Genomic DNA, 56203 nt, shown 5'->3' with positions numbered 1-56203 from the left:
CAGCGGGTTCGGCATATGACCGTTGGCGACAATAAAGCGCTTGCCGGTGGACTTTTCCTCCAGCACCACCCAGGTGACAATACGCGCGGCGCGCCCCTCCGGCGCGGCGATGGGGTTCGGCACGATGGAATTATAGTCCGCGGAGGTTGCCTGGCGGATTCTGTTCTCATCCCACAAAAATTTATTCGTCTTGACCTCTGAAATCATGTAGCTGCCCCCGGTGATCCAGTTGTATTCGCTCGTCTTCCAGAAGATCGGGTTGCGCCAGCCCCAGCCGTACTCCTTGAACGGCAGGTCCGGAATGCCTGTGTAGCAGGAATAGACGCCCTTGGTCGCCTCTGCAATTTCACCGCCTGCCTTCTGTGCGTTGGGGCCTGTGATGGAGGTCTCAGCCCAGGAGGCCTCCTGCAGCCCAATGACGTCCGCGCCGGAGCCCAGCATATACGAGGAAATTCCCGCTACGCTGCCGTTGGCGCGGTCCGCGTTGATATTAAAGGTAATGACACGCATGCTCTTGGTGTTTGCGGAAACCGGCGCCGTAAACACCAAGGGGATTAGCAGCAGCAAACAGGCGAGCAGCATCGCCAGGGGCCTGCGGGTTCGGCTTGGGTTGTGCGTTTTTTTCATCATCATTCCTCCTAAAATTTATTTTAAGATTTCTCTTAAAAAAGCAGAGCATTGGATCGCCCGGTTTAGAATTTTATTCTTTCAATCTCTAATATTCTGTTAATTTTATTCTCAGTTTCATTATAACGAACAAAATTTATAAAATCAATATGAAAATTTATTTATAATTTTATGTTTTTTGTGTATTAACTCCATTTTTCTATTTATTATGACAAAAACCGAAGAGGAGAATCCAGCCTTGAATAGCGTAGAGCCTTTACCCATGCCAGGCCGCTCCAACAGGCCATGCCTGTGCCTCCAGGCATACAAAGCCTCCTGCCGCAGCATCAAAAGCTAACGCAGGAGGCTTTTAACCGCTTGTTTTTACGGCTGTCTTTATTTTTTGCCGCATAGCGGCGCGGGCCCGCCCTGCATGCCTTTCTACCATCGTGAGTAAGCCGTGCTCCGCTGCCGCCTCCGCCGCGGAACGTTCTGAATAAAATGAGCGGGCTGCCGCGGAAAACCACAGCAGCCCGCTCGACAGGGCGCCTTTACGGATACACGAAGGGCATGTAAACCGTTCTTAAAAGAGATATTTTCTCTTACTTAATTATTCGACACACTTTTTGCGGGCGTAAAGGGCTGCCAGCATTCCCGCGCCACCGGTAAACAGTACCGCCCAAAGTACCACGGTGCTGTTTTCACCGGCTTCCGGAGACGCGTCCGCCGCGTCTTCCTCCTGCCCGGAGGGCGTGGAGGTCTCCCCCTGGCTGTCCGTTACAGGGACATCGGTTACATCCTTGGTATACACATATTCCATCCCGTTAAAGACAATGGTCGCGGTATAAGTGGTCACGCCCATGTTGTTGCTGCCGGCCGGCTTCGTCACCTTGCCCACGGCGTTGACAGTAACCGTCTTAACCTCGCCGGTAGCCGTATTGGTAAACACAGCCGTGCAGGTTTTGCCATTCTCCGACCAGGTGACATCCGGTTCGCTCCAATTATCCTCCGGCTGTACCGGCGTGTCTGCGGGCAGCTTCGCCGTGTACGGCACAAATTTCCCGTTTTCGTCCAGCGTGTTCATCTGCGCCGCGCCGTATTTGAGCGGCGACGTAAAGGTAACGCTGATCTCAGCCGTGCCGGCTGCTACATTGTCCCGGTAGGCGACCGTATAGTCCGTTCCTTCCCTGAGCTCCCGCCCGCCGTATGTGATAGCCACCTCCTTAGTGACGGCTGTTCCGCTGTATCGGGCATCCGACAGCTCCATCACAATGGCGTCGCCGGATAATACCGCCGGAGTAATTTCATAGGTGAAGGCCTGCTTCCCTTCATATTCGCTGTACGCAGGCTGACACGGGCCATGTAGCTGCCCGCATCCACAGGCGCAGAGGTCCCTATGCTTTCCCAGGCCCTGCCGGGCAAGCGTTTGTAATAGGAAATGCTGAAATCCCCGCCTACTTCTGAGCCGCCATGCGTTGCCGCTGGCTCGCCGGATATGCCGTGAGGATCCCCATCGTAGATTGAATCAGCCCCGGATACTCCGCTCAGCAGCGCAAGCCCCTTGCTGTTGAGCCGCGGAATGTTGACCGTGCTGTAGGTGATATGGCCCTGCCCGTAGGTTGACGTTCCCCCGAGCGTCTTGGTCTCAGTGCCCACCAGAAAATAGTCGTGCCGCACAAAAGCGAGGCTGCCGCTTCCCGTTTGGTCGCCCCATGTACAATCCACAGCATACCATTTCCCGTCCAGCTCCACCGCATTCCACTGGTGCTGCATGCCCGTAAGCAAAACACAGGGGATGCCCAGCCTGTCGCATATAATTTTAAAGGCCTCCGTATTACAGAGGATTTCTGAAATTCTGGCATTCATTGCCTTCATTTCAGCGTCGAAAACGCTTTTGTCCTGGTGGGGCGTTATTCTTGCATTGGTCATGCCGCTTCTAAGGCGAATGCCCGTCAGCTTACCGGCGGCCGCATCGACAACCGGCTCCAGCGCGCCGGGCGACAGCCATTCCAATTCCGGATGGTCATTGAGTATGGAGCCCAGCGGAATATAGATGGTGTCCCCATTGGCCTCATTAAACAGAATATCCTCACCCGAAAAATCGAAGAGAACCGCGCCCGGGGCATAGTCCTCTTCCAAGCGGTCAATGCCGTCATAGACCGCATCATAAATCTTTTGATATTCGCTTTTAAGCTTCGCACGCTTTGTATACCGTGTTTCCTCCAAAGCCTCCCCTGAGCGCTCCCTAGCGCTTACTTTGGGGCTGCCGCTTCCCAGCACAGACAGTGAAAAACAAAAAACAAGCGCTAAAAGTGCAGGTAAGCTTTTTCATCTTTCCCTTCAAAAATAGCGTCCTCCCTGTGTATTTTCTCTTTGTTGTCAATTACAGTGCTGTCGGTTAGCCGTAACTAATCACATAGGAAGCCGCCTGCTTTATCAAGCATTATCCTGTCCTCAACGGTACGAAAAGAAAAAAATCAGTCATTCTCAACACAAAAACAGATTTTTCCATTTTTAAACCGTACGTCTTACTGAAATCCTATCGTTTTAAAAAACGCGCCGCCCCTTAACCAACGCGATTCTAAAGCAAAATAGGCCGGAAGGCCTTCTGCCGGGGAGCACGGCGGCAAACAAAAAGGAGCCGCCCCGCGGGGCAGCTCCTTTCCTGTGATAAACCATATTTACACGGCCTCAGGCCGCTATTATTTTGCCTCGTAAACCGCCACAGCGCAGGCCACGGTGGCGCCGACCATGGGGTTGTTGCCCATGCCGATCAGGCCCATCATTTCCACGTGTGCGGGCACGGAAGAAGAACCCGCAAACTGGGCATCCCCGTGCACACGGCCGAGGGAGTCCGTCAGGCCGTAGGAAGCAGGGCCCGCGCCCATATTGTCCGGGTGCAGCGTACGGCCCGTGCCGCCGCCGGATGCAACGGAGAAGTACTTCTTTCCGTTTTCGGTCGCCCACTTCTTGTAGGTGCCCGCAACCAGATGCTGGAAACGCACCGGGTTGGTGGAGTTGCCGGTAATAGAGACGTCCACGCCCTCATGCTTCATGATGGCAACGCCCTCCAGCACATCGTTGGCGCCGTAGCATTTAACCGCCGCACGCTCGCCGTCGGAGAAGGCGCGCTCCTCCACGACCGTGAGCTCGTCGGAATAGAAGTCATAATCCGTCTTTACATAGGTAAAGCCGTTGATTCTGGAGATGATATAGGCCGCATCCTTGCCCAAACCGTTGAGGATGATGCGCAGCGGCTCCTTGCGGGCACGGTTGGCGGTACGGGCGATGCCGATGGCGCCTTCAGCCGCCGCGAAGGATTCGTGGCCGGCGAGAAACGCGAAGCATTTTGTCTCGTCGCGCAGGAGCATGGCGCCAAGGTTGCCGTGGCCCAGGCCGACCTTGCGGGTTTCGGCGACAGAGCCCGGAATGCAGAACGCCTGCAGGCCGATGCCGATGGCCTCTGCGGCATCGGCGGCGGAAGCGGCGCCCTTTTTCAGCGCGATGGCGGAGCCCAGCGTGTAGGCCCAGCTGGCATTTTCAAATGCAATGGGCTGTACGCCCTTGACAATCTTATCTACATCTATACCCTTGGAAAGGCACAAATCACGAGCGTCTTCGAGGCTGGCAAGGCCATACTCAGCAAGACACTTCTCTATTTTGGCCATTCTTCTTTCTTTGCCTTCAAATTTAACATCGTTAGCCATTATAGTTTCGTCCTCCTTTTTCTGCTTTGTCAGCTTATTCTTCACGGGGGTCTACGTACTTGGCGGCGCCGTCGAAGCGGCCGTACTGGCCGATGTTCTTCTTATACGCCTCGTCCGGGCTCATGCCGTGGCGGATATCCTCCAGCATCTTGCCCAGCTTCACAAACTGGTAGCCAATGACCTCGTCGTTCTCATCCAGGGCCATTTTCAGCACGTAACCCTCGGCCATTTCCATGTAGCGCACACCCTTGGCCTTTGTGCTGAACATGGTGCCGACCTGAGAGCGCAGGCCCTTGCCCAGGTCCTCCAGGCCGGCGCCAACCGGCAGGCCGCCCTCTGAGAAGGCCGTCTGGCTGCGGCCGTATACAAGCTGCTTGAACAGCTCGCGCATGGCGACATTGATGGCATCGCATACCAAATCGGTGTTCAGGCACTCAAGCAGCGTCTTGCCGGGCAGAATTTCCGCCGCCATTGCTGCGGAATGCGTCATGCCGGAGCAGCCGATGGTCTCTACCAAAGCTTCTTCTACAATGCCGTCCTTCACATTTAACGTCAATTTGCAGGTACCCTGCTGCGGAGCACACCAGCCAATTCCGTGTGAAAGGCCAGAAATGTCCTTGATTTCATAAGCCTTTACCCATTTTCCTTCCTCCGGGATCGGAGCAGGGCCATGATGGGGGCCCTTTGCAATAGTACACATTTGTTCCACTTCGTGGGAATAATTCATAACGGTACTCCTTTCGATTTTTTGATCCTTGACTTTCAGACTTTGTGTGGCAATCTACTTTATTATAAAATATTTTACGGTTATTAGCAAGAGATGAGAGGCGATATTCACGAAAAATCCTGTTCATTTTTATCTGCTGCGGCAAAAGCATCCTCCGGCGCAAAAAAACAGGCGGACGCCCGTTTCGGGGCCCTCCCGCCTTGAGCCTCCGGCGGCGGGGCGCACGCGCGAAGCCCTGCCGTTATAGGAGCCCTTATAAATCTGTTTCAATAAAATGGACGGCCGAAGCCTGCCAATACTTTTGGTATACCCGTTCTTCGTCTCCGTCAAGATTTAATTGATACATTCTAAAGGTGACTAAGAAATCCTTGGGCTGCCACCGTTCCTCATAGGAATAGCAATAGCGCATACCAATATTTCTCATTACGCCGCCGCTGTGGGGGTTATTCCTGTCATGGGTGGCTGTAATATAGGGAAGCCCGTCCTTTTTAACCTGCGCTACAACCGCCCTCCCGGCCTCCGTGACAATGCCCTGATGCCAGAGTTCTTTCCGCAGGCCGTAGCCAAAATCGTGGTGCTCCTCCATATCGGCCTTGATATAGCCTACCGGGTAATTGTCCTTTTTCAGGCAGATGGCATAGGCATAGGCCTGTGGCTGCGTGTATGTTGCCGCATACCGTTCTTCAAAAAACGTCCTTGCCTCATCCATGCTCTTCAACGGGAACCATGGCAGGAAGCGGTTCACCTCCTCGTCGCTGTATATTTGATAAAGAGCCTCCAGGTCATCTTCCGTAAATTTTCTTAAAATCAAGCGCTCCGTCTCCAATGTGGGCGTATTCATTCTATTTTCCTCCATTGCTGGGTCCCCCCATTCTTTCAGAATATTATCCGCCGCCGTCTTACTTTCGCAGCAAGGCGCGCCCTGCAACAAGCCTTCGGTTTGCTGCCATTATAGCACACCGGCCATACGGCGGCAACCTGTTTTCTCCTTGCGCTGCCGGCAATTGCCAATACTGCCCGCAGGGGCGGATTGGGGCGCCCGTTTTTTATTGTTTACCCGCTTCCTTTTCTTGAAAAGCGCGGGGTTCCCTGCTATAATAGGCCTGAATCAAAAAGAAAGCGGCGGCTGTGCTGTCCGCCGTTAAAAAGGAGTTGCCGTCAATGAGCAATTATGATGTAGCCGCCTATATCTGGCCGGCCTATACGGGCGACGAGCCCCGCACAAAAATTTTCTGGCCTGAGGGGATTGGCGAATGGCAGTCCGTTAAAAATTCGGTTTCCAAATACCCGGGGCACAACTGGCCCAGAAAGCCGCTGTGGGGCTATGTCAACGAGGCGGACCCCTATGTGATGGAGGGCCAGATCGCCGCCGCCGCCGACCACGGCGTCAATGTCTTTATTTACGACTGGTACTGGTATGAAAACCGCCCGTTTCTGGAGCAGTGCCTCAACAACGGCTATCTTAAGGCCAGGAATAACGACCGGGTAAAATTCTACCTGATGTGGGCAAACCACAGCGTCAACTATACGTGGGATATCCGCAATTCGAGCCTGCAGGACTGCGAAATCTGGGACGGCGCGGTGGACCGCAGCAGCTTTGAGCAGATCGCGCTGCGCACCATTGGCCGCTATTTCTCCCAGCCCTCTTATTATAAAATTGATGGCAAGCCGGTTTATGCCGTCTATGATGCCGCCAACCTGATCCGCGGCCTGGGCGGGGTCGAAAACACCCGCCGCGCACTGGACTGGTTCCGCGAGCAGACGGTCCGAGCGGGCTTTCCCGGCCTGCACCTACAGCTTATCTTCTGGTCGAACAACGCGGTCAACCTGAGCGGCGTGGACGGCGGCGACCATTCCCTGTCCCCGTGGGAGGTCATCTCATCACTGGGCTTTGACAGCATCACCCATTACCAGTTTGCACATTTCGCCAATATCGACCGTGATTACCGGGAGATCCTGCGGGATGTGCAAAAGGAATGGGCCATGATTGACGAACGGTCCCCGGTTCCCTACTACCCGCACATCTCCGTGGGCTGGGACAACAATCCCCGCTTCATGGAGTTTCGCCCCGGCGTCGTCAAAAACAATACCCCGGATGCCGTAGAAGAGGCCGTTCGCATGGCGCGCGCCTATGTGGACGCGCATCCGGGCCGGACTCCGCTGATTACGCTGAACAGCTGGAACGAGTGGACGGAGACCAGCTACCTGCAGCCGGACGACCTGTACGGCTACGGTTACCTGGAGGCTGTCCGAAAGGCGTTGGCGTGATCATTTCGTTTATTATATTCACCATGTTAAAAGCAGAAGGATGTGCCTTTTTTGGCACATCCTTCTGCTTTTGTCCTCTTGTTCCAGTAAACCGCGTTACAATATAAAGGCGGAAAGGAGCGCATAAACCCCGCGCTCATAAAAGGTTCCTCGCACACCCCTGCCAGCCTATCCAGCCTAGCGAGCAGCCTTCAGCCCCGGGGCACAAAGTATTTCCGCCTGCTTTTTTTCCAAGGCAGGCAGGAAGTCGCCAAACAACTGATTAACCCGCCAAATAACCGGTATGGGCATAACAGACCTTTCGTTTTCGTAATAAGTGTAGACTTTCTTGCTGATGCCAAGCCGCTCCGCCATTTTTGCACGGGTGAGGCCAACACTGACACGCAGCCGTTTTAAATCTTTTTCCAGAATATTTAAATTCATGGCTCAATACCCCCTATAATTTGTGAATTTTATTCACTTCGTAATTTATTATAGCTTTCATTTTTTGGTAATTTTGTCGAATTATAGGGCACCGCAAAAAAAATTATTTAAAGCCGTAAAATCGTAAATATTCCAAGCCGAAGCGCCATATTCTGCCGGCGTTGGTGTGAATAGCCCGGCCTTGTCCGGGCGTACGGGTTCCTCAGGTGCCTTCTTCTCCGGTTTTCGCCGCGGGTACGTCTGCACCGGCGCCAACCACCGTGCAGCCTGCCCGGCAAACAGCGGCCCGCAGCGCGGCATCTGGAAGCCTCTCCTGCATATAAATTGCCGCTGTTCCCTTGCTCAGATCCACCTCAGCTCGCACGCCGTCCAGCTCGTTCAGGGCATGCTCAAGGCGCCGCGCACGATGGATGCAGGTCATTCCGTCAATCTCTAAAAGCTTTAAAAAAGGGTAACCTTTTGCTCTGCCGCCCGGGGCTCCTTTGAGCAATCCATCTTCTCCCCCACAGCAGCTCGAAACCAGCTTTTTGGCATATCTCCGAACGGAAAATACCACAATCATAACGAATATACAAATTATGGCGGCGATACCCATTATAAACCAACTCCTTTTCATGCTTCTTTTTTAACTAGTTAGTTATAACTAACCGTCTTGTATATAAAAATCACCCGCAAATTTCAGGGGGGCGATTCTTTTTCTATCATAAACCGTGTCTTTTCCTGTGTCAATACGATCTGCCCCAAAGCATAGCCCTGCGCTGTAAAAACTATGCAAAAGGCAGGATTGTGCTCTTTTTTGTGAAAATATGCGACAAGCCTTGACTTCTATGGAATAAGCCGATAAAATAATAAACAATCATTTTGTGAAATAGCAATATAAATCTTACTAAAACCGGCCAAATAATAAAAACAATGCTGGATAAATAGCAATAACGCCGAATGATCCGAAAATTTGCGGCCTAAAGGCCTAACATTCTGCTATTGCTAAAAAGCTTTATACTTTGGTAATACGTATGCTTATAATCACAATAAAAATTGGTGATATTTCATGTTTTATGGCTTGAATGAGGATAAAAAAACCCGTTTCTGGCGTTTATGTCCCAAGAAACAGGCTTATGTAAAAGGTATACCATTGCTCCATTTTGAATATGATCGTCGATGTGCTCAAGCATGTTTATGTCGGATTCTTCCACCCTGTAGAAGCGTTCGATCCAGGCTAAATTTAACTGAATGAACGCGTTTTTATACTTGTCTTGATATTTAATAATTTTCATAAGCTCCCCCTGGCTTTTAAATAGAATATACGTTTTTTCCGGCGTGAAGCAGCCGGAGAAACAGCTCCATAGCCGGCGAGATCCATTCCGTATCAACCGCTGGAAGAAAAATACAGGCGCACAAGGGCGCTGCTGGAGCAAATGCAGGGCAGCGGCTGCACGGTCAGCATTGCCACAAAGTCAGACCTTATTCTGCGCGATCTGGAGCTAATCAGAAGCTTTCCGAACGCCCGGGTATCCTGGTCGGTGAACACGCTGGATGAACAATTTCAGAAGGATATGGACGAAGCTGTCAGTATTGAACGGCGTCTGGCGGCGATGGAAGCATTTCACGACGCAGGCGTGCGGACAACCTGCTTTATTTCTCCGATTTTCCCCGGTATTACAGACGTTCCGGCTATTATTAGAAAAGCGAAAAGCCATTGCAACCTGGTGTGGCTTGAAAATTTAAATCTTCGGGGCGGCTACAAGACGGTAATATTAGACTATATTGCGGAAAAATATACCGGGCTTGCACCGCTTTATGAGGCCGTTTACAAGAAGGGCGACCGCAGCTATTGGGCCATGCTGGATGAAGAAATGCGGCGTTTTACCAGGGAAGAGGGCCTGCTCTATGTTCGCAATGACGATTCGGTAAAGCGTCCGTTTGAGGAACCGCCCATTGTCGTCAATTACTTTTTTCACGAGGAGATCATCCCCTCGGCAAAAAAGAAATAGGGGAAATTGAAAGCCTTGCCTACCCTCCGCGCGCCGCGCACATTTTTGCGCAAGACAGCCCGTACCCGGAAAAATCGCTTCTGGCAATTTCCGGGTACGGGCTGCTTTTATAGCCGCTGCTCCGGCCGCGGCCGGGGCTCCTGTGCGGCTGTGTTAGCTCATCATGTAAACCTCGGTGCAGATGTTGCCGCCGTTGTCCGGCTGGGAACTGCCGGCGATCTGCCGCAGCAAGTCCTGCAGCGTCAGGCCGGTCATCTGCTCGATTCCCTCCGCATCCACAATAAAGCCGTTGACGGCTCCCATACGCTGGGAGATGGCTCCCTGCGCCACGCCGGGCATCACCAAAAAACCGTTGCAGCTCAGCGAGGCGATGGCCTCCATGTCCTCCGCGGTGACATCCCCGGCGAAGATGGCAAAGCCGTTGACGGTCAGGGTGATCTTGTCGCCGCTGCTGGCCATGGTCTTGAGGCGGTCGTGGGAGAACAGCTCCCAGCCGTTGATTTGGTAAAGACGCCCCTCATAGATCTGGTAGCTGTCTGCTTCGCCTACCGCCTTAAAGGCCTTGGCGCAGGCGGATGGCATGCTGGCGCAGCCCTTGACCAGGATGGACTCAAATTCATCGAGGTACCGGGCGTCCTTCTTTTCAATCAGCAGCGAGCCGCGCACATAGAGTTTTTTGCCATACAGCACCGACGTGGCCTCGTTCAGGGTAAGCGGGCCCGTCACGGTGTAGCCATCCGGAACCAGCGTACAGCATGGGGTCTCAAACAAAGCGGCATACCGGCCGTGGAGGCCCTCGGGCATAAAGAGGCGGTCGCAGGCAATGTGCAGGCCGCGCTTCACCGCTTGCTTTAAGTCGTCTTCCTCAAAGGCGGACACCTCGCCGGCAACCCAGACCTGCCGCTCCTGTTCCGGCGTTTCAGCCAGGATCCCGCCGGGGGTGTGATCCCCCAGGAGGATGACGGAGCTGTCTGGATAAGGCCGCTTGCCCCCATTGACGCGGGCCAGCGGATCCTGGCTGCAGGAAGCGGGGTAATAGACCGTGCCGGTTACAACAACGCTCTCCGCGTTTTCGAAGATATGGATGCCGTTGCCCTTGAGGATGACGTCGCCTGTTACAATCAGGAATTTGCCGCTGAAATCCGCGCCGTCCTCAAACGTACCGCCCGGCATCTGCACAAATTCTCCTTGAAAATCCGTAATGATGGAATTTCCACAGCTGATATTCGCGCCCTTGGTCAGCAGCTTTGCGTTAACGGCGCTGGAGGCAATGTAGGCACCGCAGGCGAGGTTGATGCTTTCGTATTGATCCAGAAAATTTGCATGGTCGCGTACCATACAGGCGACCTCGCAGCTGATATTAAGGCGGTTTTGCTGTAAAAGCTGTTCAAACATGGTTAGTCTCCTTTCATCATTGCACGCATGAGCCCCAACGCGGTCCGAAGCCTGGTTCGTGCGGTGGAAGCGGGAATATGCATGGCCTGCCCAATTTCAGCAGAATTGAAGCCCCGGTAATATTTCAGGTATACAGGGGCCCGCAGCCCGGGGGGCAGACGGCTGAGCATGCTCTCCGCCAGAATCCGGTCGCTGGGGTCGTTGAACGGGATTTCTGCCGGGGAGGAGCCCTCCAGCGAAACGAGACGCGCCTCTTTTCGCTTCATGTCGACCAAAGCATTGCGCGCCGCCGCATATAGCCAGGCCTTCATGGCCGGTTCGGGCATGGCCTCCAGCATGGCGCGGTTGACCAGCGCCTGGGTAAATGCCTGCGAAACCGCGTCGTTTGCCGCTGTCTCGTCGCGGGAAAAACGGATCATAGCTTGCAGCATTGGCCCGCTGTACTTGCGGTACGCTGTGTCGATCAACACATTACAACCCTCCCTTTGCTTATTAAGACGTTTGAAACGGGCCGGGTGTTTGCGAAAAAGGAAAACGCATAAAAATAAATCCGGCCAGGCATATCAGTACGCCGGGCCGCAGGGAATTGTATTTGACGGATTTCTTCAGCGTTAACCCGCCGCTGGCCTGCTCCTGGGGCTTTTCAGCAGGATCGCCGCGCAGATGGGAAGGGCTAAAAAATAGGGCGCGTAGGGGTCCAGGCCAGGACCAGGTTTATGGTATGAGGAGCGCGCGGGGGCCTCGGGGTCGTACCACACGGCTACCGCGGCGCCGGCATCCGGCCAGCTGCTGGTTGAGCTGTGGTAAATTTCGCTTCCCCGATAGTCTTTGCCGTTTACCGTGTAGGCGTAGTAAACCCGGGTGCGGAAATCCTTCAAGCGCTCCTGCTTTAAAAAGCTGCCGGGGGCCGGGGCCCAGTCCTTGTATTGCTCGGTTCTTGCGGCCTTTATCAGCTGTGAGCTGATAAAGGTTACAAGCAGGATGAGAGCCAGCAGCAGAAATTTAAACCGGACGGGGTTGTGAATTTTCATTTGGCCTCCTTTTATCATTCGGCGCATAATGGCACAAAGCCTGACCCGCTGTGAAAAATGCAGCGGAAAATAAAAAAGCGGGTACCGCTCTCGTCCGGCATCCCGCTGAGTATATCATTTTCTCCGTCACGGGCACAGGGCTTCTCCGAAAGTCCGTGCCGGCGGAGCCTGCGCGCTGACATCGGGGCCGCAAGCCCGGATCGCGGAGAAGGCATCATGGCGTAATCTCAAATTCCTGAATGCCCATAGAGCCCGGTGCGATCTCATATTTCTCAAAGACGATCACCGGGTTCCCACGGTCATTGATAAAAAAGCTCTGGTCCGGCTTGATCCCCTGAAAGCCCATCTCGCCCTCAAAGTAATCCAAGTCCGGGTTGGCGGCCTCCCGGCGCGCGATTTGCTGCCGGATGGAGGCGTTGACATGTTCCTCGTAGCCGTCGCCAAGCAGATCCTGCAAAGTCAGGTCGTTGCCGGTTGCCATGTCAATGTTGTAGCAGAACAGCTGCGTATAAGCGCTGGCACGGACCTCCGTGCTTTCCAGCACAAACGAGAGAATTTGTTGGTTGGAGCATTTTACGGAATAATCCACGGTGACAATTACCGGCATGAAGTCCCCGGCGCTTCCGCCCGTTGCACGGTAGGCCTCCCACTCCTGCTGCGCACGGGTTTTGGCCTTGGCGACGATGCCGTCGATTTTTGTCTGAATTTCCTGGTTTACGCGTTTTTCAAGCGCTGTGTTTCCGGTTTGGGAGAGGGCGGGTACCCGCACGTCGATATTCTTCATCGGATCCTTCTCGGAATAGGAGCGAAAGGTAAAGATTTTTGCCACTTCGCCGAGGAGCGGCACCTGAGAGACCGTCTGCGCAAACACCTCGCTGCAATTGAGCAGGGTGACGAATAAAAAGCATAAGCACACAAGGGCGGGCGCCATTACGCGGGCCCATCTAGTCTTTTGGGGCCTTTCACGCAGGCAGGAACGCACCAGGTAGGGGAGCGCCTCTGGCACGGGCGTTTCCTCATAGCATTTCCGGGCCTGCCGCAGCCGCTGTTTTGAATCCGGTTTCATGCTACTCCTCCTCTAAATCAAGCCGCAGCAGCTTTAGCGCCTTATAAAGCCTCGACTTTACCGTGCTCAGGTTCATATGCATAATCGCTGCGATCTCCTCCAGCTTCATGTCCTCAAAAAATCGAAGCTCGACCACGGCCCGAAGCTTGGGGTCCAGGGCTTTCAGCGCGTGGCGCAGGTCCATAACCGCCGCTTGTACGGCCTGGGGGTCCTCCATTGTGCCTGGGCCCCGCTCCTCCAGTACGGCTGTTTCCATTGGTAGCACCTTGCCGTGGCGCCGGTACCAGGACACGCATTCATTTACCAGGATGCGGTAAAACCAGGTCTGCATATACTGCGGGTTCCGCAGGGTGGAAAATTTGGCAATGCCCTTTAGAACGGCCTCCTGAACGATGTCGAGCGCTGCATCCGGATTGTGTGTATAGCTAAAAGAGAGCCGGTAAAACCGCTCCTGATTCTCCGTTATGTAGCGTTCAAATTCTTCCCTGCGCACTGGCGTGGCCCCTTCCGTTTTCGGGCTTATATCTCGCCCGGTTTAAAAGGCGGGCCGAATTTGCACCTGGTCAGGAAAAGGCCTTGTCAATAATGGATTTTGCCTTTTCGTTGTCGTCTGAGATGCACAAAATGACATACTGACCCTTAACCTCTAAAACGGGGTTTTTCAGCTTTGTCAATTCCTGTGCGTTATAGTCCTCAAAGCCTGTGCGCTGATAATCGATGCGTTCCTCCAGGGCTTTTTTTACAATATCGACCTTTTCGGGGCTGGCTGCATACCAAACGGCGATTTCCTCGGCGGTTGCGCCGGTGCTTACATAAACCTTGCCCTCCGTTACGGCATCCGCATCCAGCAGGTAGACCTCACGGGCCTTTTCCCCGTCCATTGCCGTCAGCTGGTCCTGGAACGGGATCCCCTTGCTTAGGCTATCCGCCAGGGCGGCGGCCTGCCCGGCCGGCTCCTTCTGTACAGCCGGGCCGGAAGCCTGCGGGTCCTGCTGCTGGCAGGCAGACAGCCCCGCCAGCATGAGCGCGCCTGCCAGTAACGTTACGGCAATCGCCGTCAATCTTTTTTTCAATTTCATTATAAATAACCTCTTTCTGTCTATTTTACATTGGCCTTCAGGTATTCAGCCCATTTCCTGCAATAGTCTACGTTGGGGTGGATGCCGTCCGTCGCCGCCCCTGCGGGGAGGGCCCCCGCGCTGTCCATCAGGGCCTTGTTGACCTCCAGGTAGACAGCCCCCTTTTCCTCCGCCATTTTTTGAATCTGCTCGTTAAAGCGATTGATGTTGGCGTTGTTAATAACGGGGTCGGAATCGGATTTCTTTTTGGATACCGGCAGGATGGACTGCACATAGATGGTGGCGTTTGGCTGGCTGGAGCGGACGGCATCGATTAGCTTGCTGTAATTGCCGGTAAAGGTCTCCATACTTGGCCAGCCCAGATCATTGATCCCCAGCATAATATATACCCGTTTATGCTGCGGCTCCTGCCGCAGCGCATCGGCTACCGTCGCCATGCCGGACCCGGTGCGGATGGATGCTTTGGTAAAGATGGTGTTTACCGCCAATCCCTTATTTGACAGAAACGAAGCGCCCTGTACCACGCCGTAGACGTTCAGCGCCTCCGTTCGGCTGTCCCCAATAAACAGCGCATCGGAAAAATCGCCCTGCTTCACCGGCGCCGTGGCGCTGGCACTTGGGACGGCTTCCGGCTCTTCGGCGGAGGAAACCGGCCGGCTTTCCTCCGCGGCGCTTGAAGGCTCCTCCGGCTCGGAGGAAACCGGATCCGTTGAAGAGGCCTCCTCCACTGTGGACGAAGGCTGCTGTGAGCTTTCCTGCGCTGGCGATGATGAAAGCACGATGCTGTCCGGCGGAAAGACTGCCTTTACAGCTAAAACGCCCAATACTGCCAGCAGGCAGCAGCCCAGGCCGATACCGGCAATAACCAAAAGCTTGTTCAGCGGCTTACGGCCGTCCTCGCCCTTCATATATTTGGGCTTTCCTCCATTTTTGCTCATCATACCCCATCCTTACCTTAGTTTCTTAAAATAGAAGAGCCTTTTACCCGCGGCGTGGGCTTCGTTTGCCGCGCTTACCTTTTTTAGACGCTGTGCGCCCCTGAAAAGTTGCCGTGCAAAAAAATATTTTAGGGGCGTGGGCTGCCTGCCTCTAAAAAGCAAATCAGGCAGCGCTTTATAAAGGCCGGTATGATTCGGCCCCGGGCGCGGAGATAAAGCGCTGAAAAAGATTTATAGGTTATTATAGATTATTTTTCTGAAAATATTTGCCATAAGGAGCAGAGTTTTTGTCCCCGGCTGGTTTACGCTCAAAGCGGCTGAGGGCCGGAGGAGCTCCGGCGGCAGCTCGCGGGAGGGCTTCCGGCAACAAGCTGAAAGCTTGTTGCCATTATACCATAAAATTCCTGATCCTTAAACCGATAGTTTAAAAATCAGGAATTTTGTTTGTAGGTTAAGCTGTCGTCAAGGCGTTAGGGGCGGGTCAACGCTCCAAGGGAGAAAACACGCCGTCAAAGCCAAGGGTAACAATTTCGCAGGGACCGGCCTCGAACGCGAGCCGGCCGTCTGTGACGGGCAAGGCTGCTAGCACATCCTCGTGCATATTCATGCGCACGGCGCTGTCAACGGGAAGCGCCAGGGCCAGGCGTGCCTGGACGGATATGGCGCGGGGGTTGTAGAAACGGGCCACAATACGACTGCCGTCCTCTGAAAGCTTGAAGGAGGAGAGCTGCAGGCCGCCCTCTTCCAGCGCCAGGAAGCTCTGGCAGGCGGGGATGCGCCCCTCATGGCTGCCGGTTTGGGTGCTGCGGAGGCCGGTGTTAAACTGAGCGGCCTTCTGCAGAACAATGTCCGGCAGCGCCCCGCCCTGGGTGGCAAAGGGATAAATAGCATACTCCATGTCGAAGCCGCCGAGGCATTGAGTCTCGGAATACTCGTCGTTGTAGCGCTCAAAGAAGCCGCGGTAGAGGGCCCCCTGCCCGCGGATAATGGAAAGCGCCAGCGTGCCGTTGCCGTCGTCCAGGTAATCGTACTGGTGCAGGCCTTTTTCTAAGATGGCAAGGCCGCGCTGCTCACCGCTGACGGCACAGAAAGTCTGTTGAGGCATGGTGCCGTGCAGGCGGGAGCCGGTGCGTTTCTCCAGGGAGAACTGCCCGTCGGCCCAGACGTGGTCGCTTTGAATGCCGGTGGGGAAATAGGCGCGGATCCGGTGGTCCTTGGAGCGGTTGTCTACATGCAGCTGTATGCGCACGACAGGACTGCCGGCATAAACATGCACCAGGTATTCCAGGGAGTTTTTCACAACCTGGGCGGAACGCCCGGCCGCATGGCCGGTCATTTCAAACGGCAGCTCCCACTCCGCCTTTAAACGGCAGGCGGCCTGAAGCGGGCCGTCCTGAAGGAACTCAATATCCCAGCGCAGGCTGCGGCTGTCATGAACGGAACCGCCGGGAATCTGGTTAAAGATATAGGCGTCTCCGCCGTCGCCCTCTTCAATAAAGTAGTTCAGGTCCCGGTAAACATAGCCGGTGGCCTTGTCGGTAAGAGTCAGGGTGCCGTTGTCTGCAACGGAAAGGGTAATGTAAGCGTTTTCGACTGTGCGGCTTTCTTTCGAGACCAGCAGTGCGTCCTCGGGCGCGTTCTCGTTGGCGGCGGCCTTTTCCAGACGAAAAGCCTTTATGCCGAAGGCGGGCAGCGGACCGGCCTGAAGCACGGCCTGGAATACGCGGTCCTTGGCAAAATGCTGCACACTCTTAAAGTCGGAGCGGATAAATTCACGGTCGCGCGCGGCGGTAATCTGGCAGGGGCAGGCATGGCCGTCGCTGTCGGTAACCCGGAAGGCCTCCGGCGCTTCGCTGGAGGGGTAGACAAATTCCACGCAGACGGGCTCATCCGCGGCAAAGGGCTGCGGGTTAAAGACCACAAGCGTGCCGTAGCCGTTTTCTGCCGCCGCAAAACGTGTGTCTGTCTGAGCGGCGAGCGCTTCCAGGGCGACCCGCGCGTAAGTGTCGGAGATATTGCGGCTCTTTTGAAAGCGCGTCATCATTTCGCTGCACACGTCGTTGCCGCTGCAGCCGCAGATGCCGTCGTGTGTATGGTTTTCAAGCAGGTATTTCCACGATTTCGCCAGGAACCCGGCGGGGTACTTCTTCGTCGCGCCGAAGGCTAGGGCGTTCAGGGGCTCTGCAAAGCGGATCAGCGAATCCTGCGCGCGCTGGTTTTCCAGCTTCAAATAAACACGGCTGACGAGCGTGTCCTGTAGGTTGTAGACGATGTCCGGGCTCTCGCGCAGCTCGCCCTCCAGCGTCTGGAACTGATCCCGGTATTGGGCGCTTAAGGCAAAGCAGTCGGAGAGGTTGTCATAGGAGGGGACGCCCAGCGCGGCGGGGTCCTCCGGCGGCGGCAGCATGTCGCCGTTGAAGGTGAGCAGGGTGAAAGGAGCAACCGGCTGGTAGCCGGCCATGTTCTCCGCCTCCTTGATTTTATCCTGAAATTCCTGTGCGTTTTCAACCAGGCGGATGCCCTTGCGCATATGAGCGCCGTCCATAATAGTGCAGGCGCCGTACGGGTAATACATGCCGGTGAGCTCGCTGCCGTCGGCTCCCTTCCAAATGAAGTCCCGCGCGTCCCGGGCGGGCAGCCCCTGGACATAAAGGCATTGTGAATGCCGAATTGGGTGAAGATCTGCGGCAGCTGGGAAATATGCCCGAAGGCGTCCGGCACATAACCGACCTTCATCGGCTCGCCGTAACGGCGGGAGATTTTTTCACCAAGCAGCAGGTTGCGGGCGATGCTCTCGCCAATGGGGAGGCATTCGTCCGGCTGGATATACCAGGGGCCGATCAGCAGGCGGCCCTCCTGGACAAAGCGGGCGATTTCCTCCTCGCGCTCCGGGTAGATCTCAAGGTAATCCTCCAGAACGCTGGTCTGGCCGTCCAGCATGAAGCGGTAGTCGGGCTGGCGGGCGAGAATATCCAGAACGCGGTTGATTACGCCGTCAATATAGATGCGCGTTTGTTCATAGGATACATACCATTCCCGGTCCAAATGGCTGGAACAGACGACAAACAGTTTTTTCTTTTCCACGTGCACTCCTCCAATGCATGAAGCAAAATTCGATGGGAAAAACGTTTCTTACAGCCGGATTATAACACGGGAAAAGAGGAAAGTAAACGCCCCCGAGGCGGATTTATGGATAAAAAATTTTTTTCCGGCTGCATGGCCTACAGGCCGGGCCGGTTGGCCTTTCCGGTAATTTGTTCGGCGGCAATGGCGACAATGCAGACATCATTCCAGGCGGACTCGATTTCCTGGCTGCCCTCCCGCGCGTATTCGGGAGAATATTTTTGAATCAACGCCTGGAGCGCAATGCGGCGCACGGCATCGTCTGCAATAACCCGGGCGCGCCCAAAGACCACAACGCTTTGGTAGCGGGTGGCAAAGCGTTGTGGAACGACCTCGTCGAGGGCCACGACGCAAAACGAGACCTTGTCGTGCCGTTGCAGGCTTTCAAGCTTATGCCCCGCCTTTGCGCAGTGAAAATAAATCTGTCCGTCCTGGTAGACGTAGTTCAGCGGCACGGTGTAGGGGTAGCCGTCGCCGTCCAGCACGCCGAGCACGCCGGTCGGCGCCTTTTCTAAAATTGCCAGGCTTTCCGCCAGGGGCAGCTCCTGCTTGCTTCTTCTCATCTTCGGAAACATATTGAATTTTAACCTCGCTTTCGCAGCTGATTGGGCCCTGCCCCGCCGATGCGGGCGGGCCCTGGTTGATGCGTTTAATTATAGCATGCTTTCCGCCGGGCGGCAATTGTGCGGTGCGAAGGCCTGTGGGCATAAAAAACAGGCGTCCCGTTTTGCCGGAAGGCCTGCTTTTAGCATCATGTTATCGGCCGGTCACAGTGCGGAGCCCAGCTTTCCGCCCTTGAGCCAGGCAATGGTGTCGCGAATGGTTTGGGCGAGGTCCCGGGGACGGTAGCCCAGCTCCACGGTGGCCTTGTCATGGCTGAATTTGTCATTGCTGGAGAGTGTGTACAGCGAGTATTTGGTGTACAGCGGGCGCCGCTTGCGCAGCTTACAGACCCAGCTAATCAGCGGCGCGGCGGCTTTCGCCATCCACATGGGCAGCACGGGCAGCCGCCGTCCGCCGCAGTAGCGTTTAGTCATGTGCAGGACGTCCTTGACCTCATAATGGCGGTTGGAGAGAATGAAGCATTCTCCCGGCTTGCCCTTTTCAATGGCCTTTAGACAGCCGTCGGCAACATCCCGTACATCGACAAAGTCATAACCGCCGTTGACACAGGCGGGGAGCTTACCGTTGATGTAATCATTGACAAGCTGAACCAGGTGGTTGCCGGAGCGGTCATAAGGGCCGAGGATGCCGGACGGGTGCACAACAACGGCATCGAGCCCCTCCTGTACGGCATCCAGCACAGCCTGGGTGGCCTCCGCCTTGGTTTTAGCGTAGCCGCCCACCACCCAGTCCGGGGAAAAGCGCCGGACCTCATGCAAAACCTGAAAGTGGTCCTTTTCCGGAATGGCATGGACCGAGCTGACATACAGCAGCCGCTTGGCCGCGTACTCCCTGCAAAGGGCGATAATATTCCGGGCGCCGTTTACATTTACATCATAGAGCAGCGGGGAAACGTGCTCGGAAATATCAATGATACCGGCGGTATGGATGACGTAGACCTCATAGCCCTGCGTGTTCTCAAACAATGGGCGCAGGCTCTCTATATTTCTTACATCCCCCTCAATGTAGGAAACACCCTCCAGCGCCGCCGCTGTTTCACCCGGCAGAATAAGCCCGCGCACCGGCGCCCCTTTTTTCTGGAGCATGCGCACGATGGTGCCGCCCAGATGTCCGTTGGCCCCGGTCACGATATATAGACGCATCATAAAATTACCTTCTTTGCTTTAGACTCGGTGTTGATTTTCTTTTCTAACAGTATTATATTCAAAGGTAGAGAAGCTCACAATAAGCAAAATCAGGGGCATTGTCCCGTTATTCAACAGTTTGAACAGACATTGTTGAATAATAAAATTGCTTCATAAAAAGTTTTCGGTTTGGACATTTTTTTGTTTTAAGATCAAGCTGTCGACCAGTAAAAGGAGGGTGGATTTATGAAACCAACCGGCAACGACCACCGGACCCGCGTGACAAGAATGCTGATTCGCAAGGCTTTTACGGAGCTGCTGCGCCAGAAGCCGATTCAGGATATTTCCATCAGGGAGCTTTGCGCGGCCGCAGGCATCAACCGCGGCACCTTTTACCTGCATTATAAGGATATTTACGACCTGCGGGATCAGATAGAGGAGGAAATGATGGCGGACTTCCAAAAGGCCCTGTCCCCTTTACTGGAGACGGCTCAGGATGTTTCGCCGGTGAAAATCACCACGGGGATCTTTCAATGCCTGAAGGATAACGCGGACCTCTGCACGGTGACATTGGGGGATTACGGCGACAAGGCGTTTGCCTACCGCTTGGTCAACACCGGCAGGGAAAAATGCCTTACCGCGTACTCCCGTTTTTTCGCCGCCGCCACACCAAAGCAGATTGAGTTTTTCTATGCCTTTGTCAGCGCCGGCTGTATTGGGCTGCTGCAGAAGTGGCTTGCCGAGGGAATGGCCACCAGTGCCGAGGAGGTGGCCGCGATGGCGGAGGATATTATGATGTACGGAATGGGCTTTTTTCAAAAGGGAAGCGAGGGTGCGCTAAAAATATAGCGGCGCCCTTTTAGTATGGCCCCGGTATGGGTAAAGATACAATTCCTATGCGCCTGGTAACGAAAATATAGCTCTTTAACCTTGCGAAGCTGTAAGGCGGAAAAGAAACGGTAAGAGGAAAAGCGGGAACCCTTATTTTATCAATCTTTCCAGCCTGGTTTAAAACAAAAGCGGGGCGCTGTAAGAAAATTCTTTTTAATAAAATCAAAATAGATAAAGCGTTCTACAAACAAGGGGATGAATGGCCTGCCCGTGGATTTCAACCTGTTTAACGAGTAGCGCCGGTTCAGAAATGGTAGAGCAGCCTGGCGAGCCCAAATTCATTAAACAGAAGGAAATGCCCCAGAAACAGTGCGCCGGTGTAAAGGAAGGGCTCGCTTTTAAAGAGTCCGGCGGATTGATATTTTATCCGCCGCAGCGCTGGCCGGAGCAACAGAAACAGGCAATAGCCCAGCAGGGCTCCCAGCGTGTTTAGAATCAGGTCGTCAACATCGGTCCTGCGGTTGTTCAGCAGTTGGCTGGCCTCGATGAGCAGAGAAAGAGAGAAGCCGCTCAGCACCGTAAAAGACAGCCGGCGCAGCGAGGGCCAGATGAGGGGGAGCAGCATCCCAAGCGGAAGAAACAGCAGGATGTTCTGCAGGTAGGCGGCGAAATCGACTTCCCGGGAAAAGGGCAGAAGGTTCACCTGAGCGGACCGGATTTCAAGCCCATAGAGGCTGATGTGGTAGACGGTTCCCGCCCCGGTCAAATAGAAGATGGCGCCGATGTAGGCGGCAAACAGCACCAGCCAAAGAAAATGCCCGGGCGGCAGGCTGAGCCTCTTGGAGGCATAAGCTTTTCTCAGTAGGAATAAAACCGCTGCCGCCGGCAGCAAGACGGTGAGCAGTTCATAGCTTTTTAGGATGAATTCATTCATAAAGTCTTCTCGCTTTCATTTCCAGTTTTATACGGGGATTATTTTACCAATGAATCCTGACGGAACACCGGAGAAAGCCTTACATTTTTCTTACAGCTGGGTGGCTGGAGCCGCCTGAAAAAATACCGGGCGCCTGCAACGCCCGGTACGTAAATTTTTATTGAATTTATATGGCTGAGGGAATGCTCCCGCCCTTTCAGGTGTGTAAAGGGCTTATGGGGGAAAACGGGAGCGGCCGGGCCGGTACGCAAAAAATGTTCAGCCGGCCTGTGGGGTGGTCTCAGTCAGGAATTTTTTCATATAGGCCTGCTGAATAACCTCCAGCAATTCGGGCGCTCTACCGCCCACCGGTTTGCCGTCGATTTCGACGGCGGGCAGGCCGAACACGCTGGATGCAGAAACCACGACCTCGTCCGCCTGCATCATCTCCTCCAGCGTAAAGGCGGTTTCATCTACAGGGATGCCGTTTTCACGGCAGATTTGCAGGATATGCCCGCGGGTGATGCCCGGCAGAATAAGATTGTCGGTCGGAGCGGTACGGAAAACGCCGTCCTTCAGAATGGAGACGTTGCTGTGCGCACATTCGGTAACCCGGTTCCCGCGGTGCAGGACCGTCTCGTCACAGCCGAGCTCAGCCGCTTTTTGAGCGGCCAGAACATTGGGGATCAGATTGAGCGTCTTGATATTACAGTGCAAATAGCGGGTGTCCTCCATGGTGCAAAGCTTCAGCTTTGCGTGGATATCCTTGACGCTGCAGGGCCAGGAGAGCACCCAAAGATTCGGCTTATCCTCCTTGGGAAAGGCATGGGCGCGCATGGCGGTTCCGCGGGTAACCTGCCAGTAGAGCATCTGCTCCGGGCAGTCCACCCGGCGGACCAGCTCACGCAGCAGGCGGCCCATTTCATCCTTCAGCATGGGGGCGGAAATTTTCAGCATCGCGGCGCTGCGGTAGATGCGGTCGATGTGCTCCTCCAGGGCAAAGGGAATGTGGTTGCGGGTGTAGGTGGCATCGTAGACGCCGTCGCCGAAATAGCTGCTTCGGTCGTTTATGGGGATGGTCATCTCTTCAATAGAAGCGATTTTTCCATTATAATAGGCGATGTTTTCCATGTCTGATCCTTTCCGGCAGCTTGGCCCTAATTAAAGAATTAAAAAATCAAGTTTTTTTAACAATACTACGATTTTTAGCAAATGTAAAGCTTGAAAAGCAAAGAGACCAATCGGAGCGCATATTTGCCGCCGCCGGAGTAAAACTAATGCGCGAGAGGGCAAAAGTTTAATAAACAAATGCGGGCCGTCCTGCCGTCAGGCAGCTGGGCGGCGCTTTGTGAAAGGTGGAAATGGTTTTGGATTACGTATGGGCTTTTGTAATTGGCGGCGCAATCTGCGTTATCGGCCAGTTGCTGATTGATTTTACCAAGCTGACCCCGGCCCGGATTCTGGTTTCATTTGTGACGGCGGGCGTCATTTTAACAGCGCTGGGCCTTTACGGCCCGCTGGTCGATTTTGCGGGCGCAGGGGCCACGGTGCCGCTGACGGGCTTTGGCTACCTGATGGCGGAGGGCACCCGGGAGGCCGTGCAGCAGCATGGGCTGCTGGGCGCTTTCTCCGGCGGTGTGGCGGCCAGTGCAGCCGGTATTGCGGCAGCGGTGTTCTTCGGCTATATTGCCGCGCTGCTGTCAAAATCCTCGGATAAAAATTAAGTAAAAAGGGCGGCTGTTTAAACAGCCGCCCTTACATTATAGCCGGGACCCAGGCATTTACTGAATGGAGCAGTCGAGGTAATGCTCCAGTTCCTCTTCGTCCTTCTTTTTTTTCTCAAAAAACAGAGTGGCGGCAACAACGGCAGCCGCTACAGCCGCCAGCGCGGATACAACGGTTATAAAAACAGTAAAGCCACTTTTTTTCATGGACTGAGCACCTCCATTAAATCAATACAAATTTTGATTTTCCTATATTCATCATACTAGATTCTAAATCAAAAGTCAACACAGGCATTGGAAAATAGACAGCCCTGTGCTTGCCGCCGGGCGGGGCTTTACAGCCGGAAGAAGCGCCCCGTAAAAATAAAAAAGCAGGGCCACATTGCCCTGCTCTTTAAACGCGGTTTAAGCGTTTGCAGCATTCAGCTTTTTTGCCAGCTGAGCTTTTTTCCTGGCGGCAGCGTTCTTATGAACGATTCCCTTTGCAGCGGCCTGGTCCAGCTTTTTAACAGCAACACGGACGGCCTCCGCCTTGTCGGCCTGGTTGCCTTCAAGCGCTGCAGCAGCTTTTTTAAGCTCTGTTCTCAGCTCGGAGGTTGCAGCCTTCTTTGCCAGGGTTTTAGCGGCGGTAACTCTTACGCGTTTCTTTGCAGATTTAATGTTGGGCATATTTCCACCTCCTTTGATGTTGTCACGTAGAATATATTTTAGCATTTTCTCTGTAAAAATGCAAGTCTTAAATTTTACTGCTGAGTCGGAAAATACCGCTGATGTTGCTTCTTCCCGAGGTTGTCTGACGGGAAGGGTATTTTTTTACCTGTAAATGGCAAAACTGTTTTGGATAGGATGATAAATTCAGCCGACCCGCGGGGCCGGGCGGCCTCCCCGGGTTATGCTTAGGAAAGGATGTTGAATAAATGGTTTTCCGTACAGATCTGGCGATGGAATATGTGCCCCGCCGGGAACAGCAGCAGGAGGAGCGTGGCGCCTGCAAAATCACACGGCTGACGCACGAGGGGGGAAGGTATGTCACCGTAGAGATGCCGCCGATTTCAGACCATATTGACAGCGGTGAGGAGGTGCTGTCGCTCCTGTCCGGTGAGCTTGCGGCCTTTTTAAAGGGAGAGGGGACGGTGCTGGTAGTGGGAATCGGCAACTGGGACATTACCCCGGATGCCTTGGGGCCGCGGTTTGCACGCAGCGTATTGGCAACGCGCCATATTCGGGGCGAGCTAGCGCGGGTAACGGGGCTGGACGGGCTGCGCCCGGTGGCGGTGGTAGCGCCCGGCGTGCTTGGCAACACGGGGATAGAGGTTCAGGAGATGACGGCGGCCCTGTGTGCGGCCCTGAAGCCCGATGTGGTGGTGGTCGCGGATGCGTTGGCGGCAAAAAGCCTTTCCCGCTTGGGCTGCACGGTGCAGATCAGCGACAGGGGCCTGGCGCCCGGCGGCGGGGTCGGCAACCGCCGCCCCGGCCTTAACGCGGAGACGCTGGGGGCGCCGGTGGTGTCGCTGGGGATTCCCACGGTGGTGGAGGCACGGACATTGGCGGCGGATCTGGCGGGTAGGGATGTGGAGGAACAGGTTTCGCCGCGCGGCGCACAGATGATTGTGACGCCCCGGGAAATCGACCTGCTGGTCATGCGAGGGGCCCGGCTGCTGGGCATGGCGCTGAATACCGCGCTCAATCCCAGCCTGTCGGTTGAGGACTTCGGCCTGCTGCTGGATTAGCCGGGGAAATGCGCCCCAAAAGCGGAGCCGGTATTTTTGGCGGCTCCTCCGCATAGATATTTTACATGGAAAACCCGGCGCATCGTCCAGGGGCAGGGCCCCGCGGCTGCCCGCCGGGGAAAAAGCTTCCGCTCCTGGCAGGGACGTGGAAAACAGGCCGTGTGGAAGGGTGTGTGCAATGAAACGGTGGGGTCAACGGGGCGTTTTAGTTATAACGGCAATTCTGTGCTGTTTGGGCGTGTTTTGTGTGGCGATACGGATGCCGCTTTTTGGGGAACCGGATGCGGTATTGGCTGCGGCGGGCTTTATTTTTCCGGATGGGGCCGCCGGCCTTTTGCGCGAGGATGCCGGCCGGCCGGACGCATCGGCGCAGGAGCCGGAGCCTTCCGCCGCCGCGCAGCAGTCTGAAGCGCCGGCGGGGGAGGAGAGCCAGCCCGCTGAATCAGCCCAAAGCAGCCGGGCGGAGGAGGGGGGCAATTCCTCCGACGGGGCGGTGCCGACGATGGCGGGCGATGGAATCACCGAGATGACAATGGCAAACACAGGCCTGCAATATGGAAACCTGTGGGTGAAAAATTCAAATACAAATCACGGAATTGACATCGGCGAGGAATTAAACCGCCAGCCGGCGGTCAAACTAAAAAGAGACGGAAGTGTGGAAATTCTGATCTACCATACGCATACGACGGAGGCCTTTCAGGGCGAAACCCGTACGCAGGACAATTCGCGCAATGTAGTCGCTGTTGGGGACGAGATTGAAAAGAAGCTGAAGGCGGCGGGCTATGGCGTGGTGCATGACACCACCTGCCACGACTACCCGAGCTACAACGGATCCTATGACCGTTCGGGGGAGACCATCCAGCGGAACCTGGAAAAATACCCCGGCATACAGGTAACGCTGGATATTCACCGCGACGCGCTCGGCTCTAGTGACAACCGCATCAAACCCACCGTGGTCATCAACGGAAAAAAGGCTGCGCAGATTATGGTGGTTTCCGGCTGTGACGACAACGGCCAGCTTGGGTTCCCGGACTGGGAGTACAACCTGCGGCTGGCGGTGCGCATTCAGCGCTCGGTCAGCGATCTATACCCAACCCTGGCCCGCCCGCTTCATTTTTGCCCGAAAAAATATAATGAGCATATGACGCGCGGCTCGCTGCTGGTTGAGTTCGGCACGGACGGCAGCACCCTGGAGGAGGTGCTGTACTCCGGCGAGCTGTTCGGCAACGCGCTGGTGGATACGCTGAACGATTTGGTAGTTGAGGAATAGCTCCGTCAGAATGAAACCAAAGGACGGATGTAAAAAGTGGGTCGTAGATGGAAAGCTTTTTTAACCTCGTTTATTTGTACGTTATTAATCATTTTGTTTGCCGCCGGCCTCAATGAGGTGGACTATCAATGCCGGCAAATCGGTTTTGGAGACGAAAATACACTTTTATACCGGCTGACAGGGAAGCATTTGCGCTTTAACGGCGAATTGCTGGATGAATTGCTTGTTTACTTGATTTAACCTCAATTTATGTGCTATAATATAAAAAAATTGGGCTTATTGCCAGTTTTGGCAGGAAAGGGCATGGCCTAAAAGTAAATTTGCTGCCGCGGCGTTTTCCACTGCCAAGGGCAGCCGCAGCTGGCGGCGGGCCTGTGGGCACGCATTTCACCATTGCCAAAGAGGCGAAGCCCTTTGGCAGTAAATATATAGAAGATCGATTTTTATCCTTGATATTAGTATTTTAAATACGCTATTAAAATAAATAACCGCAATGCTGATTGTTCAGAAATGTGATAGAAGATGGACATAATCTTTCCATATTTTTCTGGTACACTGATCGCGGACATGGGCAAGGGCGCGCCGGACGCTTCATGCGGGAGGCTCCTGCCTTCAACCATTGAAATAAAAAGAGCAAAAGCGGTATTTCGGCTGGGGGATTTCCCATGCCGGAGCCTTTTCACAAAAACAAGATGTGGCAGCGGGCCGGAGGCAGAGGCAATACGGGCCCGGCTGACAACGAGGAGAGAACGATGAAGCAACATAAGAAGCTATTGGCCCTGCTGGCCTTTACCATATGCCTTGCTTTTGGGGCCGCCGCCCTATATACGCCGGATGTTTACGCCGTGCCGGCAGAGCCGGAAACCCGGGACGAGGCCTCAAAGGAGCCGTCCGCTTCGGCGGACAGCTCAAGCTCCATTCCCGCCCAGACGTCGGAAGATGTGTCGACCCAGGCCCCGAAGCCGGAACCCAAACCGGAATCCAATCCGAAGCCGGCCTCCGAGGCTCAAACGCAGGCGCCTCCCAAGGAGGAGACGCAAACGCCCGCACAAACCACGGTTCAGAATAAGCCCGGCGCTGTAAGCTCGGCGCCGCGGGCCAGTGCGATCAATGCGGCCAGTGCGGCTGGTACAAGCTCCTTTGCGCGCAGCGAGGACCCCTCAGCGCTTTCCTCCCTTCAGTCGGAAGCGCCGTCAGAGGCTTCCAGCGGCATCCGGCTGCCCAGCGTTGCCGAGGTGAGCGGCGCTGGGGTTCTGTCCGCTCCCGTTTCGGACGATGATAACGATCAAATCAATTGGCTGGGGATCATCTCCTGGGTATGTATTGGCATCGGCATATTAATTGTTGTGGTGGTTATTTTGAGCAACCGGCGTCCGCCGAGGAGCGGCTATGGGCGTACGCGCTACAAGCGCCAGAAATCCCGCCGCAGGGGCAGGAAGGCGCGCCTGCTCAACGATAAATACTATCGCAGATTATAAGCGCGGTAAAAAATTTGTGTATGAAGGCGCGCCGGGGAGGCTGAAGACTCCCGGCGTGCTTTTTGCTGCCCGATTGCCTGAGCATCCGGGAAGGCGCCGCTTTGCCCGCCTGCACAGGCGCTGTGGGAGCACTGCGAGCTTACGAAAAAGAACCGCAGGCGTCCGGATTTTTAAATAGTCGTTTAGAGGCGGGTATAGCTGCTGACGGCCTCCGGCGCATCGCGGCAGCGCCGGAATAGTTCTTGCAAAATCCCTTGGTTTTTGTATACTGAAAAGCGAGGGGAGATGCTTTAATGAATGATTTTTTAAAGGCAGAGCCGGTTCCAGCTTATCTGGCCGCTTCCTTCCGTACGTTTTCGCCGGGGGAGTTTCATGTAACACGCAACGCGCCATACAGCGTGCTGCTGCTTTTAATGAAGGGAACCCTGCGCTTTGAGGAAGACGGAATCTCGGTTGAGGTCAAAGCCGGAGAATATTATATTCAGCGGGCAGGGTTGACACAGCACGCACGGCAACCGAGCGACATGCCTCATTATTTTTATATCCATTTCTCCGGCGCCTACGGTACGGCGGCAGATGGCAGTATACCGCTGCGGGGCGGCTGGAATCCAAAGCCGCTGGAAACAGTTTTGCAGGAGCTTGACCGTTTGGAACGGCTGAGCTTGGGGCGGGTCTTCGGCAAGCAAGCACTGTTTTTTGAGGTGTTGGACCAACTGTCCCGGGGCCTGAAAAACGAGTCGGGTAATGAAGACCTGGTACGGCGCACAGAGGCCTACCTCTCGGCCCATTTTCAGGAGCCGGTGAAGATGGAGAACCTGGAGGAGGCGCTGAACTATTCCAGGGATTACCTCACCCGCAGCTTTCAACGCGACAGGGGTATGACGCCGCACCGCTACCTGACGATGCTGCGCATCGGCCATGCGAAGTGGATGCTGGCGAATACCGCGTGCTCCGTGCGGGAAATCGCAGAGGCTTGCGGCTACGCCGACCTCTCCGTTTTCAACCGTGCCTTTCGTGCCCTAACGGGGCGTACGCCTACCCAGTGGCAGAAGGAAAACCGCTGACGGCCTCCCCGGCGGATATGCGCCGGCATGTTCTGCTTGGGACTTCATGCAGCCCGCCGCGCGCTTTTGTGCCCGGGTGGGATTTTCCCTTAAAAAGTGCCGGTGAAATTTGAGATTCCGCGCGTTTTATGCTACAATAGTAAAAGCCCATAGAATGGATTTTATAAAGATAGAAAGAACCATTTAGGAGATAGAAACTTCTTGAGGAAAGGCGAAATCATGAGTAAATTATTGATAAAGGGCGCGAAGGTCATCGATCCGGGCCAAAAGATCGAAGGCGCGCTGCTGGATGTTTTAATTGAGAACGGAAAAATTGCCGCGCTGAAGCGGGACCTTCCCACGGGGGATGCGGAGGTGGTCGACGGGCGCGGCTGTGTGGCGGCCCCGGGCCTGGTGGACATGCATGTGCATCTGCGCGACCCCGGCTTTACGGAAAAGGAGGATATCCTGACCGGTTGCGAGGCCGCGGCGGCAGGCGGGGTGACCAGCCTGCTTTGCATGCCGAATACCCGGCCCGCAATCGACTCGCCGGAGACGGTGCGTTATGTTCTGGAGAAGTCGGCTGACGCCAAGGCGCGGGTTTACGTGGCGGCGGCGATCACCCGGGGGCTGAACGGTGAGGCGCTGTGCGGCATGGAGCAGCTGGCGGAAGCAGGCGCCTCCGCGTTCAGCGACGATGGGCGGCCTGTGGCGGACAGCCGCCTGATGGCGGAGGCCATGCAGCGGGCGGCGGCGCTGGGCAGGCCGGTGGTGTCGCACTGCGAGGACCTGTTCCTTTCCGCGGGCGGCCTGATGAATGAAGGCGCGGTCAGCCGTAAGCTGGGGGTGCCCGGCGTGCCGGCCGCCGCAGAAAACTGCGCAACAGCACGGGAGATTGCGCTGGCGGAGTCCTACGGCGTCCCCATCCATATCTGCCATGTCAGCACTGCGGTCAGCGCGGCGATGATACGCGATGCCCAGCGCCGCGGTGTGCGGGTAACGGGCGAGACCGCCCCGCATTATTTTGCCCTGACGGAGGAGGCGCTTTTGGATCGGGATGCCGATAAGCGCATGAGCCCGCCGCTGCGCACGGAGGAGGACCGCCTGGCGATCTGTGAGGCGCTGCGGGACGGTACGCTGGCGGTCATTGCCACGGACCATGCGCCGCACACGCCGCAGGAAAAGGCGGATTTTGAAAAGGCGCCTAACGGCAGCATAGGCATGGAAACCTCCCTGGCGGCGGGAATTACGGAGCTGGTCGGGCCGGGCATCCTCACCCTGTACCAGCTGCTTGAGCGCATGAGCACCGCCCCGGCCCGCCTGCTGGGCCTACCGGCGGGCAGCCTGGAGCCCGGCGCTCCGGCGGACCTGGTGCTTTTCAACCACCGCGAGTCCTGGACGGTGGACCCCAAGGCTCTGCATGGCAAGAGTGAAAACGCGGTTTTTAAGGGGCGGACGCTGTTAGGCCGTGTCCGGCTGACCGTCTGCCGCGGCGCGGTAGTCTACCGCGCCCTGTGACCTGAAACGGCGCGGCATGCGGGTTGCGCGGGCCCCAGTGGATCGGAGCGCCGCCTGCTGCCGCTTTCATTATTCTTTATCCCATCAATTCATCGAACAGAGGAGGATCACGATGTCGTTTGACCGTTTGATCGAGAAAATCATTGAAAAGCAGAACCCAAGCGTTGCCGGGCTGGACCCGAAGCTTTCCTATATTCCTTCCTTCATTCGGGAGGAGGCGTACCGCCGGTGCGGCAAAACGCCGGAGGGAGCGGCGGAGGCAATTCTGGCCTATAATAAGGGCCTGATCGACGCGCTGAGCCCCATTGTGCCGGCGGTCAAGCCCCAGTGCGCCTATTATGAGGCTTATGGCTGGCAGGGGATGCGCGCCCTGCAGGAGACCATTGCCTATGCGCGGGAAAAGGGCCTTTTTGTGATTACGGACGGAAAGCGCAATGATATTGGTACGACGATGGAGGCCTATTCCGCCGCACATCTTGGCCGCGCTGAGGTTGAGGAAGAGGCCTTCCCGGCCTTTGACGGGGATGCCCTGACGGTTAACGGCTACCTGGGGTCGGATGGCATCCGGCCCCTGCTGAAGGACTGTGAGGCCTACGGCAAAGGGATTTTCGTCCTGGTAAAAACCTCCAATCCCTCTTCGGGCGAGCTGCAGAACCTCCAGTTTGAGGGCGGCGAAACCCTCTATGCCACCATGGGACGGCTCTGTGAGCAGTGGGGCGAGACGCTGCCGGGCCGGTACGGCTATTCCGGTGTGGGCGCCGTGGTTGGGGCAACCTACCCCGAGCAGCTGCTTGAGCTGCGGCACAGCCTTTCCCGCACCTTCTTCCTGGTGCCGGGCTATGGGGCCCAGGGCGGCGGCGCGCGTGACGTGCTGCCCGGCTTTGACGCCAAGGGGTTGGGCGCCGTCATCAATGCTTCCCGCTCCATCCTCTGCGCCTGGCAGAAGACGGGGGCAAAGGAAGAGGACTATGCTCTGGCGGCGGCGCAGGAGGCCCGCCGTATGCGGGACGAGCTCGTCGCGGGCCTGGGCGGCAGGATCGGAGCGTGAGCCCGGTGAAGAAATACGATGTACGCCTCTGCCGGATTGAGCGGGCGGAGCAAATCGCCCCCGGCATTTACGATGTGACGGTGGAGGCGGGGGAGCTTGCAAAGGCGGCCCGCCCCGGACAGTTTGCCCATATTTATGTGCCGGGTAAAACCCTGCGCCGGCCCATTTCCATTTGTGAAACCGGCAGTGGTACCCTGCGCTTTGTTTTTCAGGCCAAGGGGGAGGGGACGCGGATTTGGCCGCAAGCCGGCCGGGCGAATCCTGGGATATCCTTGCGCCGCTCGGCAACGGCTTTGCGCTGGGCGACACCGGACGGAACGTCTGTTTTGTCGGCGGCGGGATCGGTGTGCCGCCGCTGCTGGAGGCCGCCAAGCCCTTTGGGGAGCGGGCGGTCGTGGTGACGGGCTTCCGCTCCAGGGATGCGGTGATTTTACAGGAGGATTTTAAACGCAGCGGCAACCGGACCGTTCTCTGCACGGACGACGGATCGGCGGGCTTTCACGGCCTGGTCACGGACTGCCTGCCCCAGCGCTGCGAGGAAATTTTTGCCTGCGGCCCTACCCCGATGCTGAAGGCTGTCGCCCGCGCGGCAGCGGCTCGCGGGATTCCCTGCCAGCTCTCGCTGGAGGAGCGCATGGCCTGCGGCGTGGGCGCGTGCCTGGGCTGTGCCGTCCGGTTGAAGGACGGCGGCGGCTGGCGTTTCGGGCATGTTTGCAAGGATGGGCCCGTCTTCGACAGCCGGACGGTGGATTTTGAGGAAGGAGGGGTGCGGCATGGCTGACCTGTCGGTCAATATCGCCGGGGTAGCGCTGAAAAACCCGTTGATTGCCGCCTCAGGCGCCTTTGGCTTTGGCGAGGAATACAGCGCGTTTTATCCCATCTCCGTGCTTGGCGGCGTTTCCAGCAAGGGGCTTACGCTGGCCCCGCGGCCGGGCAACCCGCCGCCGCGCATTGCGGAGACGCCCAGCGGCATGCTCAACGCGGTGGGACTGCAAAACCCGGGCCTGGATTGCTTTTTGGAGCAGCACCTGCCCTGGCTGCGGGCGCAGGACACGGCGGTGATTGCCAACATTGCGGGCAATACCCCGGAGGATTACTGCGCAATGGCAGAGCGCCTCTCCGACTCGGATGTGGATATGATTGAGATGAATATCTCCTGCCCCAACGTCAAGCAGGGCGGCGTACAGTTCGGCACCAGCTGTGAAAATGCAGCGGGTATTACCGCGAAGGTGCGCAGGGTCTGTAAAAAACCGCTGATGGTTAAGCTCTCGCCGAATGTCGCCGATATTGGGGAGATTGCGGCGGCGGTGGAGGCTGCCGGCGCGGATGCGATTTCCCTCATCAATACCCTCACGGGCATGCGCATTGATATCCGCACCCGGCGGCCCATCATCCGAAACAACACCGGCGGCCTTTCGGGCCCGGCGGTGTTCCCGGTTGCAGTGCGCATGGTGTGGCAGGCATATAGCCGGGTGAAGATCCCGGTCGTTGGCCTGGGCGGAATCACAACCTGGGAGGATGCGGTGGAGATGCTGCTGGCGGGTGCATCCGCGCTGCAGATTGGCACCGCCCTGTTTACCGACCCGTACACGCCGCAGAAGATTCTGGCGGGCCTGGAGCACTACCTCAGCGAAAACGGCATCGCCTCCATCACGGAGCTCACGGGGAAGGTGCAGCCTTGGTAGAGGCAGAACGCTTTTATTAATCCGTGGCTGCTGACGGGCCACAGCCCTTATAATTCGACGGCGGTCCCAGTGTCTAACACATGGAGCTGCGGCCGGTTTGCAATTTTCGGCGCGCCGCCGTTTGACGTGAGCGGGCAAGCTCCGGGTAACGCGGCTATTCGCCCGTCATTTATCTTTTGAATAGATATATTCATAAAAATTACCTAATTGCAGGAATAACAACCGGTTAATGGCCGGAATAGGGAGTTGCCTATGGTGATATCAAAAGAAAATATACGCAATTTCAGCATCATTGCCCACATCGACCACGGAAAAAGCACATTGGCGGACCGCATTCTGGAGCAGACGGACAGCGTGGCGCTGCGCGACATGGAAGATCAGCTGCTGGATAATATGGACCTGGAGCGCGAGCGCGGCATCACCATTAAAGCGCACGCAGTAACGCTGCTGTACCATGCAAAGGATGGGCAGGACTATGTTTTCAACCTCATTGACACGCCGGGCCATGTGGATTTTAACTATGAGGTTTCCCGCAGCCTGGCGGCCTGCGAGGGCGCTGTGCTGGTGGTGGATGCTTCGCAGGGGATTGAGGCGCAGACGCTGGCAAACACGTACTTGGCAGTAGATGCCGGCTTGGAAATTGTGCCCGTTATCAATAAAATCGATCTACCCAGCGCCGACCCGGACCGGGTACGCCGGGAAATTGAGGATGTCATCGGGATTCCGGCAGACGATGCTCCGGCGATTTCCGCCAAGACCGGGCAGAATGTGGACCAGGTGCTGGAACAAATCGTCAAGCTGGTACCGCCGCCGGGCGGCAATGGGGACGCGCCGCTCAAGGCGCTTATTTTCGACTCCTATTACGATGCCTACAGGGGCGTTATCGCACATGTGCGGGTGGCGGATGGGCGGGTCCATCCGGGCGATACCATCCGTATGATGAGTGTGGGCAGCGAGTTTACCGTGGTGGAGTGCGGCTATATGCGCGCCACTTCGTTTGAGCCCGCGCCGGAGCTCTCCGCCGGAGAGGTCGGCTACATTACCGCCTCGATCAAGGCGGTGCGCGAGGCGCGTGTGGGCGACACCATCACCCTGGCGGATAACCCCGCGCGCGAGCCGCTGCCGGGCTACCGCGCGGTACAGCCGATGGTATTCTGCGGCATTTATCCGGCAGACGGCGCAAAATACCCCGACCTGCGCGATGCACTGGAGAAGCTGCAGCTCAACGATGCGGCGCTTTCCTTTGAGCCGGAGACCTCCATCGCCCTGGGCTTTGGTTTCCGCTGCGGCTTTCTGGGCCTTCTGCATATGGAGGTGGTTCAGGAGCGGCTGGAACGCGAATATAACCTGGATATTATTACCACCGCGCCCAGCGTGGTGTATCATATAACCAAGACCAGCGGGGAAACGATCTCCATCGACAACCCCACCAATTACCCCGACCCCTCGCTGATTGCCAGGGCCGAGGAGCCTATGACAACGGCGCATATCTACACGCCGTCCGACTATGTGGGCAGCATTATGGACCTTTGCCAGGAGCGGCGCGGTGTGTTCAAGGATATGAAATATATCGACACAGACCGGGTGGACATCCATTATGAGCTGCCGCTCAACGAGATTATTTACGACTTTTTCGATGCGCTCAAGTCGCGGACCCGCGGTTATGCAAGCTTTGACTATGAGCTGGACGGCTACCGGGAGAGTAGGCTTGTCAAGCTGGACATCATGCTCAACGGCGACGTTGTGGATGCGCTGTCCTTTATCCTTCATGAGGATAAGGCCTATCCGCGCGCGCGGAAAATGGCGGAAAAGCTGAAGGAGAAAATTCCGCGCCAGCTTTTTGAGGTGCCGATTCAAGCCTGTGTGGGCGGCAAGATCATTGCCCGGGAGACGGTGAAGGCGCTGCGCAAGGATGTGCTTGCCAAGTGCTACGGCGGCGATATTACCCGCAAGAAGAAGCTGCTGGAAAAGCAGAAGGAGGGCAAGAAGCGTATGCGCCAGCTGGGCAGTGTGGAGGTCCCCCAGGAGGCCTTTATGTCCGTGCTGAAGCTGGATGAATGACGGCCGTTACCGGAGGATGCCATGAAAACAATTATATGGGATTGGAACGGGACCCTGCTGGACGATGCCGGGATTGCCGTACAGGCGGACAATACCCTGCTGGCGCGCCATGGCCTGCCGCCGGTCAGCCTGGCCTGGTACCGGGACCATGTGGAGGTGCCCGTTGAACGCTACTATGCTAAGCTATTTAACCTGGACCAGGCGCCGTTTGAGCAGCTGGCGCAGCAGTTTATGGAGGAATATCACCGTCTGGCGCCCACAGCGCGGCTTGCCGGCGGCGCGCGGGAAGCGCTTGAGGCCCTGCAGCGGGAGAACTGGCGCCAGGTGATCATCTCCTCCTTTGAAGGCCGGGCCCTGCGGGAATATGCGGAACGCTTTGGCGTATCCGGCTGCTTTGCGCACATCAGCGGCGAGGATGGGATTTTCTCGCGCGGCAAGGTGGAACGGGCGGTGGAGCTGCTGGCGGGGGAACCCGGCCCCTATACGGTTGTCGGGGATATGACGCATGACTATGACATGGCCCGGGCATTGGGCGCGGATTGTATTTTGGTTGCCGCCGGGCATCAGAGCAGGCCGGTGCTGGAACGGTGTGGGGTCCCGGTGCTGGAAAGCCTTTGGGAGCTGCCCGCGTTGCTGCACAGCGGCGGGGATCCGGCAAAAGGCCGGGAGGCGGCGCAGTGAGCGGCGCAGTGAGCGGCCTGCCTGTGCCGTCCCAGGAGGCGCGGGTGTGTGGCCAGCCGGGTGCAGGGCTTTATATCCATGTGCCGTTTTGTGAAAAAAAGTGCCCATACTGCGACTTTTATTCACTTGGCTTTTCAGAGGAACAGATTAATGTTTATACTAAATGTATAATAGATAAGATTTATAACGATTATTCTATCCGGGAACCGGGAAGTGTTTACTTCGGCGGCGGTACCCCAAGCCTGCTGGGTGCGGAAAACCTGGCGCGCATTCTGAAGGCGGTCCGAACCTGCTGGGGGCTTTCATGTGCGGCAGAGGTCACGGTGGAGGTCAATCCCGGCAGGGAATGGGCCTCCTTTTTTGAAATTTTATCGCAGCATGGGGTCAACCGGGTGTCCATTGGGCTTCAATCTGCCCATACGGTGGAGCTGGAGCGCTTGGGCCGCCGCCATTCCGTACGCCAGGTAGCCGAAACCGTGCGGGCCGCCCGGCGGGCGGGCATCGGGAACCTGTCCCTGGACTTAATGCTCGGCATACCGGAGCAGACCGGCACGAGCCTGCGGGAATCCATTGCCTTCTGCGCGGGCCTGGACGTACAGCATGTGTCGGCTTACCTACTGAAGATCGAACCGGGCACGGTGTTTGACCGGCAGCGGAAAACCCTTTTATTGCCCGATGAGGAAACGGTGTGCACCCTGTACGAGACGGCCTGCGAGGAGCTGGAGCGCCGTGGCTACCGGCAATATGAGATCTCTAATTTTGCGCATCCGGGCTTTGAAAGCCGCCATAACCTCAAATACTGGCGCTGTGAGGAATACCTGGGCCTGGGGCCTTCAGCACATTCCTTCCTGAACGGGCGGCGGTTTTACTTTCCGCGCAGCCTGAAGGGCTTTCTTTCGGGCGGGATGCCGGTAGACGACGGCCCGGGCGGGGATGCGGAGGAGTATGTGCTGCTGGCCCTGCGCCTGGCGGAGGGATTGCAGGCCGCGGATTTCCGGGCGCGCTATGGCGGCCCCTTGCCGGCGGGGCTGGTGCGCAAAGCCGCCGTATTGGCGAGAGCTGGGTTCTGCACGGTAGACGAAACCGGTGTCCGTTTGACACGGAAGGGCTTTTTGCTTTCCAACGAGGTTATTGCCGGGCTGCTGTGCGCCGCCGGATTTTGAGGCGTGGGCTTTGGCTTGACACCCGCCGGCCAGCAAGCTATAATAGGCCTTAACAGGAGGGCTGCCGGGTGTTGATATCCCATGTATATATAATGAATCGATCCATCAGCTCCGTTCAAATGGATAACGGCGAGACGTTGTGCGGAGCTTAATCCGGAGGAAACCTCTGGGAGTCGCCGGTAAAGGCCGTTCGTCGCGCAGCTTTTGCTGGGCGTTGTTTGTTGTTGCCTTTTGCCGGTGATCTCAAATAGAAGCTGGGCCGCGGACGTTTTGTCCGCGGCCTTTTCGTTTGTCCGGGAGCTCCGGCTTATAAGCGGCAGGCCTGTTTCAGCAGAGAAACGAGATGCCCGCCGCTTTTTTTATAATGAACGGAGGAAAGCAAAGTGGAAAATAAAAATCAATCCTGCCTCGGCATAATGGTGGATCTCGCTGGCTGCCCCAACCGCTGCCGGCACTGCTGGCTTGGGGAACACCGTAACGGCTGTATGGGCGCACAGGAGTTTATTAAAATCGCTATACAATTTAAAAGAGCATGTGAAGCAGTGGAAAACGGCTGCCGGGAGCTGAGCTTTTTCTCTTGGTGGCGGGAGCCTGATTTTCACAGGGACTACCGCGAGCTCTGGCGGCTGGAGCAGGAACTGTCTTCCCCCGGGCGCGCACAGCGGTTTGAGCTGCTGTCAACCTGGCGTCTTGCTCGCGACGAGCGCTATGCCCCATGGGCGGCGGCTCTTCCAACCCAAGCCTGCCAGGTTACCTTTTTCGGCATGGAGCAAAGCACCGATTGGGGGATGCGCAGGCGAGGGGCCTTTCGGGACCAGCTGACTGCCACGGAGCGCTGCTTGGATGCCGGCATCGCCCCGAGGTGGCAGCTCTTTTTAACCAAGCGCTGCCTGGCGGAGCTGGACGATTTTCTCCGCCTGATGGACCGCCTCAGGCTGCCGCAGCGCTGCGAGGCAATTGGGCGGCGGTTTGAATTTTTTATCGGCGGTATGACGCCTGAGGGCAGCGGCTACGAGCTGGAGCCGCTGCGCATCGAGCGGCAGGATCTGAAGCGTGTTCCGCGTGAGCTTGTGGACCGCAGCCGGGATGGGCTCAGGCTGCTCGGCCGTCCGGAACAGGAATGGATGGCCGAGCTGTCGCAGGAGGAGGCCCCACCGGGTATGCGCGCAGCCCTTCCATGCCTGGCGGTTGACGCGGACGGGGACGTTTACCCCAACCTGGCTGAGCCGGCCCCCTGGTGGCGGCTTGGCAACCTCTATACGGATGGGGCTGAAAAAATTTTACAGGTTTATCAGGCGGGCGTTACGCCGGGTATGCGGGCGAATGCCACCGTGCCCCGCAGTACGCTGGCCCGGCGCTACGGTGACGCCGGAAGCAGTAAATTATATGATAAAGACGACCTTATCTGCCGGTTTATGCACCAATGGGGCGCGCATGAAATGGCGGAAAAAACATGAGCATAATTCATACGCATCCTTATTACCCGGTGCGGTGGTACGGCGGCGCCCCTGTTCCTGCGCCCGCTCTCAGACGGGCGCTTGCCGGACTTCTATTAATGAAACACAGGCCTTGAGACCCTTTACCGGACAGAGGGCGGCATGGGTGAACGAGATTTGCCCGATAACCCGAAAGGGATCCATGCCGGGGTTATGGCGGCGCTGTTTGAAGGCAGAAGCAGCTTACCGGGGTCCTGCTGTAAACAGCCGGGATTATGGATTATGAAAAACGCCGCCCAACCGGACGGCGTTTAATCTTTACCTTTATTCAGAAAAGGCCTGTGTGGCGGGCCGGTCAGGCCTTACCCGCACAGCCGAGCACCACGTTGATTTTGTGTGCGACCATATCCTTGACAGCGGTTCTTGCCGCGCCCAGGTATTGGCGGGGATCAAAGTGATCCGGATGCTCAAACATATACTTGCGGATAACGCCGGTCATGGCCAGGCGGATGTCGGAGTCCACGTTGATTTTGCAGACCGCCATTTTAGCCGCCTCGCGCAGCATTTCCTCGGGAATACCGATGGCGTCGGGCATCTTGCCGCCATATTGGTTGACCATCTCGACAAATTCCGGCAGTACGGAGGAAGCGCCGTGCAGTACGATCGGGAAGCCCGGAAGCCGGCTGGCTACCTCCTGGAGAATATCCAGCCGCAGCTTCGGCTGCTGGCCCGGCTTAAATTTATAAGCGCCGTGGCTGGTGCCAATGGCAATGGCCAGGGAGTCCACGCCAGTGCGGGTGACAAAATCCTGCACCTCGCCGGGGTCGGTAAACTGTGCGTCGTCGTCGCCTACCTGGACGTCGTCCTCAATGCCCGCCAGCTTACCCAGCTCGGCTTCAACGGTGACATTGTACTTGTGCGCATATTCGACGACCCTGCGGGCCTCCTCCACATTTTCCCCATAGGGCTTGCTGGAGCCGTCGAACATTACGGAGGTAAAGCCGCCGTCGATGCAGGCCTTGCACAGCTCAAAGGATGGGCCGTGGTCCAGGTGCAGGGCCATGGGCACATCGGGATTTTCTTTAACAGCAGCCTCGACCAGCTTGACCAGGTAGGTGTGGTTGGCGTATTTGCGGGCGCCCGCGGAGACCTGTAAAATTACGGGGGCCTTCAGCTCAGAACAAGCTTCCGTGATTCCCTGGACAATCTCCATGTCGTTGACGTTGAAAGCGCCAACCGCGTAACCGCCCTCATAGGCCTTTTGCAGCATTTCCTTTGTATTGACGAGTGGCATTGATACATCACGCTCCTAAATAAAATCATCTATTAATATTTGCGAAAGGAATGGCAGAAATATGCTCCTCCGCCTGCCGGCGGCCCGCTGCCGCCGCGCTTTGCCAGGTGGGCTGAAGCGGCGCGGCGAACCCGTAAAAGCTTTTTTCCGCGGCGGGGCTGCTGCCCGCGGGCGGGCTCACAGCCCCGTTTATGTTTCTGCTTCTATTATACCCCATTTATTTCCGAAAAAAAAGCCTTGTTTGTTAATTCTTTTACAATCTTTTCAGGATACCCGTTCCCGGGCCTCGTCCTCGGTGAAGCATTCCGGATGGTTACGGCTGTAGTGAAAGAGGTATTGCTGCGCGATTCCGGCGTATGGGCCGAAGCAATCAGGGTTCTTGCCGGCAAACCACCGGGCCATGACCCGTTTCATCCATACGTCCATGGGAAATACCTCCAGCCGGTGCAGGCCGTACAGCAGGGCGCAGTCCGCTACCTTCACGCCCACGCCTACAATTTGCATCAGCTGCTCCCGGGCCTCTGTAAGCGGCATTGTCCGCAGCCGTTCAAGGTCCACCTGCCCGCTGGAAACCTTTTGTGCGGCATCGATGAGGTAGCGTGCCCGGAAACCGCACCGCAGGGGCGCCAGATCGCCCGGGGTGCAATTTGCCAGGCGTTCGGGCCGCGGGAAAGAAAAAAGCGCCCAATCACCGCTTTTTTCCAGCGGGCTGCCGAACGTACGGCACAGCCGCCGGACAATGCCCGTGATGCGGGGAATATTGTTGTTTTGTGAAATAATAAAGGAGCACAGCGCCTCCCAGGGGTCCTGGTTTAAAATGTGAATGCCCGGCGCAAAGGCGGCGGCCTCCTTCAAAATAGGGTCCATCGCCGAAAATTGGGCGCGCGCCTGCGCATAGGGGAAATCCCAATCAAAATAGCCGCGCCAAAACGGGTCTGCTAGGGCACGGGGTAAATCCCGGGAAGGGTCGCAGAGGAATAAGGCCCGATCCCCGGAAGCGCCGGCATATCCTCCGCCGGGCAGCCGGTCCCAGCTGAAGCACTGGCCGCAGAACAGGGTGGCATCCAGGTCGAAAATATCGCCGTTGTCTTTGGCACTCATTCTTTTTTTGGCTCCTTTTCTTCCTTGAGGTAAAGGCGGCCGGTCAAGTAGGAGATCGCCCGCTCGATGGAATCCTTGGAGTTGCCCCAATCGCCGCCGTTATTGCGGTAGTCGAACATCCGGCAGAAATGGGTAACGTCCTTCTGTACCGCCTGCAGGTAAGCCTGGGAAAGGCGCCGGGTCTCTTGTGCGAAGGCGGGGGCCGTCCGTTTGGGCATGCGATCGGCCTCCTGGAGAAGCCGCCTGAAATGCGGTAGGCAGATGAACTCCTGGCCTGCGTAGAGCGCGCGGAAATCCTCGTCCTCCTGCCACATCTTGACGGCGATGTCCATCAGATGGCGGCGGTTCTTTTCCATATTTTCGCAGATGAAGCAGGTTTCAGCGGCAGCGCCGCCCTCTTCACCGCGCCGCCGCCGCGGCAGCCGGGGCATTTTAGCGGGAAATTCCCGCTCCTCCAGCTCGTGCAGATGGCTTTCGAGAATCAGGGCGATGGAAAGGCGGTTGCCAACCTCGCAAATTTTGTCGAAGTGATGCGCGCAAAAGCCCAAACGGTTGGTTTCGATTCGCACGTCGGGCTCCATCATGGCCGCTCCGGTGATATATTCCGCCAGCCGGCTTTCCAGCATGGCGTCCATCCGGCAGAACGGGCAGCCCTTTTTGGGGCCGAATAATTCACCAATGGGAATGCTGCAAATGTCTTCTCTCATGCTTAAACCTCCAGACCTCTCTATTTTGGGGCATTCCGGCGGGCAGGGGAGCGGCTGCCTGGAACGCCTTGAATTTTACATCTGCCAATATGGAATATGCCGCCAACCGGTGATGCCGGGAAAGCGGTAAAAAGAAATGGCAACAAACCTTTCGTTTGTTGCCATTATACCATAAGTCCGGTTCATCAGGCAAATCAATTCATCAAGAGAATGAATGTGAAGAAATGCCTGGAGCCATGCCCACAAAGGGCTCTTCTATGCTGTAACCCCAGCCCGCACAACGGCGGCAGGGCCGACGGGCCTCTTCTTACAGGAAGTTGGCGCGGGCGAACGCGGCGGGGTCCCGGCGAAATTCCTGAAGCTTTGTGTAGGCAGTCTCGCCGTCCCCGTTTTCCGTCTGGTTTTTCATATCGGCTGTCAGCAGGGCATCCATACGGTCCAGGAGCTGCTGCGGGATCTCCCTGCCGCACTCGAGCTTTTTGCGGATATCATAGGCGGCCAGGGTTTCGCCGGCATGGTATTCGAGGTCGTGCATGACGGAGAGAAAGCGCTTTGCGTCCGCGATGATGAGCGGGATGGCCCCGGCAGAACATTTTTGAGCGGCAGCCTCGAAGCAGACGGCTGCCTTTTCCAGGTAACGGGCGGCGTGCTTGATTCGCAGATAAATATCTTCAATGAGCCACAGATGGAGCTCGGGCTCGTCTGTCGTCATGGCAAAGACGGAGCGGCGGGTTGAACGCCAGCTCGGGGAAGGCGCTACCTCGCCGGAGAACCAGAAGCGGTTATAGCCGTGCCAGGCAGTGTGCTGTGTGACAATGGCGCGCATTTTCCAGGAAAGATCCCAGGGGAATACATCCATAGAAAGGGCGTAGGCCTCAAAGCCGTCAAGCATTTCGGCTTCGGCGCCCTCATAGGGGGCCGCTACCTTTTGCAGGGCCTCCTCCAGCGTAATATCGGGCTGGTTAAAGAAGACGCCCGCCATGCGCAGGTTGGGGTCGTCGGTATCCGGCAGCGTGCCGAAATATTCCTTAACGCCGCAAACGCCCACGCGCTGCATCTCCTTCAGCTCATGATAGACAACGGCGGGCGCCGCAACGTGGCACAGAGGCGAGACCTCCTCATTGCCGCCGGTCATAAAGATTTCGCCGATCACCGGAATATCGCGCTCCCTGCAAAGCAGCAGCATGTTGCGGAACCAGCGGTCAACCGGGTTGGTCATCTGGACCTCTGCAATATTACAGTGCAGCATAAAGCCGAAGTTCTCGCGCGGGAGCTGATCCAGCATGTCGTAGATCTGCCCGGCGGAAATCTCCCACGGTTCCCACCAGAGGGTGCTTCCCGGGCGCTGCTCCTTCCAGCAACGGCTCAGGCGCTGCAGGAAGGGGGGCAGGCGGTGGCTCAACGGCACGCCCTGGGCCAGCTCGTCATTGCCGAACTCGTCGCCCACCCAGGCCTCCTGGTCAAAGGTATACATTAAAATATCGTCTACCTCGGGGATTTTTACCGCAAGCTGGCGCAGCAGGTCTTCATACTTCTGAATAACCTCTTCGCGCTGTACGGAATACAGGCAGGTCTGGCGGTCCAGCTCAGCCGGGTCGGCCAGGGTGCGGTAGAGAATATCCATCCGCGGCGCTCCGAAGTGGAACAGGGTGCGGAACCCATATTTCTTCGCCTGACGGGCGCGGTAGGCAATGGCCTCGAAGCGCTCCTGCACCCGCTTGCTGGGCTCTTCTCCCGTCGGGGCCAGAATATCCTCCAGGTTGAGGGGCTCGTCCGCGGGACGGGCGCCCCAGGCGATGTTGAGCTGGACGGTATTAAAGCCCAGGTCGCGCAGTGCGCTCAGCTGGCTGTCGTCATAGCGCATGTCCGGAAAATCGGGCGTACCCACCAGCGCAATCCTGTATTGAAATTCCTGAGTCATAGTAACTCCTCCTTATAGGGCCTCAATGATTGTCGGGCCTGTTTCAAAGGTCATTGTACTGTATTTTTTCGGTTTTCACAAGCCCTAATTTTATTTTTTTAACGGGCTGGAAAAACATTTTTCAGCGCATGAAGAGAGAAACGCGCCGGCCACCCCGCGCCGGTAACCGGCAAGGGCGCGCACAGGGTGCAGGGCGCGGTTATTGAAGCGCGAAAAAAAGCGCTTGCATTCTGCTTAAAGATTAGAAAGCGGCTGTCGCCGTTTTCTTTTTGTGGTATAATGGTGAAAACGAAATCCTTTGCAGGCCGAACCCGTCCGGGCGCGGGGCCTCGGGATTGGAGGAGCTTGAATATGGAAAAGCGCCAGCAGGTGGAACGCAGCATCATTAAAAAGTATAAGAAGCCGATTTGGAACCGTTTTATCGGCGGTATCAAGGATTACCGCCTGATTGCGCCGGGCGACCGCATCGCGGTCTGTATCTCCGGCGGTAAGGATTCCATGCTGCTGGCCAAGTGCATGCAGCATCTCCAGCTTTATACGGAAATTCCCTTTGAGGTGGAATATTTGGTGATGGACCCCGGCTACCGCCCGGAAAACCGCCGCCTGCTGCTGGATAACGCCGCGCTGCTGGGCCTGCCCGTAAAGGTGTTTGACACCAGGCTCTTTGAGGTAGTGGACAGGGACCGCTCCGCCACCTCTCCGTGCTACCTGTGCGCCCGCATGCGGCGCGGCTGCCTTTACAGCCGGGCGCAGGAGCTGGGCTGCAATAAAATCGCGCTTGGGCATCATTTTGACGATGTAATTGAGACGGTGCTAATGAGCATGCTCTATGGCGCTGAAGTGCGCACCATGATGCCCAAGCTGCACAGCGCCCATTTTCCGGGGATGGAGCTCATCCGTCCGTTGTATCTGGTGCGTGAGGCGGATATCCTATCCTGGCAGCGCTACAATGGACTGGCCTTTCTGCAATGCGCCTGCCGGATGACGGAGCGGGCTGCTGAGGATCGGTCCGAGTCCAAACGTGCGGAAATAAAACGCCTTATTTCCGATTTGCGTAAAATAAACCCCCAGATAGATAAAAATATTTTTAAGAGCGTGGAAAATGTAAATTTGGAAACTTTGATTAGTTACCGCAAGGGGGCGGCGGTGCACTCCTTTTTGGAGGATTATGACGGCTGAGGCTGCGCCCGCTCCGGAAAGAACCCGGGGATGAGCCGAAGGGCGGCAATAAACAGGGAGGAACCGGCTACCGGTTCCCCCCTGTTTATATCATACAGCACGGCGGGCTCTGTTTTTCTCCAGAGCTGAAAGGGGAGGCTGAGAGGCCGCCGGGCAATCAGCCGGGGCGATCTAGTAAGGCCTTCCCTCGCGGATAGGCGGCAGAAACCGAAAACGCAATGGAAAGCACGCTCCTTCACAGAAGCCGGGCGCGCTTATAAAGAATATGACGGTCCAGGCCGCCGTACTTTTTTCTGGTAGCCGCGACCCGGTAGCCGCAGGCCGTAAAATTTTGCAGGCTGTAGCGGTTTTGAGGGTGGACCGTGGCCAGCCAATGGCAGCGGGAAGAACCCGACAAGGCCTGTTCTGCCGCGGCCAGCAGCCGGATATGCAGCCGATTGCCGCGAGCCTCCGGCAGAACGGCAACCGTGTCCATATAGGCGCAGCGGGGCAGCTCGGCCTCCGGCAGCCCGGCATCCCGCCCCAAGTGACCCGGTTCGTCTCCGGGATATTTGACCACCAGAAAACCGGAAGGCCCGGTAAGGCCCTCCGCCAGCAAAATAAAGCCCTTTCCCGCGAGGCAGTCCTGAAGAAAATCACGGCCGCTGGCGACAAACCAGGCCGGGTCGGGCACGGACCGGCAGGCGCACTCCATGATCCACAGAATGCTGTCCAAATCCTCCGGCGCGGCAAAGCGTATTGAAAAATTCATGTTCAAGCCGCACACCTCAGCGCTCCGGTACAGAGCCCGGCGCATGAGGGGAGCCGGAGACGGGCGGCAGCGAGGCCAGATCCTCATCCTGTGGCTTCAGCGGGCCGTCCTCGCCGACAAACATCATGTTGGGGTAAATTTTCTTGAGAAAATCGTCTGTATAATGCCGGTCCAGAAACTGCCGTACAGGGTCGCCGGCAGGCACCCCCTCGCGGCGCTCGGTCTGGCGGGCAACCGCCATGCCGGAGAGGAGGATGTCTACAATCATGAATGCCACCAGCACGCGGCTGAGCGGAAGCCCCCATGTGCTGGGGATCTTTTCAATGACCCGGGAGAGGAAGGGGTAGAGGATTTTTACCCAGACCACGGAAAGCACGCCCCAGCAAAAGGCGTACCAGATGCTGGTGCGCCCGTTGATGTTCAGCGCCTCATTGCTGTATTCCCAAGAGATGGTGCCGAACAGCTTTTCCTGCGCCCAGCTGAAAATATATTCCACCGAGCTGCCCAAAAGGGTGCCGACCAGGAAGATCACCCCGATGCTCTTATCCTTTGCCCAGCTGAGGCCAACGGTCAGCGCCACGGCGCCCGCGCCGTAGACCGGACTGAAAGGGCCGTAGATCAGGCCTGCACGGCTTTCGATTTTATGCTCCTGCACCAGGCAGGTGAGTACTTCGATGATAACGCCGGCAATGCACCCGATAAAAAACACCCAGAAAAGCTTATAAAATCCAAGGCCTGCCGCAAAGGATTCCTGTGCGGGGTCCTTTTTTTCCTCAACCCCTTCAACAGGAGGTGCGGCGGCTGTCATTCTCTTCAAGAAACCTTCTCCCTTCAATACAGGAGAAGCCCCCTCTGCCGCTTCTCCCTGTTTTGAACCGGCCGCCTTGCTTCTGGGCGGCCGCTTATTGTTTTAATCATAATAAGTTAGTATACCATCTTCCGGCTGAAAAAGCCACTAAAAACAAAAAAACGACAGAATGCCCCGGCGCGCTACCCTTGCTTCCTCATAGTCTCAGAGGGCAGCTCGCCAATCTGCTGCTTGTAGATGCGCGTAAAATAGGAGTCATTGTGAAAGCCGCAGCGCTCCGCGCTTTCGCGTACATTGCATCTGCCGGAAGCAAGCAGCAGCTGCGCGTTTTCACAGCGCAGAAAATTCAGGTAGTCCACCACGGTCTTGCCGGTTGCCTCGTGAAAAACGCGGCAGAAATAAAACTTGCTGAAGCCCACCTCGCGGCAGATGTCGTCGATGGTCAGAGGCTGCTGGTAGGATCGGCGTAAAAAAGAGATGGCGCCGCGCACCATACGGGAACGGTTCGTCTGCTCCCGGTTGGGGAAAAGCCCCGGAGCCCGGTCCATATAATTGCGGTAGAGCTCCGCCAGCAGGGCCAGCACACCGGCCAGCACCGCGGCCTTATAGTGCGGCTGCTTTTGCGCCATCTCGCTGGCTATGGCCCCGTAAAGGCCGCGCAGGCGTCCGCTGTCTGCGGAGGTTTTCAGGCGGGCCTCCCCAACCGGAATGCCGAAGCGCTCGCAGAAGGCCTTGTCAACAATCAGGCAGTAATAGCAGCATGCCGCGCTCAGTGCGAAGATGCGGTGCAGGCGGTTGGAGTCTATCATGACCAGTTCGCCGGGGCCGGCCTCCACCCGCACGCTGTCAATGACCACTGCGCCGCGCCCGTCTACAAACCACAGCAGCTCAATATTTTCATGCCAATGGGCCAACACGCCGCTTTCTTCGTAATTCAGGGTTTCTTGGTGAAAGATAATAGGAAAATCCGGGTCGCGGATCTGGTGGTATTCATAGGAGGATTGCGCAGGCATGTTTTCATCTCCCTCAGGAAAAAGCAAGATCGTGTTATTACTGGGCAATATCTTTTCTTTCCAATCAATTGCCCTTATTATATAATGAAACCAATCTGAAAGCAATATCCGGGCCAGCACTGTAAGAAAGCCGATACAAACCGGTCATAATTTGCCAGGGCTGCCCGCGTTTTGTTTCCCCCTACCATTAGTAGTGTGCCAAAGCTGAAAACAGAACGAAATTTTTATGGATTCTGTCTGGAAAGGATGATTTTCATGTATGCATTTTCAATCGGGGTTCTGCTCGACTCATTCCGCACCGGCTGGCGGGAAGCCCTGCCCAAGGCCGCCGCACTGGGGGTAAAGGGCATACAGGCCTACGCAACCTATGGAGAGCTGGCCCCGGAGGCGCTCTCCGGGGAGGCCAGGCGGGAGTTCCTCGGCGCCGTCAAAGCGGAGGGCCTGCGGATTTCCGCGTTGTGCGGCGACCTGGGGCACGGCTTTGGGGACGCGGAAAAGAACCCGGAGCTGATAGAACGCTCCAAGCGGATTCTCGACCTGGCGAAGGATCTGGAGACGGACGTGATTACCACGCACATCGGCGTGGTCCCGGCCTCCGCGGATCACCCGCGCTACCAGGTCATGCAGGAGGCCTGTTTTCAGCTCAGCCGCTATGCGGACGAGATGGAGGCGCATTTTGCTATCGAGACGGGCCCGGAGACCGCTCAAACGCTGAAGGGCTTTTTAGACTCCCTGGGCTCGAAGGGTGTGGCCGTCAATTTTGACCCCGCCAACTTTGTCATGGTCACGGGGGATGACCCGGTTCAGGGCGTCTACACCCTGAAGGATTATATTGTCCACACCCATGCCAAGGATGGGCGCCGCCTGCGTGTGCGCGAGCCGGAGGCCATTTATGGGCTTATTGAGGACACAATCCAGGAGGGGCGCGACTTTGAAGAGCTCCCCCTGGGTGAGGGGGACGTGGATTTTCCGGGCTGGCTGAAGGCGCTCGACGATATTGGCTACCGGGGATTTTTAACCATTGAGCGCGAGGTTGGCGACAATCCCGAGGCCGACATCCGCCGTGCGGTGGATTTTCTGCGCCGGAATACCGGCGCTTGACCGCCCGTTTTAAGCAAATAGTTGGAGGAGCATTTTTTATGGAGAAGATAAAGGTAGGCGTTATCGGCGCCGGGAGTATATCTCAGGAGCATATCCGTTCTTATTTAAATAACCCGGGCGTGGAGCTGTACGCCCTTTGCGACATCAATGAAAAGACCCTGAAAAACGCCGGGGAGAAATACGGCGTTACACGCCTGTTTACCGATAAGGACAAGATGCTTGCCGCCCTGCCGGAGCTGGATGCCGTCAGTGTCTGCACCTGGAATTCCGCGCACGCCCCCTGTGCCATTGCCGCGCTGAACGCGGGCTGCCATGTTCTGTGTGAAAAGCCGATGGCTACCAGTGCCGCTGAGGCGCGGCGGATGGTGGAGGCCGCCGAGAAAAACAACCGGCTGCTGATGATCGGCTTTGTCCGGCGCTATGGCAACGATTGCGCGATTTTGAAGGACTTTATCAGCGCCGGTTATTTTGGCGACCTCTACTATGCCAAGGCCACCTATCTGCGCCGCAACGGCAACCCCGGCGGCTGGTTCGGCGACAAGTCCCGTTCCGCGGGCGGGCCGCTGATTGACCTGGGGGTTCACGTCATCGACCTGGTGCGCTACCTAATGGGCAACCCGCTGCCGGTTTCCGTTTATGGCGCGGCCTTTCAGAAGCTCGGCAACCGCAAGAATATCAAGCAGGGAACGGGCGGCTACTCCTCCGCGGAAAAGAGCGCGCATGATATTTGCGATGTGGAGGATCTTGCGACGGCAATGATCCGCTTTGACAACGGCGCAGTACTCTCGGTGGAGGCCAGCTTCAGCCTGAACATCAAGAAGGACGAGGGGGCCATTCAGCTCTTCGGCTCCAAGGCCGGCGCGAAGATCGACCCGGAACTGGAGCTCTATACGGAGGTCAACGGCTACCTGGCCGACGTTCAGCTTGCCCACCCGACCGCGCTTGATTTCAGCGGCCTTTTCCAGCGTGAAATCGACCACTATATTTCCTGCATCCGTGAGGGGATCAGCTGTATCTCCCCCGCCGGAGACGGCGTGACGCTGATGGAAATTCTCGACGCGGTCTATGAGTCCGCCGCTACCGGACATGAGGTGGTACTGAGAGGGGAGGAAAAGAAATGAAAACAGCCGTCAGCTCCTACAGCTTTTCCCGTCTTCTGCAGGCTGGCGCTATGACCCAGCTGGACTGTGTGCAGAAGGCCGCTGAAATGGGCTTTGATGCCATTGAGTTTGTCGATATTCTCCCGCATGACGGCTCCGCGCCCGAGGAATATGCCGGGAGGCTGGGCGAGGCATGCAAGCGGGCGGGCCTGGCGGTTTCCAACTATACGGTGGGCGCTGACTTTTTGACCGGCAGCGCCGGGGACCTTCAGGCGGAGGTCAAACGCGTCTGCGGCCAGGTAGATCTGGCGGCGTGCCTGGGCGCGGCCTCGATGCGCCACGACGCCACCGGCGGCTACCCGCCCGCCGGGCGGAGCTGGAGGGGCTTTGACCAGGCGCTGCCACGGCTTGCCGAGGGCTGCCGGGCCGTTGCCGCCTATGGCGAAAAGCTCGGCATCCGCACCATGGTGGAAAACCACGGCTATTTTTGCCAGGAGAGCCGCCGGGTGGAAAAGCTGGTCAATATGGTCGCCCATGAGAATTTTGGCCTTTTAAATGATATGGGCAATTTCCTTTGCGTGGACGAGAACCCCGCCGAGGCCGTTGGCCGGGTTGCTCCCTACGCCTTTTATGTGCACGCCAAGGATTTTATCCTGAAATCCGGCATGGAGCCGGACCCGGGTGAGGGCTTTTTCCGCACCCGCGGCGGCAACCGCCTGCGCGGGACCATTATCGGCCACGGCTGCGTACCGGTACGCCAGTGCCTGTCCATCCTCAAGCAAAATGGTTACGACGGCTATGTGTCCATTGAGTTCGAGGGCATGGAGGACCCGCTGCAGGCGCTGCCCATCGGGCTGGCAAACCTGCGGCGCTACCTGGAGGAGGCATAGGCGGAGGGCGAAGAAGCCTCGCGGTAGCCGGAATTTTATTTTTACGTCCGTTCGCCTTCGGCAAAAGCAGCAGAAGAAACGAAACGGGATGGAATAAAGGCAAGGCCCCGCTCATTATGAACCAGTCCAGTAAAAACGGACAATAGACAAAAGGCCCCCTGTGTAGGAAAATAGACTGCACAGGGGGTGCTTTATGAAGAAACAAAAATATCAGCACACACAACAAATGTTAGAGGCGATCCGGGAAATGCTGGGACAGGGGACGAGCCGGCGGGAAGAAATGGATCGGGCAGCAGATCAAAAAAGGAACCGGAGCTGCTCCGGTTCCTTAAAAGCGGGGGTTACAGCAGGTGCTTGCGCAGCTCCTCGCCGCTCTTGGCACTGAGGTAGGCGGGCGGAACGTCAAAGACAGTCTTGCAGCCCTTTTGCCCCTCTTGGTTCATGCGGTAGGCGGCGCGCGCATACGCGACGATGATGGAGGAGGTGAACTCCGGGTTGGAGTCGAGCTTCAGGCTGTATTCGATGATATGCGTGTTCTCGCTGTTCCAGCCGGTTTTGCCGCAGCGGATGACAAAGCCGCCGTGCGGGATGCCGCTGTGGTTCTTCTGCAATTCTTCCTCGCTGATGAAGTGAACGGTGGTGTCATAATCGGCGAAATAGTTCGGCATGGTCTTGATTTCACGCTCGATCCGGGCCGTGTCGGCGCCTGCCTCCGCAACGACAAAGCATTCGCGGGTGTGCTTCTGGCGCGTGCTAAGCTCCGGGTTCTTACCGCTGCGCACGGCCTGCAGGGCGCTTTCCACCGGAATGGTGTACTGGCGGGCATCCCGGACGCCTTCAATGCGGCGAATGGCGTCGGAGTGCCCCTGGCTGACGCCTTTTCCCCAGAAGGTGTAGTCGGCGCCGTCCGGCAGCACGGCGTTGGCGTACATCCGGTTGAGAGAGAACATGCCGGGGTCCCAGCCCACGGAGATGATGCCCACCTTGCCGCTGGACTGGGCGGCATTGTCAACGCTGGCAAAATGTTCAGGGATACGTGCGTGCGTATCGAAGCTGTCGACCACATTGAACAGCTTGGCATATTTGGGGGTCTGCACCGGCAGATCGGTTGCGCTGCCGCCGCAGAGAATCAAAACGTCAATTTTGTCCGCCATTTGCTCGGCCTGTTCCACAGGGTAAACCGGGACGCCGGCTGTCAGGATTTTGACGTCCTGCGGGCTGCGCCGTGTAAAGACGGCGGTAAGCTCCATGTCCGGGTTTTGCTTCAGCGCGCATTCGACGCCGCGGCCCAGATTGCCGTAGCCAAGAATTCCAATACGAATACTCATAAGATATTCACTCCTTTGAATCTATTGAATTGTGCCAGTGAAAGCAGTTCTATTTTGCCGCCGTTGATACGGCGGGCCGGCAGCCGGCTTGTCTCCCTTCAACCAGGAGCCCGGCCGGAACCGTAAAAAATAAATTCAGTTTTTATTATAGCACAGGTTTCTGCTAATTTCGAGAAAAAATTATATTAAGATGGGCGGCGCCGTTATTTGCCCGCCGTTCTCGCCTGCCTCCAGCAGCGGTGAAATTCAGGCGTGCGCGCGGTTGATGCCGGTATAATTTTCTACATTTTTTCAACAACGGCAAGCCCGACGCTGCCGTCCTGAAGTACGGCCTGATGAAAGGCCACGGGGTCAAAGGCTTCCCCCAGCTCCTGCTCGGCCTTTTCCCGAAGCTCATTGATAAAGCAGCCGGCGTACTCGTAGTGCAGGTAATAGGCAGGATCCGCAATAATCACCCGGTAGATCTCACGCGCCTGTTCCTCGGTGGAAAAGTCGAGCTCCTGCTTTGCGTAGGCGAAAAATTGCTGGTAGTCCCAGCCGCCGGTGTGGATCATGATATCCGCATAGGCCGGCGTCAACCGGGAATAGCGGTTATTCAGGTTGAGATAGCGCACAAATTCCCGTTCAATTTCCGCCGCCAGCAGCTCATGGGAGCGCTCTTCAACATAGATGGCCCCCCCCCCGTATAACCAAGGCAGTCGAGCTCCCGGACCGCGGCGGGCAGGTCGAGCGTGCCGGTATAGGCTGCCTGGTAGGGGTGGCCGGGAAAGCCCTCGTGAAGAAAGGTGGAAAAGGAATGCCCGGCAGAGGGGCTGACGGCAATGATGTGATCCGCGCCGCTTTGCTGTGTGGTTTGTGGGAAATACGCCGCGGGGGCGAACCCCTCCTACTGGCTGGGGTCGATTGTAATCACCCGGTAAGGAACGGGCTCCAGCGGCGGAGCTGCTTCCCAGGCGAAGCCTAAGCACACTCATGTGTGGAAAAAGCACACCGCGCAGAAATGGGTACCCAATATCGTAACGGTGGTAGACAAACCGGAGCAGACCGTTAAATATAGCGTCTACAAAATGTACTGGTATACAACCGGTACATGGGAGGAAACGAGAGACCCCGACGGGTTTCACGCATGGGCTGAGAGCAAAGAGGGCAGCCTATATCCGCTCTACTATCCTTATCAAAAGCCGGAGGACAACCCGCTCTTTATTGGGTATGACAAAAATGGGCACGCGACATATACAAACGGCCGCACGATTATAGGGCCGTACGATGAAACGGCCCCGGCTGTCACGCATGAGGAGGACCATGGTTATTACGAGACTTACACCGATTATTACTACTGCGGCTGCGGCGCTAAAAAAGTAGCCTGCAAACGCTTGAAGAATAGCGGATAACAAATAGAGATATTCCTTTTACATGGACGGAATATCTCTATTTTTATAATTCTTTTTTGTTACGCGCAAGGCGCTTTTAAGCCGCGGCAAGGCAGGCTTTGTTTTGCCGGCATATATCGAAATTTATTTTAATTATATGTAAAAAAATTACGTTTTAGTAAATTTAACGCATTTCCGGCGGCTGGTTAAAGGATGAAGGGGTAGCGCCGGTAACGCGCCTGCAGGCCCGGTAAAAGGCGGAGTAATCGTGAAACCCGCTCTGTTCGGCTGCCGCCGCCGCCGGCAGTCCCTCCCGAATCAGCTGCCGGGCCATTGCCACACGCTTATGAATGACATAGTCCATCACGGTTGTGGAGGTCGAGCGCTTAAAGATTTTGTTCAGGTGGTGCTTGCTGATATAAAACCGCTCCGCCAGCCCGTCCAGGGAAAGGTCCTCCGTCAGGTGAAGATTGAGATAACTCAGCAGCCGGCGGACAAGCGGGCCCTCCTGCTCCGAATTTAAGGATCCCACGCCGGGGCTGTCTCCAGAAAGCATCAGGAGCTGGTAGGTCAGGGCCTCGGCCCGTGTGCTAAGCACCTCCTCACGGACAGGGGGATCCAGCTGCCGGCAGGCCTCAACGGCCTCAAAAAAGGCGCTCAGCTGAAGACGTTCTGCATTTCTGTAATAGATGTGGTTCTGAAAAATGCTGTTCAGCAGCGGAAGCGTTCGCGGAGCGGGCAATGCGGCATCAAAATGGAGGCAATAGCGCTCATAGGGGGCGTCGGAGTCAATCCGCACCCCGTGAAAGGTGCCGGGCGCCAGCAAAAGCATGCTGTGCGGCTCCAGGGGATAGGCCTGGCCCTCCACCAAATAGCTGACATCGCCGCGGATATAGAAATAGATTTCGTATTCTGCGTGGCAGTGCAGGGCAAAGTCCGGTGTGGCCTCGCCGCTGACGGTATGGTGAAAAAGGATGTGCGGGGTTTCCAGGTGATGATGGTAATACATAGCGGCTCCCTCAGCTTTATTTGAGTTTTGTTTGCGGGATGAAACCGTCTTTTTAAAATCAGTATAGAAGAAAAGCGCTATATTTGCAAGAAAAAGAACACCATTTTCAATGGCCTTTCCCGTTGGGCGTGCTATAATTTGCTCATCCAGCACAAAGCCAAAAGGAGGAATAATACCATGAAAATAGGAGCACAGCTTTATACCGTGCGAGATTTTTGCCAGACGGAGGGGGACCTTGCCTGCTCGCTGGAGAAGATTGCAAAAATGGGCTATACCACCGTTCAGGTGTCGGGCATTGGAAAAATCGACCCGCTCCGCCTGCGGGAGCTCTGCGCCGAAAACGGGCTGTCAATTGTCTTGACGCATAACGATCCCAACCGGATTATCAACGACACCGACCGGCTGATTGAGGAGCATAATATCCTGGGCTGCGATTACATCGGCCTTGGCGCCATGCCGCCGAAATATCAAAACTTTTTCTGGGTAGAGCATTTCGCACGGGATTTTCGGGAGCCGGCGAAAAAAATCGCCGCGGCAGGCAAACTGCTGATGTACCACAACCACAATTTTGAATTTGAGAAGGGACCCGACGGGCGGCGGCTGATTGAAATCCTGATGGATGACATGGCGCCCGAGGAGATGGGCTTTACCCTGGACACCTACTGGGTGCAGGCGGGCGGCGCCGATGTCTGCGAGTGGCTGGAGCGGCTGAAGGGGCGTCTTCCCTGCGTACATTTAAAGGATATGGCGGTTAAGGGCTTTGACCAGCTGATGGCCCCTGTCCTGGAAGGAAACATGAATTTCAGGGCGATTTTGGCTAAGCTGGAGGAGCTGGGCGGTACCCGTTACGCGCTGGTGGAGCAGGACACCTGCGCGGGCAGCCCCTTTGACTGCCTGCAAAAAAGCTATGACAATTTAGCCGGGCTCGGTTACCGCTGAGAAACGGCCTAATAGATGAATATAAAGGAGTTTTGGGGAATATGCAAAAGGTGAAGCTGGGAATCATCGGCGTGGGCAACATGGGCTCGGGCCACATTGGCAATATTCTTTCCGGCGCGACGCCGGAGGTGGAGGTCACCGCGGTTGCGGACCGTGCCGAAAGCCGCCGGGCCTGGGCGCGGGAACGCCTGGGCGCGGGCGTGAAAATTTTTGCGGAGGGCAGCGAGCTGATTGCCTCCGGCACCTGTGAGGCCGTCATCATCGCGGTGCCGCACTACCAGCATCCGGGCCTTGCCGTCGAGGCCTTCGCGCATGGGCTGCACGTGATGTGCGAAAAGCCCGCGGGAGTATATACCAAGCAGGTGCGGGAGATGAATGAGGCCGCAGAAAAGAGCGGCCTGGTGTTTGGTATGATGTTTAACCAGCGCACGAACCACGTCTACCGCAAGATGCACGAGCTGGTCAACAGTGGGGAGCTGGGGGCCATCAAGCGGGTGAATTGGATCATTACCAACTGGTACCGCGCGCAGTCCTATTATGATTCGGGCAACTGGCGTGCCACCTGGGCGGGGGAGGGCGGCGGCGTGCTGCTCAACCAGTGCCCGCATCAGCTCGACCTGCTGCAGTGGATCTGCGGCCTGCCGGTAAAGGTACAGGCCTTCTGCCATTATGGAAAATGGCACCACATTGAGGTGGAGGACGATGTGACCGCCTATATGGAATTTGAGAACGGCGCCACCGGCGTCTTTGTCACCAGCACGGCGGACCTGCCGGGTACCAACCGGCTGGAGCTGACTATGGAGCGCGGCAAGCTAGTTTGCGATGGCGAAAAGCTGGAGCTTTACAAGCTGGATGTCAACGAACGCGAATTTTGCTTTGAGGCCGAGAACGGCTTCGCCTATGCGGAACCGCATTATTCCATTGTGGAGACGGACGGGGAAAATCCCCAGCACATCGGGGTGCTCAACGCCTTTGCGGGGAAGATCCTACACGGCACGCCGTTGGTCGC

At 56.7% G+C, this 56203-nt stretch carries 57 protein-coding genes (2 of these 57 running past the window's edge); 24 read left to right on the top strand and 33 right to left on the bottom strand.

Going from position 1 to position 56203, the window contains the following annotated elements:
• The 6 genes from DPQ25_RS04605 to DPQ25_RS04575 all read right to left on the bottom strand — a co-directional run.
• A protein-coding gene (locus DPQ25_RS04605; RefSeq protein WP_177576837.1) for an endonuclease/exonuclease/phosphatase family protein crosses the window boundary here: on the bottom strand, positions 1–627 show its 5' portion. It extends 273 nt beyond the left edge of the window; the window shows 627 of its 900 coding nt (coding positions 1–627); its start codon is at positions 625–627; the stop codon falls past the left edge of the window.
• A gap of 589 nt (positions 628–1216) precedes the next feature.
• Entirely contained in the window at positions 1217–1876 is a 660-nt protein-coding gene (locus DPQ25_RS04595; protein ID WP_146740527.1) for a hypothetical protein, read from the bottom strand.
• Complete coding sequence (locus tag DPQ25_RS04590) at positions 1873–2832, bottom strand: hypothetical protein (protein ID WP_112331958.1); 960 nt, start codon at positions 2830–2832, stop codon at positions 1873–1875. The genes DPQ25_RS04595 and DPQ25_RS04590 overlap by 4 nt, the downstream gene beginning before the upstream one ends.
• Positions 2833–3308: 476 nt before the next feature.
• Positions 3309–4313, bottom strand: a complete 1005-nt coding sequence (locus DPQ25_RS04585; protein ID WP_112331957.1) for a GGGtGRT protein — start codon at positions 4311–4313, stop codon at positions 3309–3311.
• A 34-nt stretch (positions 4314–4347) separates the two neighbouring features.
• Positions 4348–5040, bottom strand: coding sequence for an iron-sulfur cluster assembly scaffold protein (locus tag DPQ25_RS04580; protein ID WP_112331956.1), 693 nt, complete (start codon positions 5038–5040; stop codon positions 4348–4350).
• A 253-nt stretch (positions 5041–5293) separates the two neighbouring features.
• Positions 5294–5896: a GNAT family N-acetyltransferase gene (locus DPQ25_RS04575; RefSeq protein WP_242978219.1), complete on the bottom strand. Its 603-nt coding sequence runs from the start codon at positions 5894–5896 to the stop codon at positions 5294–5296.
• Positions 5897–6201: 305 nt separating this feature from the next.
• On the opposite strand from DPQ25_RS04575, the gene DPQ25_RS04570 reads away from it, so the two are divergent.
• A complete protein-coding gene (locus DPQ25_RS04570; protein WP_112331954.1) occupies positions 6202–7308 on the top strand; it encodes a glycosyltransferase WbsX family protein in 1107 nt (368 codons plus the stop codon).
• Between the two features lie 177 nt (positions 7309–7485).
• On the opposite strand, the gene DPQ25_RS04565 is transcribed toward DPQ25_RS04570, so the two are convergent.
• Positions 7486–7731 carry a helix-turn-helix domain-containing protein gene (locus tag DPQ25_RS04565; RefSeq protein ID WP_112331953.1) on the bottom strand — a complete coding sequence of 82 codons (246 nt, stop codon included), beginning with the start codon at positions 7729–7731 and terminating at the stop codon, positions 7486–7488.
• A gap of 202 nt (positions 7732–7933) precedes the next feature.
• Positions 7934–8221 carry a heavy-metal-associated domain-containing protein gene (locus DPQ25_RS04560; protein WP_177576836.1) on the bottom strand — a complete coding sequence of 96 codons (288 nt, stop codon included), beginning with the start codon at positions 8219–8221 and terminating at the stop codon, positions 7934–7936.
• Between the two features lie 868 nt (positions 8222–9089).
• Between DPQ25_RS04560 and DPQ25_RS04550 the strand changes: the two genes are divergently transcribed.
• Positions 9090–9722, top strand: a complete 633-nt coding sequence (locus tag DPQ25_RS04550; protein ID WP_330409838.1) for an SPL family radical SAM protein — start codon at positions 9090–9092, stop codon at positions 9720–9722.
• 153 nt (positions 9723–9875) lie between these two features.
• Here the strand turns inward: DPQ25_RS04550 and DPQ25_RS04545 are convergent, their stop codons facing one another.
• From DPQ25_RS04545 to DPQ25_RS04490, 11 genes are all read right to left on the bottom strand, one after another.
• A complete protein-coding gene (locus DPQ25_RS04545) occupies positions 9876–11117 on the bottom strand; it encodes a hypothetical protein (protein WP_112331949.1) in 1242 nt (413 codons plus the stop codon).
• A 2-nt stretch (positions 11118–11119) separates the two neighbouring features.
• Positions 11120–11587 carry an RNA polymerase sigma factor gene (locus DPQ25_RS04540; RefSeq protein ID WP_112331948.1) on the bottom strand — a complete coding sequence of 156 codons (468 nt, stop codon included), beginning with the start codon at positions 11585–11587 and terminating at the stop codon, positions 11120–11122.
• Between the two features lie 141 nt (positions 11588–11728).
• Positions 11729–12148, bottom strand: a complete 420-nt coding sequence (locus DPQ25_RS04535) for a DUF3592 domain-containing protein (RefSeq protein WP_177576835.1) — start codon at positions 12146–12148, stop codon at positions 11729–11731.
• A gap of 214 nt (positions 12149–12362) precedes the next feature.
• On the bottom strand, positions 12363–13214 hold the full coding sequence (locus tag DPQ25_RS04525; protein WP_112331945.1) for a DUF3298 and DUF4163 domain-containing protein: 852 nt from the start codon (positions 13212–13214) through the stop codon (positions 12363–12365).
• Between the two features lies 1 nt (position 13215).
• Entirely contained in the window at positions 13216–13707 is a 492-nt protein-coding gene (locus DPQ25_RS04520) for an RNA polymerase sigma factor (protein WP_112331944.1), read from the bottom strand.
• A 70-nt stretch (positions 13708–13777) separates the two neighbouring features.
• On the bottom strand, positions 13778–14293 hold the full coding sequence (locus DPQ25_RS04515) for a DUF4358 domain-containing protein (protein WP_112331943.1): 516 nt from the start codon (positions 14291–14293) through the stop codon (positions 13778–13780).
• Between the two features lie 20 nt (positions 14294–14313).
• Complete coding sequence (locus DPQ25_RS04510) at positions 14314–15231, bottom strand: GDSL-type esterase/lipase family protein (protein ID WP_177576834.1); 918 nt, start codon at positions 15229–15231, stop codon at positions 14314–14316.
• Positions 15232–15712: 481 nt separating this feature from the next.
• Positions 15713–17638, bottom strand: coding sequence for a glycoside hydrolase family 38 C-terminal domain-containing protein (locus DPQ25_RS04505; RefSeq protein WP_242978231.1), 1926 nt, complete (start codon positions 17636–17638; stop codon positions 15713–15715).
• On the bottom strand, positions 17563–18315 hold the full coding sequence (locus DPQ25_RS15015; protein ID WP_242978218.1) for a glycoside hydrolase family 38 N-terminal domain-containing protein: 753 nt from the start codon (positions 18313–18315) through the stop codon (positions 17563–17565). The genes DPQ25_RS04505 and DPQ25_RS15015 overlap by 76 nt, the downstream gene beginning before the upstream one ends.
• A gap of 137 nt (positions 18316–18452) precedes the next feature.
• Positions 18453–18929, bottom strand: coding sequence for a pyridoxamine 5'-phosphate oxidase family protein (locus DPQ25_RS04495; RefSeq protein WP_112331940.1), 477 nt, complete (start codon positions 18927–18929; stop codon positions 18453–18455).
• Positions 18930–19121: 192 nt separating this feature from the next.
• Positions 19122–20123 (bottom strand): NAD-dependent epimerase/dehydratase family protein, encoded by a 1002-nt coding sequence (locus tag DPQ25_RS04490; protein WP_112331939.1) that lies wholly within the window; start codon positions 20121–20123, stop codon positions 19122–19124.
• Positions 20124–20348: 225 nt separating this feature from the next.
• Here DPQ25_RS04490 and DPQ25_RS04485 point away from each other — a divergent pair, with 225 nt between their 5' ends.
• A complete protein-coding gene (locus DPQ25_RS04485; protein ID WP_112331938.1) occupies positions 20349–20951 on the top strand; it encodes a TetR/AcrR family transcriptional regulator in 603 nt (200 codons plus the stop codon).
• A gap of 286 nt (positions 20952–21237) precedes the next feature.
• Here the strand turns inward: DPQ25_RS04485 and DPQ25_RS04480 are convergent, their stop codons facing one another.
• A complete protein-coding gene (locus DPQ25_RS04480) occupies positions 21238–21867 on the bottom strand; it encodes a VanZ family protein (protein ID WP_112331937.1) in 630 nt (209 codons plus the stop codon).
• A 258-nt stretch (positions 21868–22125) separates the two neighbouring features.
• Positions 22126–22977, bottom strand: a complete 852-nt coding sequence (locus tag DPQ25_RS04475; RefSeq protein ID WP_112331936.1) for a D-amino acid aminotransferase — start codon at positions 22975–22977, stop codon at positions 22126–22128.
• Positions 22978–23213: 236 nt separating this feature from the next.
• On the opposite strand from DPQ25_RS04475, the gene spoVAE reads away from it, so the two are divergent.
• Complete coding sequence (spoVAE, locus tag DPQ25_RS04470; RefSeq protein WP_112332047.1) at positions 23214–23570, top strand: stage V sporulation protein AE; 357 nt, start codon at positions 23214–23216, stop codon at positions 23568–23570.
• A gap of 57 nt (positions 23571–23627) precedes the next feature.
• On the opposite strand, the gene DPQ25_RS14595 is transcribed toward spoVAE, so the two are convergent.
• The gene (locus tag DPQ25_RS14595) at positions 23628–23777 is read right to left on the bottom strand and encodes a hypothetical protein (protein ID WP_177576832.1); all 150 of its coding nucleotides are present in this window, start codon (positions 23775–23777) and stop codon (positions 23628–23630) included.
• A 198-nt stretch (positions 23778–23975) separates the two neighbouring features.
• Positions 23976–24239 (bottom strand): 30S ribosomal protein S20, encoded by a 264-nt coding sequence (gene rpsT / locus DPQ25_RS04465; RefSeq protein ID WP_112331935.1) that lies wholly within the window; start codon positions 24237–24239, stop codon positions 23976–23978.
• A gap of 248 nt (positions 24240–24487) precedes the next feature.
• On the opposite strand from rpsT, the gene gpr reads away from it, so the two are divergent.
• From gpr to DPQ25_RS04400, 13 genes are all read left to right on the top strand, one after another.
• Entirely contained in the window at positions 24488–25300 is an 813-nt protein-coding gene (gene gpr / locus DPQ25_RS04460; RefSeq protein WP_112331934.1) for a GPR endopeptidase, read from the top strand.
• A gap of 247 nt (positions 25301–25547) precedes the next feature.
• Complete coding sequence (gene spoIIP, locus DPQ25_RS04455) at positions 25548–26570, top strand: stage II sporulation protein P (protein ID WP_177576831.1); 1023 nt, start codon at positions 25548–25550, stop codon at positions 26568–26570.
• A gap of 36 nt (positions 26571–26606) precedes the next feature.
• On the top strand, positions 26607–26810 hold the full coding sequence (locus DPQ25_RS04450) for a hypothetical protein (protein ID WP_112331932.1): 204 nt from the start codon (positions 26607–26609) through the stop codon (positions 26808–26810).
• Between the two features lie 512 nt (positions 26811–27322).
• Positions 27323–28048, top strand: a complete 726-nt coding sequence (locus DPQ25_RS04445; RefSeq protein ID WP_146740526.1) for a hypothetical protein — start codon at positions 27323–27325, stop codon at positions 28046–28048.
• A 293-nt stretch (positions 28049–28341) separates the two neighbouring features.
• On the top strand, positions 28342–29112 hold the full coding sequence (locus DPQ25_RS04440) for a helix-turn-helix transcriptional regulator (RefSeq protein ID WP_112331930.1): 771 nt from the start codon (positions 28342–28344) through the stop codon (positions 29110–29112).
• Positions 29113–29331: 219 nt separating this feature from the next.
• Positions 29332–30609, top strand: coding sequence for a dihydroorotase (locus tag DPQ25_RS04435; RefSeq protein ID WP_177576830.1), 1278 nt, complete (start codon positions 29332–29334; stop codon positions 30607–30609).
• Between the two features lie 112 nt (positions 30610–30721).
• Positions 30722–31657, top strand: coding sequence for an orotidine-5'-phosphate decarboxylase (gene pyrF, locus DPQ25_RS04430; RefSeq protein ID WP_112331929.1), 936 nt, complete (start codon positions 30722–30724; stop codon positions 31655–31657).
• Between the two features lie 235 nt (positions 31658–31892).
• Positions 31893–32438, top strand: coding sequence for an iron-sulfur cluster-binding protein (locus DPQ25_RS04425; protein ID WP_242978217.1), 546 nt, complete (start codon positions 31893–31895; stop codon positions 32436–32438).
• The gene (locus DPQ25_RS04420) at positions 32431–33342 is read left to right on the top strand and encodes a dihydroorotate dehydrogenase (RefSeq protein ID WP_112331928.1); all 912 of its coding nucleotides are present in this window, start codon (positions 32431–32433) and stop codon (positions 33340–33342) included. Before DPQ25_RS04425 ends, DPQ25_RS04420 begins: the two co-directional genes overlap by 8 nt.
• A 252-nt stretch (positions 33343–33594) precedes the next feature.
• A complete protein-coding gene (gene lepA / locus DPQ25_RS04415) occupies positions 33595–35403 on the top strand; it encodes a translation elongation factor 4 (RefSeq protein ID WP_112331927.1) in 1809 nt (602 codons plus the stop codon).
• 21 nt (positions 35404–35424) lie between these two features.
• Positions 35425–36084: an HAD family hydrolase gene (locus tag DPQ25_RS04410; RefSeq protein ID WP_112331926.1), complete on the top strand. Its 660-nt coding sequence runs from the start codon at positions 35425–35427 to the stop codon at positions 36082–36084.
• Positions 36081–37247 carry a radical SAM family heme chaperone HemW gene (gene hemW, locus DPQ25_RS04405; protein WP_242978216.1) on the top strand — a complete coding sequence of 389 codons (1167 nt, stop codon included), beginning with the start codon at positions 36081–36083 and terminating at the stop codon, positions 37245–37247. Before DPQ25_RS04410 ends, hemW begins: the two co-directional genes overlap by 4 nt.
• Before the next feature lie 383 nt (positions 37248–37630).
• Positions 37631–38704, top strand: a complete 1074-nt coding sequence (locus DPQ25_RS04400; protein WP_112331925.1) for a radical SAM protein — start codon at positions 37631–37633, stop codon at positions 38702–38704.
• Between the two features lie 334 nt (positions 38705–39038).
• Here DPQ25_RS04400 and fba read toward each other — a convergent pair whose 3' ends face one another.
• The 4 genes from fba to DPQ25_RS04375 form a co-directional block, all read right to left on the bottom strand.
• On the bottom strand, positions 39039–39977 hold the full coding sequence (gene fba, locus DPQ25_RS04395; protein WP_112331924.1) for a class II fructose-1,6-bisphosphate aldolase: 939 nt from the start codon (positions 39975–39977) through the stop codon (positions 39039–39041).
• Between the two features lie 264 nt (positions 39978–40241).
• Positions 40242–41078, bottom strand: a complete 837-nt coding sequence (locus tag DPQ25_RS04385; protein ID WP_112331922.1) for a DNA-3-methyladenine glycosylase family protein — start codon at positions 41076–41078, stop codon at positions 40242–40244.
• Positions 41075–41785: a DUF6062 family protein gene (locus tag DPQ25_RS04380; RefSeq protein ID WP_112331921.1), complete on the bottom strand. Its 711-nt coding sequence runs from the start codon at positions 41783–41785 to the stop codon at positions 41075–41077. The genes DPQ25_RS04385 and DPQ25_RS04380 overlap by 4 nt, the downstream gene beginning before the upstream one ends.
• Positions 41786–42092: 307 nt before the next feature.
• Complete coding sequence (locus tag DPQ25_RS04375) at positions 42093–43706, bottom strand: hypothetical protein (protein WP_112331920.1); 1614 nt, start codon at positions 43704–43706, stop codon at positions 42093–42095.
• A gap of 351 nt (positions 43707–44057) precedes the next feature.
• Here DPQ25_RS04375 and DPQ25_RS04370 point away from each other — a divergent pair, with 351 nt between their 5' ends.
• A complete protein-coding gene (locus tag DPQ25_RS04370) occupies positions 44058–44885 on the top strand; it encodes a tRNA 2-thiocytidine biosynthesis TtcA family protein (protein ID WP_112331919.1) in 828 nt (275 codons plus the stop codon).
• Positions 44886–45120: 235 nt separating this feature from the next.
• Here the strand turns inward: DPQ25_RS04370 and DPQ25_RS04365 are convergent, their stop codons facing one another.
• The 3 genes from DPQ25_RS04365 to DPQ25_RS04355 all read right to left on the bottom strand — a co-directional run bounded on the left by DPQ25_RS04365 (position 45121) and on the right by DPQ25_RS04355 (position 47457).
• Positions 45121–45636 (bottom strand): GNAT family N-acetyltransferase, encoded by a 516-nt coding sequence (locus tag DPQ25_RS04365; protein WP_146740525.1) that lies wholly within the window; start codon positions 45634–45636, stop codon positions 45121–45123.
• Positions 45637–45652: 16 nt separating this feature from the next.
• Entirely contained in the window at positions 45653–46444 is a 792-nt protein-coding gene (locus tag DPQ25_RS04360) for a putative ABC transporter permease (protein ID WP_112331917.1), read from the bottom strand.
• Between the two features lie 182 nt (positions 46445–46626).
• Positions 46627–47457, bottom strand: coding sequence for an AraC family transcriptional regulator (locus DPQ25_RS04355; RefSeq protein ID WP_112331916.1), 831 nt, complete (start codon positions 47455–47457; stop codon positions 46627–46629).
• 255 nt (positions 47458–47712) lie between these two features.
• On the opposite strand from DPQ25_RS04355, the gene DPQ25_RS04350 reads away from it, so the two are divergent.
• Genes DPQ25_RS04350 through DPQ25_RS04340 form a run of 3 tightly spaced genes read left to right on the top strand, consistent with a single transcriptional unit; the run spans position 47713 to position 50548 of the window.
• A complete protein-coding gene (locus tag DPQ25_RS04350) occupies positions 47713–48558 on the top strand; it encodes a sugar phosphate isomerase/epimerase family protein (protein WP_112331915.1) in 846 nt (281 codons plus the stop codon).
• A gap of 38 nt (positions 48559–48596) precedes the next feature.
• Positions 48597–49679 (top strand): Gfo/Idh/MocA family protein, encoded by a 1083-nt coding sequence (locus DPQ25_RS04345; protein WP_112331914.1) that lies wholly within the window; start codon positions 48597–48599, stop codon positions 49677–49679.
• Positions 49676–50548: a sugar phosphate isomerase/epimerase family protein gene (locus tag DPQ25_RS04340; protein WP_112331913.1), complete on the top strand. Its 873-nt coding sequence runs from the start codon at positions 49676–49678 to the stop codon at positions 50546–50548. The genes DPQ25_RS04345 and DPQ25_RS04340 overlap by 4 nt, the downstream gene beginning before the upstream one ends.
• 341 nt (positions 50549–50889) lie before the next feature.
• Here the strand turns inward: DPQ25_RS04340 and DPQ25_RS04335 are convergent, their stop codons facing one another.
• Positions 50890–51876, bottom strand: coding sequence for a diaminopimelate dehydrogenase (locus DPQ25_RS04335; RefSeq protein ID WP_112331912.1), 987 nt, complete (start codon positions 51874–51876; stop codon positions 50890–50892).
• 281 nt (positions 51877–52157) lie between these two features.
• Positions 52158–52850, bottom strand: coding sequence for a DUF885 family protein (locus tag DPQ25_RS15210; protein ID WP_112331911.1), 693 nt, complete (start codon positions 52848–52850; stop codon positions 52158–52160).
• On the opposite strand from DPQ25_RS15210, the gene DPQ25_RS04325 reads away from it, so the two are divergent.
• The gene (locus DPQ25_RS04325; protein ID WP_112331910.1) at positions 52851–53267 is read left to right on the top strand and encodes a hypothetical protein; all 417 of its coding nucleotides are present in this window, start codon (positions 52851–52853) and stop codon (positions 53265–53267) included.
• Positions 53268–53430: 163 nt separating this feature from the next.
• On the opposite strand, the gene DPQ25_RS04320 is transcribed toward DPQ25_RS04325, so the two are convergent.
• Positions 53431–54255, bottom strand: a complete 825-nt coding sequence (locus DPQ25_RS04320) for an AraC family transcriptional regulator (protein WP_146740524.1) — start codon at positions 54253–54255, stop codon at positions 53431–53433.
• A 177-nt stretch (positions 54256–54432) separates the two neighbouring features.
• On the opposite strand from DPQ25_RS04320, the gene DPQ25_RS04315 reads away from it, so the two are divergent.
• The gene (locus DPQ25_RS04315) at positions 54433–55194 is read left to right on the top strand and encodes a sugar phosphate isomerase/epimerase family protein (protein ID WP_112331908.1); all 762 of its coding nucleotides are present in this window, start codon (positions 54433–54435) and stop codon (positions 55192–55194) included.
• Between the two features lie 41 nt (positions 55195–55235).
• Positions 55236–56203: the 5' portion of a Gfo/Idh/MocA family protein gene (locus tag DPQ25_RS04310; RefSeq protein ID WP_112331907.1), read on the top strand. It continues 196 nt past the right edge of the window; only the first 968 of its 1164 coding nucleotides appear in the window; its start codon is at positions 55236–55238; its stop codon lies off the right edge, out of view.

The sequence above is a fragment of the Hydrogeniiclostridium mannosilyticum genome (assembly GCF_003268275.1).
Classification (GTDB): Bacteria; Bacillota; Clostridia; order Oscillospirales; family Acutalibacteraceae; genus Hydrogeniiclostridium; species Hydrogeniiclostridium mannosilyticum.
Note: the sequence above shows the minus strand (reverse complement) of the source record. Positions and strands in the feature narration are given on the sequence as shown.

Excerpts from the sequence above, each read along its gene's own strand:
- DPQ25_RS04585 (WP_112331957.1), bottom strand. The coding sequence starts at position 4,313 with ATGGCTAACGATGTTAAATTTGAAGGCAAAGAAAGAAGAATGGCCAAA.
- DPQ25_RS04580 (WP_112331956.1), bottom strand. The coding sequence starts at position 5,040 with ATGAATTATTCCCACGAAGTGGAACAAATGTGTACTATTGCAAAGGGC.
- DPQ25_RS04575 (WP_242978219.1), bottom strand. The coding sequence starts at position 5,896 with ATGGAGGAAAATAGAATGAATACGCCCACATTGGAGACGGAGCGCTTG.
- DPQ25_RS04570 (WP_112331954.1), top strand. The coding sequence starts at position 6,202 with ATGAGCAATTATGATGTAGCCGCCTATATCTGGCCGGCCTATACGGGC.
- DPQ25_RS04565 (WP_112331953.1), bottom strand. The coding sequence starts at position 7,731 with ATGAATTTAAATATTCTGGAAAAAGATTTAAAACGGCTGCGTGTCAGT.
- DPQ25_RS04545 (WP_112331949.1), bottom strand. The coding sequence starts at position 11,117 with ATGTTTGAACAGCTTTTACAGCAAAACCGCCTTAATATCAGCTGCGAG.
- DPQ25_RS04535 (WP_177576835.1), bottom strand. The coding sequence starts at position 12,148 with ATGAAAATTCACAACCCCGTCCGGTTTAAATTTCTGCTGCTGGCTCTC.
- DPQ25_RS04525 (WP_112331945.1), bottom strand. The coding sequence starts at position 13,214 with ATGAAACCGGATTCAAAACAGCGGCTGCGGCAGGCCCGGAAATGCTAT.
- DPQ25_RS04515 (WP_112331943.1), bottom strand. The coding sequence starts at position 14,293 with ATGAAATTGAAAAAAAGATTGACGGCGATTGCCGTAACGTTACTGGCA.
- DPQ25_RS04510 (WP_177576834.1), bottom strand. The coding sequence starts at position 15,231 with ATGAGCAAAAATGGAGGAAAGCCCAAATATATGAAGGGCGAGGACGGC.
- DPQ25_RS04505 (WP_242978231.1), bottom strand. The coding sequence starts at position 17,638 with ATGCTGCCGCCGCCGGAGGACCCCGCCGCGCTGGGCGTCCCCTCCTAT.
- DPQ25_RS04495 (WP_112331940.1), bottom strand. The coding sequence starts at position 18,929 with ATGTTTCCGAAGATGAGAAGAAGCAAGCAGGAGCTGCCCCTGGCGGAA.
- DPQ25_RS04490 (WP_112331939.1), bottom strand. The coding sequence starts at position 20,123 with ATGATGCGTCTATATATCGTGACCGGGGCCAACGGACATCTGGGCGGC.
- DPQ25_RS04485 (WP_112331938.1), top strand. The coding sequence starts at position 20,349 with ATGAAACCAACCGGCAACGACCACCGGACCCGCGTGACAAGAATGCTG.
- DPQ25_RS04480 (WP_112331937.1), bottom strand. The coding sequence starts at position 21,867 with ATGAATGAATTCATCCTAAAAAGCTATGAACTGCTCACCGTCTTGCTG.
- DPQ25_RS04475 (WP_112331936.1), bottom strand. The coding sequence starts at position 22,977 with ATGGAAAACATCGCCTATTATAATGGAAAAATCGCTTCTATTGAAGAG.
- DPQ25_RS14595 (WP_177576832.1), bottom strand. The coding sequence starts at position 23,777 with ATGAAAAAAAGTGGCTTTACTGTTTTTATAACCGTTGTATCCGCGCTG.
- rpsT (WP_112331935.1), bottom strand. The coding sequence starts at position 24,239 with ATGCCCAACATTAAATCTGCAAAGAAACGCGTAAGAGTTACCGCCGCT.
- gpr (WP_112331934.1), top strand. The coding sequence starts at position 24,488 with ATGGTTTTCCGTACAGATCTGGCGATGGAATATGTGCCCCGCCGGGAA.
- DPQ25_RS04445 (WP_146740526.1), top strand. The coding sequence starts at position 27,323 with ATGAAGCAACATAAGAAGCTATTGGCCCTGCTGGCCTTTACCATATGC.
- DPQ25_RS04440 (WP_112331930.1), top strand. The coding sequence starts at position 28,342 with ATGAATGATTTTTTAAAGGCAGAGCCGGTTCCAGCTTATCTGGCCGCT.
- DPQ25_RS04435 (WP_177576830.1), top strand. The coding sequence starts at position 29,332 with ATGAGTAAATTATTGATAAAGGGCGCGAAGGTCATCGATCCGGGCCAA.
- pyrF (WP_112331929.1), top strand. The coding sequence starts at position 30,722 with ATGTCGTTTGACCGTTTGATCGAGAAAATCATTGAAAAGCAGAACCCA.
- DPQ25_RS04420 (WP_112331928.1), top strand. The coding sequence starts at position 32,431 with ATGGCTGACCTGTCGGTCAATATCGCCGGGGTAGCGCTGAAAAACCCG.
- lepA (WP_112331927.1), top strand. The coding sequence starts at position 33,595 with ATGGTGATATCAAAAGAAAATATACGCAATTTCAGCATCATTGCCCAC.
- DPQ25_RS04410 (WP_112331926.1), top strand. The coding sequence starts at position 35,425 with ATGAAAACAATTATATGGGATTGGAACGGGACCCTGCTGGACGATGCC.
- fba (WP_112331924.1), bottom strand. The coding sequence starts at position 39,977 with ATGCCACTCGTCAATACAAAGGAAATGCTGCAAAAGGCCTATGAGGGC.
- DPQ25_RS04385 (WP_112331922.1), bottom strand. The coding sequence starts at position 41,078 with ATGAGTGCCAAAGACAACGGCGATATTTTCGACCTGGATGCCACCCTG.
- DPQ25_RS04380 (WP_112331921.1), bottom strand. The coding sequence starts at position 41,785 with ATGAGAGAAGACATTTGCAGCATTCCCATTGGTGAATTATTCGGCCCC.
- DPQ25_RS04375 (WP_112331920.1), bottom strand. The coding sequence starts at position 43,706 with ATGACTCAGGAATTTCAATACAGGATTGCGCTGGTGGGTACGCCCGAT.
- DPQ25_RS04370 (WP_112331919.1), top strand. The coding sequence starts at position 44,058 with ATGGAAAAGCGCCAGCAGGTGGAACGCAGCATCATTAAAAAGTATAAG.
- DPQ25_RS04365 (WP_146740525.1), bottom strand. The coding sequence starts at position 45,636 with ATGAATTTTTCAATACGCTTTGCCGCGCCGGAGGATTTGGACAGCATT.
- DPQ25_RS04360 (WP_112331917.1), bottom strand. The coding sequence starts at position 46,444 with ATGACAGCCGCCGCACCTCCTGTTGAAGGGGTTGAGGAAAAAAAGGAC.
- DPQ25_RS04355 (WP_112331916.1), bottom strand. The coding sequence starts at position 47,457 with ATGCCTGCGCAATCCTCCTATGAATACCACCAGATCCGCGACCCGGAT.
- DPQ25_RS04350 (WP_112331915.1), top strand. The coding sequence starts at position 47,713 with ATGTATGCATTTTCAATCGGGGTTCTGCTCGACTCATTCCGCACCGGC.
- DPQ25_RS04345 (WP_112331914.1), top strand. The coding sequence starts at position 48,597 with ATGGAGAAGATAAAGGTAGGCGTTATCGGCGCCGGGAGTATATCTCAG.
- DPQ25_RS04340 (WP_112331913.1), top strand. The coding sequence starts at position 49,676 with ATGAAAACAGCCGTCAGCTCCTACAGCTTTTCCCGTCTTCTGCAGGCT.
- DPQ25_RS04335 (WP_112331912.1), bottom strand. The coding sequence starts at position 51,876 with ATGAGTATTCGTATTGGAATTCTTGGCTACGGCAATCTGGGCCGCGGC.
- DPQ25_RS15210 (WP_112331911.1), bottom strand. The coding sequence starts at position 52,850 with ATGAGTGTGCTTAGGCTTCGCCTGGGAAGCAGCTCCGCCGCTGGAGCC.
- DPQ25_RS04320 (WP_146740524.1), bottom strand. The coding sequence starts at position 54,255 with ATGTATTACCATCATCACCTGGAAACCCCGCACATCCTTTTTCACCAT.
- DPQ25_RS04315 (WP_112331908.1), top strand. The coding sequence starts at position 54,433 with ATGAAAATAGGAGCACAGCTTTATACCGTGCGAGATTTTTGCCAGACG.